This window comes from Streptomyces sp. NPDC014734, assembly GCF_043083325.1.
Taxonomy (GTDB): Bacteria; Actinomycetota; Actinomycetes; order Streptomycetales; family Streptomycetaceae; genus Streptomyces.
The window spans coordinates 1-57,671 of sequence record NZ_JBIBYN010000026.1; the positions used below are offsets into that span (position 1 = coordinate 1).

Genomic DNA, 57,671 nt, shown 5'->3' on the forward strand with positions numbered 1-57,671 from the left:
GGGGCGACCCGTACGACGTGATCCTCGACGGCGTCGGCGGCGACCTGCTCGGCCCCGCGGTCCGGGCCCTGGCGACGGGCGGCCGACTGGTGGCCCTCAGTTCCGGCGGCGGCACGGTGGAGGCGTACGAACTCCTGGTCCGCGGTGCCTCGGTGATCGGCTTCCAGATGCGGGCCGTCGCCGTCGGCAACCCGGAACCGTGCGACCGCTGGCTGCGCGAACTCTGGCAGATGCATGACGCGGGCACCCTGCGCACCGCCGTGCACGAGGAGATTCCCCTCATCGAGGCCGCTCGGGCTCACAGTCTCATCGAACAGCGCCGCAACCTCGGCAAGGTGGTCCTTGTTCCCTGAGGAGTCATCTCAACTGGCTCCACCGCCGCCACGAACGCAAGGCCGAGCGCTTCCTCGCCCTCACCAGCATCGCCCGCCCCCTCATCTGCTACCGCAGAAGGACCGAATGAGATGGCTTCTGAAGAACCCGGCCGGCACCGCCCGCACCGGCGCGCGCCGTCGCCGCCGATCGCTCCCGCAGCCGCGTCGGGGCCGTCGCGGCTCCGCAGCGGCTCGCGGCAGGACCGGTTGCGGCGCCCCTTCGCCCGGTCCTGCCGCGAGCCTCGGGCCGTCAGGCCGTATGCAGTGTCAGGCCGTACCGGTCGAGGATCTCGTTGACCGGCTGGTGCCATGTCTCGCCGCCACCGGCGCAGTCGCCCCAGCCACCCGAGGTGACCCCCTGCGCCTGGTCACCGCTGATGAACGATCCGCCCGAGTCGCCGGGTTCCGCGCAGACACTCGTCTTGGTCATCTGGTGGACGGCACCCTGGCTGTAGTTCACGGTCTCGTTGGTGGCCAGCACGTTGCCGCAGTGCCAGTGGGACGTGGAACCGGATCGGCAGACGGACGCGCCTATGGGCGCCTCCGCGGAGCCCCGGACCAGTTGGTCGGAGACGGTTCCCCAGCCCAGGACCACCGGGACGGTCCACCAGCCGTTGCCCACGCCGACCCACGCGTAGTCGTCGCCCGGGAAGGACGCTCCCTGAAAGTTGCCGATGGCGGAGCCGTCCCAGCCCCTGACCTCCGCGCCCGCCTGGCCGCAGTGGCCTGCCGTGACGAAGCCGCCGTACACCGAGAAACCGATGGAGCAGCGGACGTTGCCCGTGTAGTAGGGATCGCCTCCCACCGTGCCGGCGGAGAAGGTACGGGGCGCCTCGGGCGTGTGCCGTACCACGACGGGCCCCTCTTCGCGGGCCCGCTTCACAAAGGCCCGGACATCGTTGTCATCCTGCGCCGACTCGACGACGTCCACCACGACACGGTTGGCCCTGGGATCGACATGCCAGCTGCTCACGCCCTTCGGCGCGGGCAGTGTGTCGAGCCGGTCCTTCGTCGCGTCGAGTTGACGCGCGCTGTGAGCCACCAGCCGGACGCGCGCACCCGACGCCGACACGGCGTCCGCCTTGCCGCTGTCGGTGACGGCCACGGTGAGCCCGCCCGTGGACGGATCGAACCAGGCACCCGCGTACGCGGTGCCGGCGGCTCGTCGAGCCCTTTCCTGTACAGCGGTTGCCGTTTTCTCCGCTGCCAGACGCGCCTCGGCCTGTTGCTCCGTCAGCCCGAGGTCCCTGCGCATGGCGGCGAGGAGACCCGTGGACGCCGGCGCCTCGGCGGCCTGCGCCCGGCCCATGTCGTCACGCGAGTCCGTGGCGGCGGCGGGGGTGATTCCGACGACCGCCCAGGCTCCGACGGCGAGGGTGGCGGCCAGACTCGCGCGTAACGCTTTCAAGCATTTCAAGGCGATGACCCTTCTGTTGTTCCGGCATCGTGGGGAGGAACAGCGGGTGTCTCCGAGAACGCGTCTGAGAGCGCTCTCAGAGCGTGCCGCACACGGACTGTAGCCCAGAGATTTCAACAGGTCCATGCCAACGGAATGGTTCGGGGCCTCGGTCGCCGGGAGCGCGGACAGCGTCGCCTCCCGCCACAACTCCGCTTCCCGTCCGCCGAATCCGGACGCTCCGCCCTCCCCCCCGTCCCGGTGTGCCCGCACGCGCGTCGCTCACCGCCGGCGAGGCGGCCACGTCCCCTCCCACGGCGCCCCGTTCCCGCCGCGGTACGGGTGATCCGGGTGCCTTCCGCCTCCACGATGCCGATGCCCTCACGGCCGGGCACGAACGGCGGGTTGGGCTGCACCGACCGGCCGTCTCCGTGCGGCCGGTCGGTGCAGCCCGTGCGCCGGGGACGGCGACGCGCACTCCGCTACGGGCTACGACGACGCCCCGGCCGCCGCCCGTCCGCGCACCGCGCCCGGGTGTCTCCGACGGCTGCCGCGCCCCCTCCGACGCCACGTCGTAAGGACCGGCCACGGACTCGTCCGGTGACCGACCGACGCCCGGTGCGCCGACCACCGGTCAGCGGCCGTCCGCGCCGTGGTGCGACCCCGTCCGTGTTCACCCCTGGGCCCAGTCGCGCAGGGCCGACCGTGACGCGAACGCGGCGACGTCCTTGTCGACCGGCTGGTCGGTGTACTGATGGATGCGCCAGGACGCCTTGATCCTGGGCTTTCCGGCGGTCACGTAATCGGCGATCCACAGACCGTCCCCCGCATACGAGGTGGTGTCGTAGTGGAGCCAGAACTGACGATTGCAGTACAGGAGAACCCGGTGGTGCGGGCGCAGGCGCTTCACCTCGCGGATGAAACCGTCCTTCTCGGCGTTGCTCGCCCGGGTTCCCTCACCGTTCTCCTCCCAGTCCACGGCCAGCAGGTCCCCCGCCTTCTCCGGCGCCTTGCCGAGGAAGTACTCCGCCTGTGCCGTGATGTTGCCGGGCCAGAGAAAGTGGTAGAAGCCGACCACGCAGTCGGCGTCCCGGGCGCGTTTGACCTGTTCGGAGAGACGGGGGTTGACATATGAACGGCCCTCCGTGGCCTTCATGAAGACGAAGTCCAGTCCGTCCGTGTCGAAGGACGACTGATACGCGCTGACATCGACGCCATGCAGCATGGCACCGCCTCCAGGTCGGCTCGGCGTTTTCCGCTTCTCCGCCTGTACGTGCCCGCGGCCTTTCCGTCCCATCCGCACGGTGAACAGGCGAACCGTTTTGCCCATGCCCGGAATAGCGTGCGGCGGCCGATGGTTCGCGCAGGCGGCAGGATCACGCGCACAAGCCCAGTCATCGACGGAAGGTCGAATTCCATGAAGATCGGCATCATCGGAGCGGGCAACATCGGCGGCAATCTCACCCGGCGCCTCGTTCCACTGGGGCACGACGTCCGCGTCGCCAACTCCCGTGGGCCGCACACGCTCACGGCACTCGCCGAGGAGACCGGCGCGACAGCGGTCACCGCCTCGCAGGCGGCACAGGGAGCCCAGATCATCGTGGTCACCATTCCTCTCGGGGCGGTCCCACGGCTCCCCGCCGGGTTCCTCGAAGGAGCCGCGGAGGGGGCGGTGGTCATCGATACCGGCAACTACTACCCGCAACAGCGCGACGGCCGGATCACCGCCATCGAGGAGGGTCTGCCGGAGAGCCGGTGGACGGAGGCGCAGATCGGCCACCCGGTGATCAAGGCGTTCAACGGAACGTACGCTCAGGACATCCTCGACAACGGCCGGCCGAAGGGAAGCCCCGGCCGGCAGGCGCTGCCGGTGGCCGGTGACGACGCCGACGCCAAGCGGCTCGTGCGCGAACTCATCGACGAGCTGGGCTTCGACACGGTCGACACGGGTGGCCTCGACGAGTCCTGGAGGCAACAGCCCGGCACGCCCGTCTACGGCCACCGGGGCGACATCGAGGCCGTGGCGAAGGCGCTCGCCGAGGCGTCGCCGGAGCGCACGGCGGAGTGGCGCGCCTGACGACGCGCGGCGCGGGCCTACGGCCTTCGGTCTCCGCCCCGACGGTCGAAGGACGAGGCCGACCGCCGCGCCCCGGCCCCGTCCGGCCCGGGGCGCGGGAGGACACCGGTGGGCGCGGCACGCGCCGGTGCCACACCCGCCTCCGGGGTCCGGGCGGGTACTACCGGGCGTCGTCCGGATGCGCCGGAAGGCTGTCCATGAACGAGCTGACGGAGAAGACGGCGCGGCCGGCTCCGGGCGGGCCGTATCCGGGAGGCGAGCTGAGGCCGAATTCCTCCATCGTGGCGCGATAGGCGTCGAGCAGACGGATGTGGTATTCGAGCGGCGCCCCGTCCGGGTTGGTCCTGCCGAGCGGGGTGGTGGGCTCCGGGCACCAGGTGGTGAAACGCGGTGTGATGCCGTGCGACATGAAGAACCGCAGCCCCTCGGTCGTCGACTCGATGGCCTCCTTCACCGTGGTGAAGCCGAAGGGCTCGGCCATCTCCACCCCCGCCACGAAGTTGGGGATGACGTTGCGCGGACCGAACACGTCGGCCGAGTCCAGGATGCGGCGGTGCCACTCGTCGCGGCCCACGTAGCGTTCCTTGCCCGGGCAGTAGAGCTCGAAGAGCCGGCGGTCCCACACCTCGTAGTTGGGGTGGTAGATCTTGACGCCGTAGTCATGGAACCGCTGGACGTCCGCCTTGGGCAGTGCCTGGGCGACGACCTTGCCGATCCACCTGCCGGGAAAGCGCTCCTCGATGGCCTTGGCGTACTGCCCGTAGAAGTCGGCCTCGTCGCGACCGCCGATGTGGGACGTGATGGCACCGCCGGTGAGGGTGTAGGCGGTGGACGTCTTCGCGGTGTCGTACCGGTCGATGATGGCCAGTGCCTCAAGGACCTCCTCGACCGGCTTCACCCCGGTGTAGGGGCGTCCCGCCGCCTTGTGCTGGCGCCAGTTGTGGTTGATGTCGCAGTACTGGCACTCCTCCTTCGCCCCGAAGTACTGGCAAACCCGGAAGACCGTCAGGTAGACGAGGTAGCCCCACTGGATGGTGGGGGCGACCTCCATCACGGACTTTCCGTTGTCGAGGGTGTGGCGGTAGTAGTCCGGCATCGGCGGCAGGCCGACGTCCGAGATGCGCCGGCCGTCCAGGTACAGCCCGAGCACTCCCTCGTCGTCGGCCGCGACGCGGTACGGGGAAGCCGGGTTGACACGCACCGACACCACGGTCCGGCGCAGCTCGTAGGGGCCTCCGGTGAGCACGATCTCCTCCGGGGGGCGGCGCAGCGCGGCCGCGCCGAGCTCGGGGAGCGTTCCGTGGTCGAAGGAGAAGATGAAGTACGACTTCGGCTTGACGTCGCCGCCCTCGTTGTCGCTGAGCGCGGACTCGTCGAACGCCACGCCGCCGCGCAGCAGGTCCTCCTTGATGACGGCTTCCCGGGGTACGTGCGGGAACTGCTCCATGAGCCGCTCGACCAGGTGGGTGCGGCCGTACTCGGCGGTGCTGTCGGTACTGCTGGGCATGTGCGGGACTCCTCGGTCCGGTCGTCGAAGGCGCTCCGGGTGCGTCACAGGTGCAACGAACGGCGGATGCCGGCGGTGCCCGTCCGCGGGGGCGCTGTGCCCGGGCGCGGAGCGGGTGGGTTCCGGGCCGACGATGGTGCGGTCCGGGACGGTGGTCAGCGGGCCCAGTGTGCGGGGCGTTCGAGCGAGGACGGCAGCTTCGTCGCCGTGTCGCCCCTTGCCGCGTTGAGCTGGGCCTGGGTGAGGAAGAGGCTTCCGGTGAGATCGGCGGCGCGGAGGTCGGCGTCCCGGAGGTCGGCGCCGATCAGATCGGCCAGGCGCAGGTCGGCGCCCGTGAGGTCCGCGGCGATGAGATACGCGCCGCGCAGGTCGACTCCTCTCAGATCCGCGCCCCTGAGCCGGGCGCCGATGAGGTCCGCGCCGCGGCGGTCGCGCTTCCTGCCGCGGGGCGCGGTGGCCCGTACGGCGCGGCTGGCCCGGAGCAGGAGCCCCGCGACCTCCTCGCGGTGCGCGGCCACGTCCAGATCGGCGAGGGCGTCCGCCGGAAGGTGTGTGAGGCGTTCCGTCTCGTCGAGGCTGCGCCGGATCTCGCCGTGCAGGGAACGGGCCGGTTCCAGGGACAGGGCCTCCGTCAGGTACCAGAGGAGTTCGTGCAGCTGCCGCATCACCGGGAACACCTTGAACATCCGCCCGGCGGTCTGCGGGGCGCCGCGCCAGTCCTGTCCGTCGAAGGTCTCGCCGGACACCTTCTGCCCGGCACCGAAACAGTCGTACACGGTGCAGCCGGGGTAGCCGCGGGTGCGCAGCTCGGAGTGGATCCCGCAGCGGAAGTCCTCCCGGAGGTTGCCGCAGGGCTCACCGGCACTTTTGTTGATCGCGAAGTCCGCGGAGCGGGTCAGGGTGAGTGCGACACAGCAGAGTCCGAAACAGTTCGCGCAGTCGGCACGCAGTGCCGTGCGGCCGTTTCCGGGGCCTTGGACGTTGTCGGGCACGGTGCGTGGGTCCTTCGGAGCGCGCGGGTTTCGGACTGTCAACTCTATCGTTGGACGTCACCCGTACGCGTCGGTGGGCGTGCCTGAACCGCTGCCGACCGCCCCGGTCGCCGTTCGGTCCGGGGCCGCGCCGCTGCTGTCGCCGTCGGTGCCGCACGACTACGACCGGCAGGGCACGGGACCGGCCCCGGGCCCGCTCTCTCCTCTCCCCCACCGCGTCCCGCGGCACCGCGCCGATCCCGCCCCCGATCCGTCACCACTGCCGGTCCGGCCCACACGCGCGATAATGGTGTGTATTACATACATCTTGTGGGAGGTGGCCACGGAACATGGCGAACGCACCGGTCGACGGCATCCCGGCCCGGCGGGTCCTCACGGATCCGGCCGGGCTCGCCCGGTATCAGCACGACGAGGCAGAGTGGGCCCCGTACGGAACGCCGCTCGCCGTGGTGCGTCCGCGGAACACCGAAGAGGTGCGGGACGTGGTGCGGCACTGTCTGACCCACCGGATCCCGCTGGTCCCCCGCGGCGCGGGGACCGGCCTGTCCGGAGGCGCGAACGCGGTCGACGGGGCGATCGTGCTGTCCTTCGAGGACATGAACCGCATCGTCCGCATCGACGCCGCGGAACGGCTGGCCGTCGTCCAGCCGGGGGTGGTGAACGATGACCTGCGGGCGGCCTGCGCGGAGCACGGCCTCTGGTACCCCCCGGATCCCGCGAGCTCGCCCTGGTCGACGATCGGTGGGAACGTCGCGACCAACGCGGGTGGGATGTGCTGCGTCAAGTACGGCGTGACCCGTGACTACGTGCTCGGGCTCGACGTGGTCAACGGACTCGGCGAGGTCGTCTCGCTCGGCCGCGCCACCGCGAAGGGGGTCGCCGGATACGACCTGGCCGGACTGCTCGTGGGATCCGAGGGGACCCTCGGTGTGATCACCTCGGTCACCCTGCGGCTGCGTCCGGCGCGACCGCAGGAACGCACCGTGGCCGGGTACTTCTCGTCGGTGGTCGCGGCCGGTGAGGCGGTGAGCGCGGTGACCGCGTCCGGGGTGGTCCCCTCGGCACTCGAACTCGTCGACCGTCACTGTCTCGCCGCCGTCGACGCGTGGAAGAAGATGGGCCTGTCCGCCGATGCGGACGTGGTGCTGCTCGGCCGGGTCGACACACCGGGGGCCGCGGGTGACGCGGAGGCGGAGACGGTGCGCGAGTGCTTCGAGCGGGCGGGCGCCACCTGGGCGGCGGTCTCGACGGACCAGCAGGAGGCGGACGCGCTGTTCCAGGCACGGCGACTCGCCTACCCGGCACTGGAACGGCTCGGCCCGGTGCTGACCGAGGACGTCTGCGTGCCCCGGACCGCGGTGCCGGAGATGCTGGCGCGGATCGAGAGGACCGCCGCCCGGCACGACATCCTGGTGGCCAACATCGCCCACGCCGGCGACGGCAACCTGCACCCCCTGATCATCACACCGCCCGGTGACGAGGCGGCTCGTTCCCGCGCCCAGTCGGCCTTCGAGGACATCCTCGACGACGCGATCGCGCTCGGCGGGACCGTCACGGGCGAGCACGGAGTGGGTCTGCTGAAGATGCGCGGCATGGAGAAGGAACTGGGCCCGGCGGCACTGGCCATGCATCACGCGGTGAAGCGGGCGCTGGACCCGTACGGCATCCTCAACCCCGGCAAGGTCCTCGGCGGGCCCGGCCCGACGCCGCCCGGTGTCGACGGTGCTCCTCGGCGGTGAGCCGGGCCGCACGGAACACGCGCGGCAGACGGCGGGCGGCGCGGTACGTGGCCGTTCCCCGCGTGCTCGTCGGTCCGATGTCGGTGGCACGGCGCACACTGGCGTCGGTACGACGCGACGGAGGGGACGCTGATGGGCATCGAGAAGGACACCGCCTTCGAACCCGCGACGGGCGACGGCACGAGACCGGACGAGCCGGAGGATCGACGTGCCGCCTCGGTGCGGGCGGCGTTCGCGGGGATGGTGCAGATCCGGCGGCTGACCAACACCGGGCTCCCGAACCCGGAGGGTGTGCCCGCGCCGTGGGAGACGAACCGGCCGGTACGGGCCGTCGCCCTTTCCCTGGAGGCATCGGGCCTTACGGCGTCGGCCGTCGACGGCACCGGAGCACGCACGGCGGCCGGGTATCGCGTGGCCCGGGGGGAGAGCCCCGGCGGTGTGCGGGTCGAATGGCTCGGCCCGGTCGGCAGCGGGGCCGGACACGCCGAGGAGCGGGAACTGGCCCGGTGCGCGGACGTGCTGCGGGAGTTGGGCTGGACGGTGCTGCTCTACCGCGGACCGCGCCGCCGCAGGTTCCTGGAGGTCGAACCGCCGGCCGGGGCACCCACGGACCGTCGGTGACGGATCCCGTCACCGGACGGTCGCCGCCCGGTCGCCGGACGCAATCCCGTCGCGGCTCCCCGGGCGGAACCTGACGGGTGGTCCGGTGCCGCCGTGCGAGGGCGTTGTCGGACCCATGGGGGATGCTGGTGGGTCCGACACCTCCGATCCGATCGGGAGATGCTGAGATGCGCAACGACGAACTCGCCGCGGCCCAGGCGTATGTCCGCCTTCTGGAAGCCACCCGGGCGGCGCTCGCGGAGCCCGGGGACGGCCCCCTGTACGTACCGCTGCTCGCCTCACCCATCGCGGAGGCCGACAACGCGCTGGAGCGCGCGGGGCTGTGCGGCAACGAATCACGGTTCTTCGACCTCGTGCGGTCGCTCCGGCCGAGTATGCCGGGCGGCGGTCGCTGACCGGGCCGGTCGACGCGCGAGGCCGGGGCGCCGCCCGCTCACCGGCCCGGCACGTCGTGTCACGCCTCGGAGCGCCGTCCGCCGCTCGGCGGAACGACTGGAGCCGTTCATCGTTCCGCGTACGACGGCGCCGGGGACACGGACGGGGCGGGACGGGGCACTGCTTGTGGTGCACGCGTCGCACCGGCGCGGCGTGCGCCCGCTCCCGACGTCCCGGGGCCGGGCGGGTTCAGCCGGCCGCCCGCCGGGCCGGTTCCAGCCCGAGTTCACGGTCGCCCAGCGGGGCGAAGAACCGGGCCACGTCGTCCTCCGTGACCTCGGCCAGTTCCGCCGGACTCCAGCGCGGGGCACGGTCCTTGTCGATGATCTGGGCCCGCACGCCCTCCACCAGATCGGACCCCGCGAAGGCGGTGCACGACGTTCGGTACTCCTGGTCGAGCACCGCTTCCAGGCTGTCCATCCCGCGCGCCCCGCGCAATGCGCGGAGCGTCACCTTGAGCGCGGTGGGCGACTTGACGCGGATCGTTTCGGCGGCCCGTGCGGCGGCGGGAACACCGCTGTTGTCGAGCCTGTCGAGAATCGTTTCGACCGAGTCGGCGCGATAGCACGCGTCGATCCACTCGCGGTGTGCCGCAAGTTCCCCGTCCGGCGCGGGCCGGGCGTGGTCCCGTACCGTCGCCCCGATCTCGCCGGGCGTACGGCAGTCGGCGAGCGCCTCGGTGAGGGCGGCGAGGTGCCGCGCCGGTACGAAGTGGTCGGCGAGCCCGCACAGCAGCGCGTCGCCCGCTCCCACCGTCTGGGCCGTGAGCGCGAGATGGGTGCCGAGCTCGCCGGGGGCGGAGCCCAGCAGGTACGTTCCGCCCACGTCGGGGACGAATCCGATGCCGGTCTCGGGCATGGCGACGCGCGAGCGTTCGGTGACGACACGGACGTCGCCGTGGGCGGAGACGCCCACGCCGCCCCCCATCACGATCCCGTCCATGAACGCCACATAAGGTTTCGGATACCGGGCGATACGGGCGTTGAGCCGGTACTCGTCGCGCCAGAACGCCATCGAGGCCGTACCACCGGCCCTGGCGTCGTCGTGGATCGAGCGGATGTCACCGCCCGCGCACAGGCCCCGCTCCCCCGCGCCGGTGATCAGGACGGCGGTGACGGAATCGTCTCGTTCGGCCTCGGCGAGCGCTTCGTCGATGCGCAGCACCATGGCGTGGTTCAACGCGTTGAGGGCACGTGGGCGGTTGAGCGTGATGTGCCGGAGGTACCCCCGCGTGTGCAACAGAACGGAATCGTCATGGTCCATGGATGCGCTCCGGTCGACCGTTGTGCCCCATCGTCCGTCGTACCCGGACGATCTTCCGCTGACATTCTGCGCGGCGGGTTCCGGAGCCGGGCGAGCAGGGGTGCCCGGGCGGTGGAACGGCGGTCGGCCCGCTGCGGCGGCCCGCCGTCACCGGTTCGGCGATTCGGACACCGCGTACCGGTTGGAGCGGCCCGTACGCCCCCGCCGGACGGCCCCCGGAACAGGAATGGCCCGGCCACGACCGGCAGCCGAGTACTTCCGGCGCTGCCCGTGCGTCGGTCGGGAAACCGCGCGAGCGGCGGTGCCGTCAGGTCGCCAGGCCGTGGCGGTAGGCGTAGACGACAGCCTGGACGCGGTCGCGGAGCTGGAGCTTGGTGAGGATGCGGGAGACGAAGGTCTTGACGGTCTCCTGACTGATGACGAGGGCCGCGGCGATCTCACGGTTGGAAAGACCGTCCGCGATGAGGCGGAGGACCTCCAGTTCGCGAGGGGTGAGGCCGGTGTCGCGGGCGGTGTCGTCGGCGGGGCGGATGCGGGCGGCGTACCGGCCGACGAGCCGGCGTGTCACGTCGGGGTCGAGGAGGGCCGCTCCGGTGGCCACGGTCCTGATGCCGTGCAGCAATCGGTCCGCAGGCGCGTCCTTGAGAAGGAAGCCGCTGGCACCGGCGCGCAGTGCCTCGTAGACGTGTTCGTCCAGGTTGAACGTGGTCACCACGAGGACCTTGACGGGGTGGGGCACTCCGGCACCGGCCAGCAGGCGGGTCGCGTCGAGACCGTCGAGGACCGGCATGCGGATGTCCATCACGACGACGTCGGGCCGCGTCTCGTGGGCCAGTTCGACCCCGGTCCGCCCGTCCCCGCACTCGCCCACCACTTCCATGTCGGGCTGGGCGTCGATGATGGTGACCAGGCCGGTGCGGACCAGCATCTGGTCGTCGCAGACCAGGACCCGGATCAGGGCGCTCACGAGGGGCTGCCGACGGGGATGCGCGCCCGCACGGTGAAGCCGCCGTCCGAGCCGCCGCCGGCGCTGAAGTCGCCGCCCAGGACGCCGACGCGTTCGCGCAGGCCCACCAGGCCCCGTCCGCTGCCGACGGCGGCGGCCGTGCGCGAGCCGGTCCCGTCCGTGCTGACCTCCACGGTGATGTCCCCTTCGCCGTGCCGTACCCGGACCGAAGTGCGGCTCCCGTGAGCGTACTTGAGCGCGTTGGTCAGTGCTTCCTGCACCACCCGGTAGGCGACGAGGTCGGCGCTGCCGGTCGAGGCCGGCGGCGTGCCCTGTTCGGTGAGGTCCACCGGCTGCCCGGCACGGCGGGTCTGCTCGACGAGGGCGAGGACACTGCCGACGGCCGGTGTCCCGGGCCCCTCGGCCGCCGTTTTGGCGTCGGCGCGCAGGTCGGTGTCGCTGCCGTGGTCGGGGCTGAGCAGGTCCAGCAGGTGGCGCAGGTCGGTGATGGCGCGGCGGCCGGTGTCGCTGACCGCGGTCAGCGACTGTTCGAGCCGCTCGGGAGCGGTGGTCAAGTAGTGGGCGGCTTCGGCCTGGACGACCATGGCAGTCACGTGATGGGTCACCACGTCGTGCAGCTCGCGGGCTATCCGGGTGCGTTCGGCGGTACGCGTCCGAGCGGCGACGCGCTCGCGTCGTTCGGCCTCCGCGACCCGAGCGGAGCGCAGCCACGCCCCGGCGCCCCAGGCCAGGGCCAGCACCAGGTAGAACGTCACGAACCCGTCCGGCGTCTCGCCGCCCGAACCGAGTCGGGACAGCGCGACCGCCAGCGGCACGTACGCCGCGGACAGAAGGATCACGGTGGGGCGTCGGCGGTGCTCCAGATGGAGCCCCGTGCTGATCAGGGCGATGGGCAGTGCGGTGCCGGCGGCCGAATGGTAGCCGCGCAGCTGGTCGAGGGCGAAGCCGCACGCGACCAGGGCGAGGCACAGGGCCGGCCACCGCCGCCGCACCGCGAGCGGAAGGCATTCGAGGGCGAGTGCCGCGACGGCGAGCGTGTCCAGGGGGCGGGTCGGCAGGTCCCCGACCATCGTCCCGTGACCGCGCAGTCCCGGCAGGAACGACGTGGCCAGGAACAGCAGCCCGAGCGGAAGGTCCCGGACGGTGACGTCGCACCGGCGCCACATCCGGCCGGCCCCCCGAAGGCTCATCACCGGGCGAGTGCAGCGAGCGCGTCGACGCGCCCGGCGCGCTGTCGGGGGACGATGTGTCCGCGCCTGCGGGCGAGCCACAGGAAGGCGACCGTCAGCAGCGCACCGAACAGCACCGCGTACACACTGGCCTCGGGGCCGAACTCGCCGCCCGTGATCAGCTTGGCGCCCGACATCGAGGCGTCCAGCAGACCATGAGTGTCGCCGGTGCCCGAGACCTCGGTGCCGAAGATGCCGGACTCCGCGAAGTTCCAGCCGAAGTGCAGACCGATCGGCAGCCACAGGGAGCGGGTGGCGGCGTAGGCAGCGGCGAGCATGCCGCCGGCCTCGATCGCGATGGCGACGGCGCCCGGCACCGTGGCGTTCTCGTTGAGCAGGTGGGCCGCGCCGAACACCACTCCGGACAGCGCCAGCGCGGTGTACGTGCCCAGCCCCCGCTCCACGAGCCGGAAGAGCAGGCCACGGAACATCAGTTCCTCCGTGACGGCAGCGCCTGCCATGAAGCCGACCAGCCCGATCGCGCCGGTCGGCGAACCGGTGCCGTGGACCTTGTAGTCCCCGAGGAAGAAGATGTTCGCGATGACACACCCGAACATCACGACGCCGATGACCAGGCCCCGCAGGAGCGATTGCGGCGCTCCCTCGCGCGCCAGTTCCGTGACCGGCCGCCGCTCGGTGCGTCCCACGACCCAGCGGTAGACGAACACGGAGAGCACCACCGTCAGGCCGCCCAGGAGGAGCGACAGCCACGGGTTGTCCTGCACCGCGGTGACGCTCTGTCCACCGATGGCACCCACCGCGACCACGGCCAGGATCTGCCACACCAGTTTCATCACGAGTCTTCCCTCGGTCCCTTCTCCGGTCCGCAGCCGGTGCGCCGCGGCTGAACCGAACGCTATGGAAACGGTGATCAGGAGTCGTCACCCCACAGTGGACACCTGTGTGTAGCTCGCACGGGGGACGGCCCGGCCCCGTACACGGGGGTGGCCCCGACCAGATGTCTGGTCGGGGCCACCGGACGACGCGTCAGTGCTGCACGGTACGGCGCCTGCGCACGGACCACATGATGCCGCCACCGGCCAGCAGGACGGCCACAGCGGCGCCCGCGATGACCGGGGTGGCGGACGAGGAGCCCGTCTCGGCCAGGTCCGGTGAGCCGGGGCTCGGGGCGACCACCGCCGGAGCGGACTCCGAGGGCGTCCCGTCGGGCGCGGCACTCTCGGCGGGCGGCCTGGAGGTGGGCGCCTGCGACGGCGTTTCCTCGGACGGCGTGGTCGTGGGGGTGTCCTCGGAGGGCGTGGGCGACGGGGTGGTGCCCTCGCACACCGGCGCCTGCTTGGTGTCGTCGTGCGAGAACTTGTCGCCGTCACCGGCCTTGACGACGAGGTGGACGGTCAGTTCCTTGTCGTGTCCGGGAAGCGCGAGCTTCTTGTGGAACTCCTTCCCGAAGGTCTCGGTGGGCAGGAGGTCCTTGCCGTCGACCGTGAGGGTCACCTGGTTGGTGACCTTGCTGTTGTAGGCGGTCAGGTCGAGGCTTACCTCGTCACAGGTCACGGACCAGACGGGCGTGTGGGCCGCGGCCGGGCCGGCGGAGAGGACGGCGCCGGTGAGGCCGACCACCGCAGCGGCTGCGAGAGTCCCCGCAGCACGCAACGATCTCCTGGGTATGGTCATTAATTCTTCCTCCGCACATGTTTCAACCGCCCGAATGGCGGTCGGGCGCAGAGTACTTCTCCCACGGACGGCTCACGAACCCGCCCCCACGAACCACACGGGACCACGACCCGCCCCATATGCGCACGGATTGCGGCACGCCGGGTACTCGGGTACCCACGGCCGTCCGTCCCACGGGTGTCAGAGGCGTCGGTGCATGATGTGCAGCCCGACCAGCCCCCGTACCGGATGGTCGAATCCCTCGGGCAGGGTGCCGAGGATCTCGAAACCGAGTGATCGGTAGAGCTCGACGGCGCGGACGTTGGTCTCCACCACGGCGTTGAACTGCATGGCCCGGAAGCCCGATGAGCGGGCCCAGTCCAACGAGTACGCGCACAGGGCCCGTCCCACTCCCTGCCCCGCGTGTCCGGGGTCGACCATGTAGCTCGCACCGGCGATGTGCGATCCGTTGCCCATGTGGTTGTTGTTCATCTTCGCGGTGCCGAGGACGGTGCCCTCGTCGTCGACCGCCACGACCGTACGGTTCGGCGGGTCGAGAAGCCACCACGAACGGGCCTCGTCCCTCCCGAGGTCGAGCGGGTAGGTGAACGTCTCGCCCGCGGCCACGATCTCGTGGAAGAACGGCCATACGGCGGGCCAGTCCTCGGCGGTGGCCTCCCTGATCATCATGTGGCCAGGATGCCCGTGCCGCTTCCCCTCGTGCGAGTCGTTTGCGGAACGTCCGGGAGCCGGTCAGACCTGGTCGTCCTCCGGATCCGCCGACTGACGTACCGCCACACCGAGATGTTCTCCCACCCTGTTGACGAGCAGGGTCATCTCATAGGCGACCTGCCCGACATCGGCGTCGGCGGCAGTCAGCACGCACAGGCAGCTGCCCTCGCCAGCGGCCGTCACGAACAACAGCGCCTCGTCGAACTCGACCATGGTCTGCCGGGCCCTGCCGACCCTGAAGTGACGTCCGGAACCACGGGCGAGACTGTGCAGTCCGGAGGAGACCGCGGCGAGGTGCTCCGCGTCCTCGCGCGCCAGCCCCGTGCTCGCCCCGGTCACCAGGCCGTCGTTCGAGAGCACCAACGCGTGCCGTATGTGCCCGACCCTGTTCGTGAGATCGTCAAGGAGCCAGTCGAGTTCCTTGTCCAGCGCCATATCCCCGCTCCTCCCCGCTCATGCGTTCCCCGTGCCCCACGTTTCCCGTAAGCCTTGCGCACCGGTCACGAACGGGCAAGCACTCCTCGGTCATGTGGCCGGGTCCGGACGCCGTCGGCGGCGATGCCGCAGGGGGCACGGAGCCGTACCGGGGCCGGGGCCACGAGATGGACAGCGGTCACCCGTACGAGAGGTTCGCGCAGGGGTTGTCATCGGCCGAGCGGGCCCCTCCGGCGACGTCCGACGGGACTGCGGAGGGATGCGGGGACGGGTTGGCGGCCGCAGGATTCCGGGCGTACGAACTACCGAGGACGATCTGGATTCCGGGGGTGTCGGACGCCGTCGTCCCGGCCCCGGACAACACGCGCGCGGTCGCCTCGGCCTCGCTGCGCAGACCCGGTCCGTAGGCGACGACCGTCGAGGCGTGGTCCTGGCGGCTCGCCGTGGCGGTGGTGGTGACGGTGAAGCCCCGGGAGCGCAGGAGTTCGGCCGCACGGGCGGCGAGCCCGGTGACCGTGGTGCCGTTGTAGACGGCGACGTCGATGCCCTTGCCCGGAAGCGGATCGGCGGTGGGCGTCGGTGTCGCACCGTCCTCGGCCCGGTCGCCCCCGGCGGACCGTCTGCCGCTGGCGTCCTGGCCGTCGACCGTCCGGTCGGCCTTCAGCGCGGCCCAGAGCGCGTCGGCGTCGGGCTCGACGATCGCGATGCGAGCACCCTCGTATCGCCACGGGACGGTGACGAACTTGGTGTTGTGCAGGTCGATGTTCTTCATCGACATCGCGAACGACAGAAGCCGGTCGGCCGAACCGAGTCCGGGGTCGACCGTCATCGCGTCGGTCGCCGCGTCGGCGAGGGGCAGCAGTGTGGTCGGGTTCATGCCCCGCGACTTGACCTTCTTGATCAGGGAAGCGACGAAAGCCTGTTGGCGCTTGATCCGCCCTATGTCCGAGCCGTCGCCGATACCGTGGCGGAGCCTGACGTAGTCGAGTGCCCGCTGCCCGGAGACGTTCTGCGGGCCCTTCGCGAAGATCCGCGTGCCCTGCGTGGGCATCTTCGGGCTGAGATCGCGCTGGTGGATGTCGTGGGGCAGACAGACGGGCACGCCCCCGACTGCCGAGGTGAGTGCGGAGAAGCCGGCGAAGTCGACGACGACGGTGTGGTCGACACGCAGGCCCGTGAGGTGTTCGACGGTGTTCTGGGTGCAGGCCGGATTCCCCTCGGCGGTCTCACCCACCGAGAACGCCGCGTTGAACATGACGTCGTGCCGGGGTGCTGTCCATGCGCCGCCCGGAAGCCTGCAGGCCGGAATGTCGACGAGGGAGTCCCGGGGAATCGACACGGCGACGGCGTGCTTGCGGTCGCCGTACACATGGAGGAGGAAGGCGGTGTCGGAGCGCCCCACCGCGCCCGTGCCGCCGCCCAGCCGGCTGTTCTCCCCCGAGCGCGAGTCCGATCCGATGACCAGGACGTTCTGCCCTCCCGACGAGCCCGGGGGCCTGTCTCCGGAAATCCCGTCCGCGCTGAACGTGCCGATGCCGCCGTTCAGCTTGAGGTAGACCCACCCGACGCCCGCGACGAGCAGCACCAGGAAGGAGAGTCCGGACACGGCGGTTCTGCGCAGGCGGCTTCCTCTCGACCTGCCGATCGGTTTCCTGCTGCTCGTCGTCATCGGCCACCCCGTCCGTCCGGTTCAAGGAGGAAGCCCCCGGCTCCCTCGGAGGGAGACGCGTTCCACCGCCCTGCGGTTTTACAGTTGCGCAATGTAGCGAGTGCCGCTGTTCGAATGGATCACCGGACCTGCCCGCGTTCAGCCTGAAGCACTTCCCGCGGAAGCCGGGTGAAAACACGCCCGGCACACCGGAACGAGGTGCTCATCACGCATGTGTGTGCGACTGGGCCGGCGCCCGTCCACGGTGACGGGCACGGCGGCGCCGGCGGCCGGACAGCGAACCCGCGCCGGTGGGCGGCCCTCCGCCGGTCACTTCAAGAATTGCGCAAACGTGGGAACCATGGAAGTGTCGCGGTCGTTTACCCAGGTGGCGGCCGAGGACGTGCTGCTCACCGGATCGCCGCATCGCTGTACCACTGGATCAATGGAGGAAGTTCATGGGTGTGAGCCTGGCCAAGGGCGGCAATGTCTCCTTGTCGAAGGAGGCGCCCGGCCTGACCGCGGTGACGGTCGGCCTGGGCTGGGACGTGCGGACGACGACGGGCGCGGACCACGACCTGGACGCGAGTGCGCTGCTGTGCTCGGAATCCGGCAAGGTCCTCTCCGATCTGCATTTCGTCTTCTACAACAACCTGACGAGCCCGGATGGTTCGGTCCAGCACACCGGCGACAACCTCACCGGTGAGGGCGAGGGCGACGACGAGTCCGTCAATGTGGACCTGGCAGCCGTGCCCGCCGACGTCGCCAAGATCGTTTTTCCGGTCTCCATCCATGACGCCCAGAGCCGCGGTCAGAGCTTCGGGCAGGTCCGCAACGCCTTCATCCGTGTGGTGAACCGGGCGAACGGCGTCGAACTCGCCCGCTACGACCTCAGTGAGGACGCCTCGACGGAGACCGCCATGGTCTTCGGAGAGCTCTACCGGCACGGCACGGAGTGGAAGTTCCGTGCCGTGGGCCAGGGTTACGCGTCGGGTCTGGCAGGTATCGCGTCCGACTACGGGGTCAACGTCTGACCCCAGGGCCGCACCGGCGTCGCACACCGTCCTTTCCCCTCCCCTTCACCGATCGGCGGGGAGGGGGCGGATGTCCGTCCCGACGGCCCGCAGAGTCACCCCTTCGCCGCCGGGTCGTCGCGCCGGTGGTGCGGAACCGGGCAGCCCCGCACCCCGGGAGTGGGAAACGTCCCGAGCCCGGAGACCTCGTACCCGCCCGGATACCCCTTGATCTCCGGGTTCTGCCGCGCGTAGTGAGGGGTGGTGCGCGGCGGGAGCAGCCGCACGGCCCGCGCCCTGAGCCGCAACGCGCCGTGGGTGAGATTGCGGACCACCGGTCCCGGGCGTTCGTACCGGAAGGCGCGGAGCAGCGAATCGTCGAGGAGCGCCAGGGCGGCCTTGCGCGCGACGGGCGCGAGAACGCCCGGATACCAGGAGCCCATCAGATCGAGTGTGGCGTCGGAGACACGGCGGCCCCCCTCGTCCCAGCCGAAGTGCTCGGCCTCGTAGGAGTCCAGGGTCCGCTCGAAGTCCTCGTAGGTCTCCGGGAGGTCCTTGATGCCCATGTGGGCGCCCAGGGTCCGGTAGTAGACGGCGCAAGCCCGCAGTTCGTGGGCGGACAGCCGACGCCAGCCGTAGCGGTCGATCCATCGCTTCGGCGTGACGACGAAGGTGCACAGCACATAGCGCATGTCGTCGTTGCCGATGTCGTAACTGCGATGCATCTGGTTGATGCGGCGAAGGGCCGTGCGCCCGGATTCACTGGTGAAGCCGTGCTCCACTACCGTGTCGAGCAGGAGTGCGGTGTCGTCGTAGCGCTTCTGCGACCGGTCCGTCAGTTCCGCGGTCTGCGCGAGGAGCCGGCCGATGCTCGGAACGGCGTAGGTGCGGTACAGGGCAAGTTCGAGTGCGCGGGTGATGTCCCAGGGAAACTCGTAGGTCGCCGTGATCCGGTAGATGCGCAGGAAATCCCGTTCCGGATCGAGCCGCTGAATCTCCTTCAGACGGTCGTACCTCTTCACCGCGTTGCCTCCTCGCCTCGACCGGAGGTGACACTCTACGTCGGCGGCCGAACACGGATCGCTCCGATGGTCACACCCTCGTCCATGCCGGAACACCGTCCGTCGCGGGTGGAGGAGTGCCCGCCGCCGACCGGCGAACCACTTGTCAGGGCCTCGACGAGCGGGTTACCCGCTCGTTAAGGTGCGCCGACGGACAAGCGTGACGGACGAGGAGGGGTGCCGTGGCGGGGACGAACGACGGGGTCGCCGACGACGCACTGTACGTACTGACCGCGGCGCTGCTGACACCCGCGCGCTTCCCGAGCGTGCTCGGTGACGACTACCCCGCGGCGTGTGCGACGCTCGCCCTCGAACCGTACGCCGAGGGGTACGGCCTGGTCCTCGGGCAGGACGCCGACGGTGCGCGCTGGACCGTCGCGGTGGACGACGTGTCACTGGTCGCCGCCGCGATCGCCGCCTGGGACTGCGGGATGGAGTACGACCTCTCCCCCGACGACCGCTCCATGGTCTGCGCGCTGCCCGGTTGGCCGCTGCCCGTCGCGGTCGCGGCCCCCGGACTGCCCGCCCCGCACGACCCGCAGCCCGATCCCGGGGCCGTGGACACCGGACCGGTCGCCCTGGCACCTCCCGACACGGACACCTGGGGCCCGGCCCAGCGGCGCATGGGTGCGGACGAGATCGCGCACCAGTGGGCGGCGTGGCGGGATCGACTCGACGAGGAGCAGGCCCGCACCCCGGATGACGGCGACGGGATCCCGGTCCGGGCCGACGATACCCGGGGCTCTTCCGGAACCCCTGCCGGGGACACCCCTCTCGCGCTGCACGCCGGTCTGCGGCGTGCGCTCGCGGAGGCGCACGCCTATGCGGACACACCGCCGCCGCCGGGCCGGGTCCGGTCGTCCTTCGCCGCGGGCGACGCACGGATGCTGCGTGCCGACGGTCCGGGTTGGTCACTGGTCGCCCGGACGGACGATGTCGCGTTCGTCCTGCTGGACGACGAGCCGGGCGAGGTGCTGCCGGTCGGGCGCGGTACGGCACTGCCCGGTCTGCTGCGAGCCCTGGAGGCGATCGCGGTGCGGCCCGTCTGAGCGGCCGGGCGGTCCCCGCGTGTCGCCTGGGCGCTCTCGCGCACCCGGCGCGCGGACATCCCTGCGTCCTGCGGCGCGACCCCGTGACGCCGCGCGCCGGAACACCGCGGGCACCGGAGACACTCCCGGCACCGGCACCGTCCTCGGCGTCAGCGTCCTATTTCCTTGCGGGTGATCCTGCGGAGCCTGCGCCGCTGAGCGGGGTCCAGCATCAGGTAGGCGACCGCCGGAACTCCGATCAGGACCAGCAACGACAACCAGAAACCGATGAACGGCATCAGGACGACCGCCGCGACGACTCCTCCGATGGCGATCTTCGCGCTGTTCGACATCGTCCACGCCTCCTTTGCGGCCCGAACCGCTCCTGCTGTGAGAACGCCTGTGCGGGCCTTTCGGTTCCAGCCTGCCCGAGTCTCACCTCAGGGGCTCGCCCACGTCGTGCATGTGCCGCAGTGCCTGCCGGTACGACTCGATCGGCCCGGTCTCCGCGTACGGCATGCCGAGCGCCTCGCAGTGGGCGCGCACCATGGGCTGCGCCAGACGCAGATGGGGTCGCGGCATGCTCGGGAAGAGGTGGTGCTCGATCTGGTAGTTGAGGCCGCCGAGGAACCAGTCGGTGAGGATGCCGCCGCGTACGTTGCGCGAGGTGAGGACCTGGCGCCGGAGGTGGTCCCAGGGTTCGCCGTCGGGGTCGGGCATCTCCATGCCCTTGTGGTTGGGCGCGAAGGCCATGCCCAGGTGGAGTCCGAAGAGTGCGTGGTGCACCAGCGCGAAGACGGCGGCCCTGCCCGGGGACATGACGGTGAGCAGCAGTGCCGCGTAGAGGCCGAGGTGCGCGACCAGGAGCAGGGCGGAGAGGGCGCGTTCCCGGACGGGCTGCCTGTTCAGGTACTGGAAGCCGGAGATCTTGAGGGCGATGCCTTCGAGGAGCAGCATGGGGAAGAACAGCCGGGCCTGGTGCCGGGTGAGCCACCGGGCGAAGCCCTCTCGGCGGGCGGCCTGTTGCTGTGTCCAGACCAGGGCGCCGACGCCGACGTCCGGGTCCTTGTCGATGTGGTTGGGGTTGGCGTGGTGACGGACGTGCTTGTCGTTCCACCACGCCTCGTTCATGCCCAGCAGCAGATTGGCGTGTACGAGGCCGATCGCGCGGCCGGTCCTGCGGTCGCCGGATATCTGGGCGTGTCCGGCGTCGTGCCCGATGAACGCGGTGCGGGCCCAGCAGAGCGCCAGCGGCAGTGCAAGCAGCAGGGTCCACCATGTGTCGCCGAGGAGGAACATGCAGGTGACGATCGCGCCGAGGGCGATCAGATTGACGGTGATGCCGACCGCGTACCAGCCCGTGCGACGTTCGAGGAGGCCTTGCCCCCTGACCGCCCTGAGCAGGGGCGCGAAGTCGCTGCCCCGGGTCGGAGCGGTTGCGGAGCCCTCGGCTGCGTCGACGTCTTCCGCACCGTCGCGGGGGCCTTCCACAACGGCGGCTGTGGACTGGGACATGAGTTCTCCGGTCTCTGAAAGGCGGCGCTGACCTGGAAAAACGTAGGGCGGACAGAGCTGTGGCGACCATGGCGCAGGCCCCCGGAATCCCCAGGTGCCAGCCCCCTCCGCCCACGGGGGCCAGCACCCGGGTCTCCGGGGGCCAGCACCCGTGGACGAGAAGGGGGTGTGATGTGCCCACGGCGTTTGCCGGTTTCCGGGCCGAGCCGCCGCGAGCCGGGAAGTGAGGTGGATCACGGCGATTCCGGGCGCAGTCGACGTTCGAGTGGAGTACGCTCGGCGCCCTCAGCCCTCACTAGTCAAATTTGAGGAATTCGGCCATCGCTGTGCACAGGTTTCCTGCCGCAACACTCTCCGAGGTCTCCGCACTCTCCCGTTGTTCCGTTGTCTTCGTGCCCGGGGACCCGTTCCGGACCGGCCGTGTCGCCTTCTGGCATCCGGACGGCAGCAGTCCGCCCGATGGTCCCGGGTCCGTCGAGGAACTGACCGTCGTCGGCACCGACACAGGGGTGTACGCCGTACCGGCGCTGATGCTTCCGGTCCGCGACGCGTTGCCCGTACTGACGCGCGCACGGGTCTGCGAGCATGCCTCGTCAGCGGCCGTCTTCTGGGGTGCCGCCGCTCTCCTCGCCCTGCACCTCGCCGCCCGGGGCCTGTTGCTGCCCGGGCTCACGGCAACCGATCACGATGCCTGGCGGGCCGGCCCGCTGACCGCCGACGACCAGTCGCGCCTGCGCACGCTCGCCGCCTCGATGCCGCCCCTCGCCCATGCCGTGCCGCTCGACGCGACGGCGCGGCCCGTGATGCTTCCCGAACCCGAGCGGCTGCTGCGCGCGTTCCTCGACGCGGTGGCCGACGGCCTGCCGCGCACGCCCGCCGCCGTCCTCGCCACCGGGGACCCCGCGTTCGCCGCGGACGCGCCGCAGCGCCTGCCGGACCAGCGGGGCTGGGCCGCCGATGTCGCGGCCGGGCACGACGCGGGCGTGCGGCTCTCGCTGCGGATGGAAATGGCGGGGCCCGCGACCCCTGGTGAGGACGCCGGAGGGGAGGCCGACCCGGGCGACGGCCCGTCCTTCCTCGCCGTTCTGCAGATCCACGGCGTCAGTGATCCGACGCTGGTCGCCGACGCGGCCGAGGTCTGGACGGGACCGGCCGCCGACGCGTTCGGTCCCCGGGCCCGGATGGACGCGCTGCTCGCGCTGCGGCGGGCCGCCCGGGCCTGGCCGGCCCTGTCACCGCTCCTGTCGGCCGCGGTGCCCGACTCCGTCGAGCCTGCCGACGAGGAACTCGCGGAACTCCTCGGTCCGGCCGGACGTGCCCTCGCCGCGGCCGGGGTGCAGGTGCACTGGCCCCGTGAACTCGTCCACACGCTCACCGCACGCGCCGTGATCGGTCCGCCCGACGACGGAACGGACCGGGAGCACGCGTGGTCCGGCCGCGTCTCGTCGGACGCTCCGCCGCTCCTGTCGGCCGACGCACTGCTGTCGTTCGACTGGCGGTTCGCCCTGGGCGACCAGCAACTCGGCCGCGCCGAACTGGACCGCCTCGCCGAGGCCACCAGGCCGGTCGTGCGGCTGCGCGACCGCTGGGTGCTGATCGACCCCGAAGAGGTGCGGCGCGCCCGCGAGACGCAGGACCGCAAGGTCACGCCGATCGACGGCCTGGGCGCGGTACTGACCGGCTCCGCGGAGGTCGACGGCCGCCGGGTCGAGGTACGGGCCACCGGCCCGCTGGAGGACCTGCGCCGTCTGCTGGCCGATCCGGAGCCCGGCGGGGCCGGCGCCGGGCGGCGGACGATCGGGCCGCCGGCGGCGCTCGACGCCGTGTTGCGCGACTATCAGCTGCGTGGTCTGAACTGGCTGCACACCATGACGTCCCTGGGCCTCGGCGGCTGCCTCGCCGACGACATGGGACTGGGCAAGACCATCACCCTGATCGCCCTGCATCTGCACCGCCTCGATGCCGATCCGGACACCGGGCCGACCCTCGTGGTCTGCCCGACCTCGCTCATGGGGAACTGGCAACGGGAGATCGAGAGGTTCGCCCCGGGCACACCGGTGCGCCGCTTCCACGGCGGATCTCGTGATCTCAACGATGCGGCCGACGGCGGCTTCGTCCTCACCACGTACGGCACGATGCGGCTCGACGCGGGTCGGCTGGCCGAGGTCCGGTGGGGCCTGGTGGTCGCCGACGAGGCCCAGCACATCAAGAACCCCTACTCGGCGACGGCCCGGCAGCTGCGCACGATCGGCGCCCGCGCCCGCGTCGCGCTCACCGGTACCCCGGTGGAGAACAACCTGTCGGAACTGTGGGCGATCCTCGACTGGACCACGCCCGGTCTGCTGGGCCGCCTCGGCACCTTCCGCACCCGCTACGCGCGGGTCGCGGAGGGCGGCGATCCGGCGGCGACCGCACGGCTCGCCGCCCTGATCCGGCCGTTCCTGCTGCGGCGGCGCAAATCGGATCCGGGCATCGCACCCGAGCTGCCGCCCAAGACCGAGACGGACCGGACGGTGTCGCTGACCGCCGAACAGGCCGGACTCTACGAAGCCGTGGTGCGGGAGACGATGACCGCGATCTCCGGTGCCGACGGCTTCGCCCGGCGGGGCCTGGTCGTGAAGCTGCTGACGGCGCTGAAGCAGATCTGCAACCACCCCGCCCAGTACCTCAAGGAGAACGAGCCCCGGATCGGGGGCCGTTCGGGCAAGGTGGAGCTGCTGGACGAACTGCTCGACACGATCCTGGCGGCGGACACCGGCGTGCTCGTGTTCACCCAGTACGTCCGGATGGCCCGGCTGCTCGAACAGCACCTGGGAGCGCGTGGAATACCCACGCAGTTCCTGCACGGCGGCACACCGGTCGCGGAACGGGAGGCCATGGTGCGGCGGTTCCAGGAGGGCCGGGCGCCGGTCTTCCTGCTGTCGCTCAAGGCGGCGGGAACCGGCCTGAACCTCACCCGGGCCGGACACGTCGTGCACTTCGACCGGTGGTGGAACCCCGCGGTGGAGGCGCAGGCGACCGACCGCGCCTACCGGATCGGCCAGACCCAGCCGGTGCAGGTGCACCGGCTGATCGCCGAGGGCACCGTCGAGGACCGCATCGCCGGCCTGCTGGCCCGGAAACAGGAGCTGGCGGACGCGGTGCTCGGCTCCGGCGAAACGGCACTGACCGAACTGACGGACGCGGAACTCGCCGAACTGGTGGAGCTGCGAGGGGGCACGCGATGAACGACGGGTACGAGGCGTACGACGGTGACGGGTACGACGCCGACGGTCCGGTGGGTACGGGCGGCGCGTCCGAGCCGGAACGCACCTTCGCCGCGCTGCCGCCCGCGCGCGGCCGCGGCTTCTCGTCGTCCTGGTGGGGGCGGGCCTGGCTGAAGGCCCTGGAGGAGACCGCCCTGGACGGCGCCCAGCTGAAGAAGGGACGCGGGGTGGCGCGCGAGGGCCGGGTCGGCGCGGTGTCGGTGCGTCCCGGCCGGATCACCGCGGTCGTCCGGGACCGGGACTCCTCGACGTACCGCGGCGATGTGCTGCTCCAGGAGTTGGGCGAGGAGGACTGGGAACGCTTCCTGGACGTCGCCGCCTCCCGCTCCGGGCACGTCGCGGCGCTGCTGGACCGCGAGATGCCGCCCCATCTCGTCGAGGACACCGCCGCGGCAGGCGTGGAACTGCTTCCGGGAATCGGCGATCTGGAGCCTCGGTGCACCTGCGAGGCATGGGACCACTGTCCGCACACCACCGCACTGTGCTACCAGGTCGCGCGGCTGCTCGATCAGGACCCGTTCGTCCTGCTGCTCATGCGAGGACGCGGCGAACGCCGGCTCCTGGACGAACTCCAGCTGCGCATCGCGACCCGCGCCGTCGGACGCGGGCCGTCCGAAGCGCACACCGGCGCCGACGGGGCTGACGCCGCGTCGGCCCCGGGGCCGGGACGGGGGGTGCGGGCGGACGAGGCGTTCGCCGCCCGGGACATCCTGCCCCCGTTGCCACCTCCGCCACCGCTGCCCGAGGAGCCGGGTCCGGTGCCGTCGCTCGACACGGAGACCGAGCCGGAACCCGGCGTCGACCCGGCCGTCCTGGAGCTGCTGGCCGCGGACGGCGCGGCACGTGCCCACCGCATGCTCGCCGACGCCCTCTCCCCCGACCACGCGCGCCAGGCGCTGCCGACCGGGCTGACGCCGCAGCAGGACGCCGTGCGACTGCTCGCCGACACCCGGCCCGAGCCCTGGACGGCGACCCGGCTGGCCACCGCGTCGGGACGGCACCGGACCGGGCTGGACGCGGCGGTACGAGCCTGGCGGTACGGCGGGGCGACGGGCCTCGCCGTACTCGACGAGGAATGGACGCCGGACCCCGAGACGCTGGCCCGGGCCCGGGCCCGGCTCTCCGGCGCGTGGGAGGAGGGCGAGCGGCCCCTGCTGCGACGGACGGAGAACCGCTGGACCGCGCCGGAGGACGGGGTGCAGCTCCGGTACGGACGGGACGGGCGCTGGTGGCCCTACCGCGAGGAGGGCGGACACTGGATTCCGGCAGGGCCACCGGACGACGATCCGGCGGCGGCGCTGGGCGGGGTGAGCGCGCCGGAGTGAGCCGGTGGGGGTGAGCGGTCGGGATGAACACGTCGCGGTGTGCGCGTCGGGCGGCCGAGGCACTCGCCGTGCGAGACCCGTCCGATGTCGCCCCCGCACTCCGCCCGTTCCCCGAAATGGCCTTCCGTATCCGGTGGTTGGGCCTGGTGCGGTGGCCGACGCCGGACTACGGTCTGTCGGAGTTCCCTGCCCATCGGCTGCTCGGCCGGACCGATGAGGCACCGTTGGCCCAGGTGTGCGACACCACCCACACGTAACAGGAGTGTTCATGCACCGCAGAAGGATTCTTCAGGGCGCCGCGGCCACAGCGGCCGCGGCGCTGCTCCCGGCCTCGGCCCGTGCGGCGGCCACCCCGACAGCGGGCGACACGGACTATCCACTCGCCCACTGGGCACCCGCCTCCACGTCCAACTACACGGCGTCGAACCGCCCTTCGGCATATCCCATCCAGTACGTGATCATCCATGTGACCCAGGAGACGTTCTCCAGCACGCTCGGGATCTTCCGGAACCCGGCCAAACAGGTCTCCGCGCACTACGTGGTGCGCTCCGGGGACGGTTATGTCGCCCAGTGTGTCCGTGAGCAGAACATCGCCTGGCACGCGGGCAATTGGGACTACAACACGCGCAGCGTCGGAATCGAGCACGAAGGCTGGGTGGACCAGCCCTCATACTTCACCGACGCCATGTACGAGAAGTCGGCGCTGCTGACCGCCTCGGTCTGCGACCGTCACGGCATCCCCAAGGACCGGGCGCACATCCTCGCGCACGCGCAGGTCCCGGGCACGGACCACACCGATCCGGGCCCGAACTGGGACTGGGTGCGCTACATCCGGCTCGTCAATCTGTACTCGGCCGCCTGAGGCCGGCGCAGCGGGGGCTCCCGTCCGGCCACCGCGCACCCCGCTTGTCGCGGACACCGCCTGCGGCCACGATGGGTGTGCACGATGTGCCTGGACGGGAGGGCGAGTTGACGGACCCCTGGGTGGCCCTGGCAGCCGGTACGGACCCGGGCCGGCAGTACCGCCGGCTGCGGGACGCGCACGAGGTGTTCATCACGGCCGGGCGGCTGGAGACGTCGGTGCGCCCGGTGGTCGGCGCGTCGTGGCGCCGCTCGGCCCGGGCCCGGGTCAGTCCTGACGGCACCGCCCCGATCGAGCTGGGCTCCGAGGACCTGGGACCGTACCGCGAAGGACATCCACTGGCCCCCGCCATGCCGTTGATCCGCGAGCTGATGTGCGCGTACGCGACGGACGGGGAACATCTGCTCGCGGTGTGCGACGCCCACGGCAGGCTGCTGTGGGTCGAGGGTCACGCGACGGCCCGGCGGGCGGCGAGCCGGATGAACTTCGTGGAGGGCGCCCGGTGGGCGGAGTCGGTGGCCGGGACGAACGCGCCGGGCACGGCCATCGCGGTGAACCGGCCGGTCCAGGTCTTCGCCGCCGAACACTTCCTGCGCCCGGTCCAGCCGTGGACGTGCGCGGCGGCGCCGCTGCACGACCCGTGCACGGGACGGGTGCTGGGCGCGGTGGATGTCACCGGCGGGGACCGGCTCGCGCATCCGCACAGTCTGGCGTTCGTGCAGGCCGTGGCTCGCGCCGCCGAATCGCAGCTCGCGCTGCTGGCGCCGTCCCCCGCCGACGGGACGCTCCGGCTCACCGCGCTCGGCCGGGACGAGGCCCTGCTCGTCGCGGCAGGCCGCAGGGTCCGGCTCAGCAGACGGCACAGCGAGCTCCTGGTGACGCTGGCACGGCACCCGGAGGGCCTCGGGGGCGACGAACTCCTCGTCGAACTCCACGAGGACGAGTCGGTGGCCCCGGTGACGCTGCGCGCCGAACTCTCCCGGCTGCGCCGGCTCCTCGGACCGGATCTCCTCCGCTCCCGCCCCTACCGGATCGCGGTTCCGGTCGACGCCGACTTCGACACGGTCCTGCGCAGGCTGGAATCCGGGGCGGTGGCGTCGGCGTTCGACGCGTATACGGGTCCGCTGCTGCCCGGCTCGCGGGCTCCGTCCGTGGTCCGGCTGCGACGTCGGCTCGACGAGCAGGTGCGGGCCGCGTTGATCGCACGCGGTGACCCGGCGCTGCTGGCCGACTGGGTCCACAGTTCCTGGGGCGAGAACGACCTGCCGGTCTGGCGCGCGCTCGCGTCGGCGGTACCCGTGGACCGGCGCGCGGCGGTACTCGCCGCGATCGGCGCGCTGGAGGCCGAACAGGGGTAGCGACGCGCCGATGCAACGGAATCGCAACGTCCCTGCCTCTACCCTCGCACCGAGAGCCGTCCAACGGCGGGCGGCACCGGATCCGGAGGCCAGAGAGATGACCCGTTACGCCGCGCCGGGCACCGAGGGCGCCATCGTCTCGTACGAATCCCGCTACGACCACTGGATCGGGGGTGCGTACGTGCCGCCGGCCCGGGGCCAGTACTTCGAGAACCCCAGCCCCGTCGACGGCCGTCCGTTCACCGAGATCGCCCGCGGCACCGCGGAGGACGTCGAGCGGGCGCTGGACGCGGCACACGGCGCGGCGCCCGCCTGGGGCGCCACTCCGGCGGCGGAACGCGCCTCGGTCCTCAACCGCGTCGCCGACCGGATGGAAGCGCATCTGGAGGAGCTGGCGGTCGCCGAGACCTGGGACAACGGCAAGCCGGTACGCGAGACCCTGGCCGCCGACATCCCGCTGGCCATCGACCACTTCCGCTACTTCGCGGGTGCGCTGCGCGCACAGGAGGGGACTCTCGCCGAGATCGACGACGACACCGTCGCCTACCACTTCCACGAGCCGCTGGGGGTGGTGGCGCAGATCATCCCGTGGAACTTCCCCATTCTGATGGCCACCTGGAAGCTGGCCCCCGCCCTCGCCGCGGGCAACGCGGTGGTCCTCAAGCCGGCCGAACAGACCCCGGCCTCCGTCCACGTATGGCTGAAGCTTGTCGCGGATCTGCTGCCGCCCGGCGTCGTCAACATCGTCAACGGCTTCGGCGCGGAGGCCGGCAAACCCCTCGCGTCCAGCCCGCGCGTCGCGAAGATCGCCTTCACCGGTGAGACGACGACAGGACGGCTGATCATGCAGTACGCCTCCGAGAACATCAAACCGGTGACGCTGGAGCTGGGCGGCAAGTCGCCGAACATCTTCTTCGACGACGTGTGGAACGCGGACGACGACTTCCGCGACAAGGCTCTTGAGGGCTTCACCATGTTCGCCCTCAACCAGGGCGAGGTCTGTACCTGCCCGTCGCGTGCGCTGATCCAGCACGGGCACTACGGCGAGTTCCTGGAGGCGGGCATCGCCCGCACCGAGAAGATCGTCGCGGGGCACCCGCTGGACACGAACACGATGATCGGTGCCCAGGCGTCCAACGACCAGTTGCAGAAGATCCTTTCGTACCTGGACATCGGTCGCCAGGAGGGCGCGAAGATCCTCACGGGCGGTCAGCGCATCGAGTACGACGGGGAACTCGCGGGCGGCTACTACGTGCAGCCGACCGTGTTCGAGGGCGACAACCGGATGCGGGTCTTCCAGGAGGAGATCTTCGGCCCGGTCGTCGCGGTCACGTCCTTCTCGGACTTCGACGACGCCATCAAGACGGCGAACGACACCCTGTACGGCCTCGGCGCGGGCGTGTGGACCCGTGACATCAACACCGCGTACCGGGCCGGCCGTGCCATTCAGGCGGGCCGGGTCTGGACGAACTGCTACCACGCGTACCCGGCCCACGCCGCCTTCGGCGGCTACAAGCAGTCGGGGATCGGCCGGGAGAACCACAAGATGATGCTGGAGCACTATCAGCAGACGAAGAACCTTCTCTGTTCTTACAGCCCTCAGAAACTTGGCTTCTTCTAGAGCCTGAAGTCGGGTTGCCTGGAGGCATCGTTGCGCTCCAGGCAACCCGCCACAAAAGGTCACCACCGCAATCGATCGGAGTGTGCGCTGATGGTCCTCACCGTCCCCGTCAGCATCGCGGTGCTGAAGCGCTGCGGAGACCGTCGACGGGGGCGTCAGCCCTCACGCGTCCCGGTCGAGCGAGCAGGGCGAACCGACTGAGACCGGACGGCGACACATCACTCGCTTCACTCCGACGGCACCGACATCTCGACACATGGCTGACGACTCGTTCCTGATGACCTGTGGGAGCGTGTCGCACTCCATCACTCATACACTCATGAACCGTCCGCCGAGGGAGTCACCCGACCCCGATCGCGACGCCGAACCCGACCGGATCGAGCAGGTGCTGGACCGCTTCCCGGACCGGGGCTTCGCCTTCGACGAGTTCGGCCCCTGGGGATCCGGCCACCGCAGGCTCGTGCCGGGCGAAACGGGCCAAGCCAAACCGGCTGCCGGGGGCCTACTTCCGCACCCACGGCGTCACCTGCTCCCACGGCTGCTACTCCGTGGGCGACGACCGCCTGTGGGGCGTCGGCCGACGTCGCAGGGGCACCGCCAACGCCCGCCACCCCGACGTACTCGCCGCCCAACGCAAGGAACTCGCCCGTACCCGCAGCGAGAAGGGCATCCGCTGGGGCGGACGCCCCCTCGACACCGCGGCCTGACCCACCGCGAACCGCGGCCCCCAAGCGCCGAAGGGGGCAAGTCCAGGAGAAGGACCGCGACGGAAGGACGGCTCAGGAGGCGGACGGTTCGATCTCCCCCGCGAAGACGATGACCTGGTCGATGAGGCTCCGCCGCAGATGGACGATGTCCGTTCCCGCCAGGCGGGGACCTCCGTCAGGCGTGGTGAAGACCCACTGGTACCGGGCCCACTCGTCTGGCATGTCCACCGCCGAGCAGCGGACCATCGTGCCGGTCCCCGCCGGGTGGCGCCGGATGTCCAGCACGAACCGCTCGACCGCCGCGATTCCTTCGCTGCGGCCCAACGGCCCCCAGAAGACCACGTCCGAGGTCAGGGCCTGGGAGAGCAGGGCGGTCACATAGCTGTCGTCCGAGGCGTTGAACGCGGAGATGAACGTGTCAATCGCGGAGCGTGCAATCTCTTCTTGCATGCCCCAGTAATACCAGCCGTTTCGCGTCCGCTCGTCCCGCGAGCCGCCGTCCGATCACGGTGAACCATCCCGGTCACAGCACTGGCCGGCCGAGCCGTACGGGCCGTCGGCGTCGGTGACGTTCTTGTCGCGGTGACTGCGGATGAGATGGCGGCCGCAGCCCTCGGGATCGGGGCAGCAGCCGGACCGAGGACCTTGTACTACTGGCGGGAGGTGGTTATTCCGACCCCGGACCATTCCCTGATGAGGATTTCGAGAATCCCCCGCATGCTCGCCTCGTCACTTGCTCCAGGCTTCGACGAGGGGCTGTGGCAGAGCCGAGAGTCCGGAGCCTTGTCTTGGCGGTCAGTCAGTCGTTGCGCGGGAGCTGTGTCTCGGCGGGGAACAGGATTGGGCTGAGCAGGTGGCGGGTGCGTTCCGATGAGGGTCCGTGACTCATGCGGGCCGTGATCACCTCGCGCATCTCGCCGATCATCCCGGTGAGTTCGTCCCGGCTAAGCCAGAGCGCGTGCTGGCGGAAACCCACCGAGTCGGCGACCGGGTCGGCTCCGTCCCGGTCGAGGTAGGCGTTGGACTCGGCCAGCGAGGTGGCCATGGCCACGGCGAAGCCCCGCCGGTAGTCCTCCGGCGACAGCGACGCGGCCGTTCCGGCGTCGATCACCGCCCGGTCCCGATGCAGCTGGTAGCGGCGCTCGACGGAGCCGCGCACCCGCTGTTCGCCCTCCACGGCCAGCAGTCCGCCGTCGGCCAAGAGGCCGACGTGCCGGTAGACGGTGGCCTTCGAGACATCGGACAGCAGGGCGCAGAGTTCTGTGGTCGTGCGTGTCCGCCCGTCGTGCATGGCGTGCCCGATGCGCATCCGCACCGGGGCGCAGGCCACCCGGCGGAGCACGGGGTGGCGGTGCACCGGTACCGAGCAGCGCGAGGCGGACCCGTTGAGCGCTCCGATCGGCTCCCTCACCTGCGCATGCTGACGGACACCACACGGCTCGGCGGCAGCCCCTCAGCTCAGTGCCGGCTTCCGCGCGAGAGCCGCGCCCCAGCCCTGGCCTGCCCACGACCGAGATCCGGACCACACGCGGACCCGTGACCTGGCACTGGACCTATAGACGGGGGTCGCCCGGCTCTGAACGAAGCTCCTGGTGGACACGCGTGATCGTGGTCGAGAGCCCGTCCGCCAGGAGCCTCGTCGTTGTGCAGGCGCGCCCACCCTGCCGTCAGGACAGTGGGGTCGGAATGGCGGCGAAGCCTGGAACACGTCGGTTCGGGGCACCGGGCCGAGCAGCCGGGGCCGGGACGGCCCTCGTCCCGGCCGTCAGTTGCGCCGGGCCACGATCCGGTACGCGTTCGACACCCGAAGCCGGTACGACAGCGGCCGTATTGCGAACCGGTCGAGCAGGGTGCCCACCACCAGCGCCGGGATACCGGCGACCAGCAGTGCCCCGCGCAGCGTGCGGCGCAGCCGGCCCGGTGGCTGGGGCAGCCACGGCGCGTCGTCGCGCGGTGCGACGTGGTTCAGCACCAGCCAGACGGCGGCCAGCAGGTCGACCGGGTCGTGCGGCTCGGCATGCTGCTCGGCGACCACCGTGAAGCCCATCTCCGTGAGCCGGTCCCGCAGATTGGCCACCGGGACGAAGTGCAGGTGCTGCGGCTGGAGCCAGGGCAGCCACCAACGGCCGAGCAGCTTCGCGTAGCGGCTCTCGGGGTCCGGCACCTCGATGAGGAGATGCCCGCCGGGCCGTACCGTCTCCCACGCGGCGCGCAGTTCGCGGTCGGGCTCGGTGCTGTGTTCCAGGTAGTGGAACATGCTCACCACGTCGTAGTGGCTGCCCAGTTCGGGCGCGAGGTCGGGAAAGCTGCCTCGGTGGCCACGGTCCACCCGGCCCTCCCGCTCCGCCAGTTCGACCCCGTCGGTGAAGTCGAGTCCGTCGAATGCGGTGTGGGGCAGCACCGCCCGCGCAGCCGCACAGAAGTGACCGTGCCCGGTCCCGACGTCCAGCCACCTCTTCGGCGCCGAGTCGTACGGCAGCATCGACTCGGCCCGCCCCCGGTACATCTTGGTACGGCCGCCGAAGGTGTCACCGAGTTGCTTCTCGCCGAGCCCGTCGTAGAAGTCCCGGTAGTAGAAGTCCAGTCCCCGCGCGTTCAGCCGAGGGTTCTGAAAGGTGTGGCCACAGCCCTCGCAGCGGTCAAGAACGAAACGGCCCGGTTTGTGCTGGAGCAGATCGGTGGTGCGCAGCCGGGTGGTCAGCTCCTGCGAACCGCACCATGGGCAGTTGGTGCGGCGCGGCTCGAAGAAGCTCTCCCAGCCGGTGGCGATGTCCGCCTGATAGGCGGGCCGCAGCCGGGCGATCCGCTCAGCGGACTCGGTGTCTTCGCTCATCTGAACTCCCTGGCCGTTCCCGGACGTCATGGCGTTGTACCGGCTGGTTCGCGGTGTGCGAGAGGGTCTGTCGAGGTCGTGGCGGCTCGGACGGGGCAGGGCGGAGCCTTCCCGGGCCACGGCGTCGCTCGCCCGACGCACAGCGCGATCATGGAGACAATGAAGCGTCGCCGGGGTGTCCGGCTTCGCCGTCGGGGATGCTCACGAGCGTCCTCCCTTCCTGCCCGTCGGCTTCCGGAAGGACTCGTCCAGCTCAACGAGCCGGAGCGCGGCGGCACGGGCCCCGCCCGCGGCACGCAGCGCCGTACGGATCCGGTGGGCCTCGGCGCGGTATCCGGGGTCGTCCAGGACGGAGTCGACCGCCGAGGCCAGCTTCCGGACGGTGACGCGCCCGAACCGCACCCGCACCCCTGCCCCGGCATCCACCACCTGTCCGGCCACCACCGGCTGGTCGTCGCGGATGGGAGCCACCACGAGCGGAACCCCGTGCCACAGCGCCTCGCACACACTGTTGTGGCCGGCGTGGCAGACGACCGCGCCCATGCCCCTTTCCAGAAGGGCGAGTTGCGGAACGGACGGCACGATCAGCACATCCTTGTCGCCGTCCCGCGCCGCGAGCACGCCGCCGGGATCGACGATGACCCCCTGTACCCGGTCGGCCCGCTCCCGCAGTGCGCTCCGGCACACGTCGAGGAACCTGCCGCCGACATCGGCGTTCGCCGTGCCCAGTGTGACCAGGACGGTGGTGCGACCGGCGTCGAGCCATTCCCACGGGAAGGCGGAGGCGGACGGACGCGCCGTGACCGACGGGCCGACCCAGCAGACCCCGTCGTGTGCTGGACCCGCCAACTCTGGTGCGCTGAAGGCGAGGACGAGATGCGGCGAGAAGCGGGGGTCGGCCGTGCCCGCCGGATCTCCGACGGCCTCCCGGAGCGCGCCCAGCCGTTGCCTCAGCCACTGGCCGACCTTGGGAAGTCCGGCGAGGGGGTCGGTGAACTCGGCCGACGTGGTCGCCGAGGTCGCCCACGGCAGGCCCAGCCGCTCCGCGACCAGAGCGCCCGCGAATGCCTGCTGGTCGGCGACGACGACGTCCGGCCGGAACGTCTCGACAGCGGCCCGGACACCCGGGGCCATCGCCTCGGCCAGCGGCAGCAGATAGTACTCCCACAGGAACTTCAGTGCCTCCGGACCGCGCAGCTCCGCCGGCCGCTCGCCGCGGGGCGCCCCGGCGCACGCCATGACGGGCCCGGCCCCGGGGCCCGCGAGTCGGCCGACCAGCGCCGGATCGGGACACACCCACGCCACGGCATGCCCTGACGCGACGAGCTCGGCGGCGACACCGACCGTCGGGTTGATGTGCCCGACCAGGGGCGGGACGACGAAGAGGAAGCGGCTCACCCGGCCACCTCCGCCGCCACCGGCCCGGCGGTGCGGCCGGCCTCCTCGACGAGCGCCAGGATGTGCCCGCCGACCGTCCCCGAGGCCTCCACCAGGACCGAGTGTTCGTGCCCCGGGATCACCACGGTCCGGCAGTCCGGAAGCGCTGACGCCAGCCAGGGCGCGAGCTCGGCGAGATCGGAGTCGCCGCCGTACAGGCCGAGCACCGGACAGCGCACCGCCATGATCTGACTTTCCGTCAGGACGCTGCTGACCGGGATGTCCCGGCCGAGGGTGGTCTCACGCGCCAGTCGGGCCGCTCCCTTGGCCAGGCGCGCGGTGTTGTGCCCGCGGTGGGTGCTGATCCAGGCGATCGCGTCCGGCTCGTTGTGGGCGAGCTGGGTCACGACGCGGTTCAGGATGCCCCCCAGCTTCTCCGCCCAGGCGGCGGTGGCCGGTTCGGACTCGATGAGGCTGACGCTCGCCGCCCTTCCGGGGTGCCGGGCCGCGAAGCCGAACGCGATCGTGCCACCGAAGGAGTTGCCGACCAGATGCACCGGACCGGTCACCGCCAGCCGGTCGAGCAGCGCCTCCAGGTCGTCGATGTTGTGCTCGACGGTGTAGCCGTCGGCAGGGCGTTCACTGCGCCCGTGGCCGCGCAGGTCGTACATGACGACATCGAGACCGGCGGCCGCGAACGCGGGTGCGACGGTGAAGTAGTAGCTGGCCAGGCTGTCGGTGAGCAGACCGTGCACCAGTACTGCGGTGGCGACGGCCGGCCGGCCGTCGCGGGGACCGATCCGCTGTACGTGCAACCGGACGGCGCCGGTGTCGACCATCACCACGGCTCAGCTCGCCTCCCCGGTCTTCAGACCGGTCACGACGTACTCGACCAGCCGTCCGACGGTCAGCTCGATGATCTCGTCGAACTCCATACCTGCCAGGAACTCCGCGAAGTTGACCCGGTCCCCGTACCGCTCCTGAAGCAGCGCGGCCAGGGTGACGAGGTCGATGCTCTCCAGCTCCAGGTCACGGTTGAAGGTCGTCCTCATGCCGATCTCGACGTCGTCGAGGCCGTACTCGTCCTCCAGGAGCCGCGCCAGCATGCCGGTGAGGTCGGCGAGGACGGACTCCTCGTCGGCGGTGACGGGGATACGGGGGGTGGGTGCTGTCATCGGGCGTCGTACTCCTTAGCGGTCGGATTTCCCGTCGTCCATGCCACCGCGTACGCGCGCGCCGGGAGCCGGGGCGGGTTGGTGGCCGGCACGCAGTGCACGGTGTAGGCGCGTTCCAGGCGGCCCGCGACGGCCAGCCGGTCGCCGGCCGGTGTCGCGTCGAGGACGGTGAAGTCCCGCGGCCGGCCGCCGAATCCGGTGCCCTCCGCCTTCGCGACGGACTCCTTGGCCGCCCAGAAACGGGTGAACCACAGGGCCTCGCTCTCGCCGGTGTCGGCCGACAGGCGGTGCAGCAGCCGCAGCTCGTCCCCGCCGAGGACGGAGGCGATGGCCTGCGGGGTGCGATCGGTGACCTCCTCGATGTCGATGCCGGGGCCGGGGCCGGTCCGGTGCGGTCGGACGATCGCGACGGCCGCCTCCGCGCAGTGGGCCAGCGAGACGTCCAACGGGGGCAGGACCCGCCCGTGCACTCCGGTGACGTACGGACGGCCCGTCTCGTCGTTGTGCACCCGCAGTTCCGCCGGGAAGACGGGGCCCTCGCCGTGGTCCCACAGCCACTGCCGCACCGAGTCCTTGGCCGCGATGCGTCCCAGCAGCCACTGCCGACGCCCGCGCGGCGCGTGCCGCGCGTACTCCGCGCGCTCCGCGCCGCCCAGGGAGTTGCGCATGATCAGCTCCCGGGACGCCAGGTCCGGCCACCTCTCGTGCAGCAGCCGCCAGCCGCCGGGCCGCGGCTCGGACAGGGTGTTGCGCTCCGGGAAACGCTCGACGGGCCGGGTCCGCGGGTCGTTGTCGAAGCGGCGGTCCTGCCAGCCGTACAGCTCCGCCCACACGGTGCCCCCGGCCGTCAGCTGTACGTCGGCCTCCAGCAGGGCGTCGGTGAGCGAGGTGACGCGCACCAGGCATTCCACCTCTGTGCCCGGCACCGGATGCGGCCCGTAGAACCGCATCTCCCGCATCCCGACCGGGAACACGACGGTGCGCTCGGAACGGGTCGCCATGATCCAGTAGCCGAGGATCTGGCCGACGTTGTCCAGCAGCGCGCCGGGCGCGGATGGGGTGGTGAGACGTCCGCGCACGTGCTGGTCGCCGATCGCGGTGAGTTCGCTCACTCCCTGGAACGCCGGGCCGTGGAACATCCAGCGCTCCGCGTAGAGCTGGGCAGCGGTGTGGTCGGGGACGCGCTCGGCTCCGGCATCGGTGGCCCAGGGAGCGGGGGGCGGGGTGGGGTACGCGGCGGCGAGCTCCACGGTGGCGCGGGCCCGCGGGCCGAAGGAGACGGCGAGAAGGCCCGGGCCCTTCGGCGCCACGGTCACCGGCACGTCGACGGCCGGGGTGGCGGTGAGCCACTCGTCGAACCGCGCGCCGTGCACGGCGACCGGCAGCCCGCCGGGGGCCGTCTCCCGCGCGGCGTCCACGATGTGCTGCACGATCGTCGTGGCCGGGACGACCGGCCACCGGTCGGCGACTTCGGGCCAGCCGGGCCGCTGAGGGAAGAAGCAGTGGTCCAGAAGGTAGGGCATGGTCTCGGGCGAGACGTGGACGGTCGTGCCCCGCGGTCCGACCGGTGGGGCCGGCACAGGCGTCCTCGTTCTCGTCCTCGCGGACATGAGGGCGGCTGCCGTGTCCGCGGTCTCGCTCAGCAGGGCGCTCAGTTCGGCGGCCACCGGGGAGCTCCCGGCGAGGGAGTCCAGCGGTGACGAGCCGGCCGGGACCCGTGCACGCGCGGGCGCCCGCAGCCCGGCCCGCAGCTCGGAAAGACGCTGGGGCGAGAGGGACACCAGGGCACCGCTCAGGTCCAGTCGCAGCGGTGGCCGTTGGTCCGTGGCCGCCGCCTCGACGGGTCGTGAGGAGGGCGTCGCCGTCGAACCCGCCGTCCACAACGCGGTGGCCACCCGGCGCAACTGGGCGAGGCCGCTGCGGTGGGGCGAGTTGGCGGCGACCACCAGGTGGTCGCGACCGCTCAGGGTGTCGCTCACGAGGGAACCGAGCTGACCGGGTCCGACCTGGACGAACACCTGGTGACCTGCCGCGTTCAGAGCCTCGGTCAGCTGCCGGAAGCGCACGGGTTCCAGCAGATGCCGCACGAAGAGAGCCCGGATCCCCGCCTCGTCCTCCGGGAACGGCGCGGCGGTCGTGCCCGACCAGAGCGGGGTGTGCGGTGGATGCAGCCGGAACCGGCGGGCGGCCTCCTCGAACGGCCCGAGATGGGGGCGCAGCATCGGGGTGTGGAAGCCCGAGCGGAACGGCAGGACCTGGCTGAGGACGCCCTGGGCGCGACGTGCCCGTACGAAGTCCTCCACCGCTGCCTGCGGGCCGCACACCATCGACTGGCCGGGGGCGTTGTCGTGGGAGAGGACCAGGCCCGCCCGGCTGCCGCCCTCGTCGCGCAGGGCCGCCAGAACGTGCTCGGCGGAGGCGCCGATCGCGCCGAAGGCGAGTCCGGGGACCGTCACCGAGGCGGGGTCGAAGGCGGCCATGAACGCGTCGACGTCGTCCCCGGAATACAGTCCCGCCGCCGCCATGGCCGTCCACTCGCCGACGCTGTGTCCGGCGACCGCGCCCGGCACGATCCCGCTGCGGCGCAGCGCCGTGTCCAGGAGGCGGCCGACGGCGACCACGCCGAAACCGTGGCGGCCCACATCACCAGTCCGGTTCGCGTCGACCGCGGGAGCACGCAGACCGAAATGGGCGGCCACGTCGTCGACCTGCGGGTGGAACTCGCCCTCCAGTCCCGGGAACAGGAATGCCGGTCCGCCGCGGCCGGCGCCCAGGAGGGGGCTCGGCCGGAACCAGACGTCACCGCGTCCGTGCCAGCCCCGCTGCCGGGCGACCGCGCGGCGGGCCAGGGCGAGCCGTTTGGCGGTCGGGGCGACGATGCCGAGACGGGCGGGGCCCGCCTCCGGGTGCGGGTGGCCGGGGGCGAGGCCGGCGGCCCGTACGGTGTCGTCGTCGGCGTCCAGCAGGGCCGCGAGGCGCTCCGGGGAGTCGGCCGCGAGCAGCAGGACCTGCTCGGGCTCGGCGACCCCCAGGACCGGGCGGGCCGGCACGCTCGCGCGGGACCCGCGGACGCCCGGCGCCTCATCCAGTACCACGTGCGCGTTGATCCCGCCGAAGCCGAACGCGTTGACCGCGGCCCGGCGAACGGGTCCGTGCGCGGTGGTCTCCCAGTCGGTGGCCTTCTCCAGGGTGCGGAACCGGGTGCGGGCCAGGGCGGGGTGCGGGTCTTCGCAATGCAATGTCGGCAGGAGAGTGCGGTGGTGGACGGCGAGCGCCGCCTTGACCAGACCGGCGACCCCGGCGGCCGGCATGGCGTGCCCGATCATCGACTTGACCGATCCCAGTACCGCGTCGCCGTCCCCGGGGCCGAACACCTCGGCGAGGGTGGCGAGTTCGGCGCTGTCGCCTGCCGGGGTCGCGGTGCCGTGCGCCTCCAGCAGGCCGATCGAGCCCGGCTCGGCGGGGTCGAGTCCGGCCGCTCGCCACGCGTGCCGCACCGCCTGCGCCTGGCCGCCGGGCTCGGGGTTCATGAGACCGGCCGCCCGTCCGTCGCTCGCCACACCGGTGCCCCGGATCACGGCGTAGATCCGGTCTCCGGCCCGCTCGGCGTCGGCCAGCCGCTTGAGGACGACGACACCCGTCCCCTCACCGATCAGGATGCCGTCGGCGTCCCGGTGGAAGGGCCGGATGCGCTGGCTCGGGGAGAGTGCGCGCAGCTGGGAGAAGACACTCCACAGTGTGATGTCGTGGCAGTGGTGGACGCCTCCGGCGAGCATCACGTCGCACCGTCCGGAGGCGAGTTCGCCCACGGCCTGGTCCACCGCGACAAGTGAGGAGGCGCAGGCGGCGTCCACCGTGTAGGCGGGTCCGCGCAGATCGAGCCGGTTGGCGACCCGGGACGCGGCGAGGTTGGGCACCAGGCCGATCGCGGACTCGGGGCTGTCCGGACCGAGACGCTCGGTGAACGCCTGCCGCACCCTTCCGAGCTGGTCCCCCGTCAGATCGGGGAGCAGCTCCCCCAGTGTGCGGACCAGTTGACCGGCCGTACGGACTCGCTGGTCGAGCCGGACCAGGCCGGGCGTGAGATAGCCGCCCCTGCCCAGGACGACGCCGACCCGCCCCCGGTCGGGAAGGCGATCCGTGCCGCCGGCGTCGTCGAGGGCGGCCGAGGCCACGTGCAGGGCGATGAGCTGGTCGGGTTCGGTACCGGCCACCGAGTTCGGCATGATCCCGAACCGGGTGACCTCCACCTGCGCGAGCCCGTCCACGAACCCGCCCCGGCGGGCGTAGACCTGGTGCGCGACGGCCGGGTCGGAGGCGGTTCCCGGGTGGTAGTACTCGGTGTCCCAACGCCCCTCCGGTACCGCGCCGATCGCGTCCACGCCGTCGCGAAGGTTGCGCCAGTAGGCGTCCAGGTCCGCGGCGCCCGGCAGCAGTACCGCCATCCCGACGATGGCCACCGGGACTTGGCGCGCGGCCGTGACCTGGCTGCCGAGACCGTGCCGGGGCGGCGCCGCCACGACCGTCACCAGCCCGAGGCGGTGTGGACGACGGCGGTGGCGGACTCCTCGCCCCAGGCGAGCTCCCGCAGCAGCGCCGCGGTGCCCTCCTCGGGATCGATCAGCCGGATGCCGCGCCGGGCGTACTCCCGGGCCAGTTCGGCCCCGATCATGCCGGTGTGACCGGCCGAGGGCGCCCAGGGGCCCCAGTGCACCGTCACCGCGCGCCGTCCGGTGCGGGCGGCGAACGCCGCTCCGAGGGTCTCCAGCGCGTCGTTGGCTGCCGCGTAGTCCACCTGGCCGCGATTGCCCAGGACTGCCGATATCGAGCCGAAGAGCACGGTGAACGCGGGCGGTGCGGGCAGTTCCTCCAGCGCGGTGAGCAGGGCGTCGGCACCGGTCGCCTTCGTGGCGTAGACGCGTCGGAAGGAGTCCGTGCTCTTCTCGGCGATGAGCCGGTCCTCGATCACACCGGCCGCGTGCACCACGCCGTCGAGCCTGCCGTGCTCGGCGTGGATCTCCTGCACCGCCTGCAGTACCGCGTCCGGTTCGCGGAAGTCGACCGATCGGTAGCGGGGCCGTCCGCCGCACGCGGTGATCTCGGCCAGGGTGGCCGTGATCTCCCGCTGGGCGAGCAACAGCTCGGCCGCGCGGTTGATCTCGGCCGGCTTCAGTGCGCCGCGGGCGGCGAGCGCGGCGCGCAGCTCGGCCGGGGTGCGCGCGGACGCGGTGTCCTCGGCCTCCGGGCCGTCCGGGGCGGGGGTGCGGCCGAGCAGTTCCAGACGGCAGCGTGCGGTGCCGGCGAGCACGGCGGCGAACTGTGCGGTGATGCCTCGCGCTCCTCCGGTCAGCAGCACCACCGAGTCCTGGTCCAGGCCGAGCGCCGCGGCCTCCGAGGTGCCCGCTCCGGCCGGTCCGGCGCCCGTGCTGCCGAGCACGCCGAGCGGCGCCGCCACCAGCTCGAAGCCGTGTCGGCCCGCCGCCGTCCGCAGCACGACCGGCGTCCGGTCCGGCGCGACGGCCTCGGCGATCACGGCGTGCGCGAGCGCGGACGGCGAGGCGTCGGCGACCTCGACGATCCGGGCCACCGTCCGCGGATACTCGTGCACCACGGTCCGGAACAGACCTCGCAGTCCCGCGGTCCGGGGCCCTGGGGCCTCACCGTCGACGGGCCGGACGGCCAGCAGCCATCGCGGGGCGCGTGCCAGGGCGGCCTTCAGCACGGGGAACGAGGCGGGCAGCAAGGGCGTGTCGTCGGTGCCCGCGAGGGCCCCCAGCCACAGCACGCCGTCCACCGGGCCGTCGGTCTCCGTCAGGACGTGGTCCCGGGCCCGTGTGCCGACCTCGGCGCCATGGGAGGCCAGGCGGGCGGCGACCTCGGGGGCGTCGCCGAGCAGGATCCAGCGGGTGCCCGCGAGAACGGACGACGGGTCGCTGTCGGCGTCGGCCGGTTCGTCGAGGAGAACCGGGCGCAGGAGGTACCGTCCGGGGGGTTCGGCGGTGACCTCGTCCGGTCCGGGCTCCGCCGCCGGGACGGCGGGCCGTTCGGCCGGGCCGCCCGTCCGCGCGGTCAGCCAGTCGGTCACCGCGGTGGTCGTCCGTGCCTTCGCCAGCTCCTCCAGCGCGTCGTCGTCCAGCGCGGCGAGGCCGGAGCCGGCCCCGGCACCCAGCCGCCGCGCCAGTTCGCCCGCGATCTCCGCCCGCTTGATGGAGTCGATGCTGAGGTCCGCCTCCAGGTCGAGGTCGGGCTCGATCATGTCGACGGGGTAGCCGGTGCGCTCGCTGATGATCTCCAGAACGACCCGCTGGACGTCGGCCGCTCCGGTGGGTTCCACGGCCGGCGGCTCCGCGGCGGTGACCGGCGTGCCCCGTTGCGGGTCCTGCATCGGCGGCTGTGCCGAGGGAAGTTGCGGCACGGCCTGGATGACCTGCGGGGCCGCCGGGGACGGGACGGCCTGCGCGCCCGGGGCGGATCCGAGGTAGGTGAGCAGCACGTCCCGCTGGGCGGCGATCATCTCCCTGCTGGTACGCAGGAACTCGGAGATGAGCGCGTCCTGGTCGGATGGGGCACTGTGCGGGGAATGCGTCGTCACAGTCGTCTCCAGGGTCTCCGTGACTCGTCGGGCCGGTGCGAGCGCACCGGGGAGGAGGGCGCCGTCGGCGGTGCGGACCAGTTGTCCGTCGACCGTCCATCCGGGGTTCTTCGGTGTCGGGGTGCGTGCCGCGTCCACCGCGTCCCGGCCGCGCAGCAGCCACCTGACGTGCACCGGCGACCCCGCGACGGCGAGTTCGGCCAGGGCGTCGAGCCAGCCGCGCAGGCCGCTGCCCGGCCGGGGTTCGCAGGCCACCGTGCGATGCGGGCGATCGCCGAGGATCTGCCCGACCAGCCGGGTCAGAACCGAGCCGGGGCCCGCTTCGACGAAGACGCGTGCCCCGGCTTCGTACATCGCCTCGATCTGCTCGACGAAGGCGACCGGGGCACTGATCTGGGCGGCGAGTTCGGCCCGCACCGCGTCACTGTCGGTGCTGTACGGGGTGGCCGTGCGGTTGGACCACACCGGATATTCGGGCGCGTGCACCGGCCGGGCCGCGAGCGCCTTGGCGAACCGGTCGGAGGCGGCTGCGACCAGTGGGCTGTGGAACGCGCAGGCGACGGGGATGCGCTTGACACCGTGACCGGCCTCGCGCAGCAGCCGGACGGCCTCGTCGACGGCGTCCGTCGGTCCCGAGATCACCGTCTGGCCGGGCGAGTTGCGGTTGGCGACGACGACACCGTCCGGCGCGGACACCGCCCGGAGCGCCTGTGCCACGTCCTCGGCGCCGGCCGAGACCGCGGCCATGGTCCCGGGATCGCCCCCGTCGTCCCCGTCGCCCCGGGCGGACCGCGCGGCTCGAAGGATCGCCGCCGCTCGCTCCGTGCTCAGCTCCAGCAGCGTCTCGGGGGTCAGTGCGCCGGCCGCGCACAGTGCCACCAGCTCGCCGTAGCTGTGCCCGGCGGCCATGTCCGGCTGCACACCGGCCGCGGTGAGCACGGCGTGCGCGGCGAGTCCGGTGACGCCGAGGGCGGGCTGTGCCACGCGGGTGTCGGTCAGTGCCGCCCGTTGCCTCTCGCGCGCGGTGTCGTCGAAGGCGGCGGGCGGATACAGGGTGTCGGCGTGGGCGCGGGCGAGTTCCAGATAGGGGCGCAGCTCGGGAAGAGCGACGAACAGGTCGGCGAGCATGCCGGTGCGCTGGCTGCCCTGGCCGGGGAAGAGGAACGCCACCTTGGCGCCGTCCCGGTCGCCGGTTCCGGCCCGGTGGACGCCGGGTGCCGGAGCGTGCCCGTCGGGGTCGGCCAGGACCTGCCGCAACTTCTCGACGAGGTCGTCCACGTCCGTCGCCACGATGGCGACCCGGGCCGGGTCCCCGCTCGCGTCCGACCGCCGGGCCGCGCTCAGCGCAAGGTCCCGAAGTCGCCACGGCCGGTCGCGGTGCCGAGCGGTCGTGAGGAGCTCCTCCATCGCCCGGCGGGTCGCGGCCTCGTCGCGTCCGCGGAACACGAACAGTTCGGCCGGCCAGGCGTCCAGGGCCCGCACGGGCGGTACGCCACCGGCGTGGGCGGCCAGCACCACGTGGAAGTTGGTCCCGCCGAAGCCGAACGCGCTCACTCCGGCGATCCGCTCCTCCGCGGGCGCCGCCCATGGCCTGGCCTCGGCGTGGAAGGCGAAGGGGCTGGTGTCCGCCCGCCAGGCCTGGTTGGGAGTCTCGACGTGCAGGGTGGGTGGCCGGACACCGGTGTACAGGGCCAGCAGCGTTTTGATCATGCCGGCGAGACCGGCGGCGCACTTGGTGTGGCCGATCTGCGACTTCACCGAACCGAGCGCGCAGCCGCCAGGTTCTGCCCCGGCCTCGGTGAACACCTCGCTGAGAACGCGCAGTTCGGTGCGGTCGCCGACGACGGTCCCGGTGCCGTGCGCCTCGATCAGACCGACGTCGGCCGGTGAGACGGCGGCGTTGCGGTAGGCGCGTTCCAGCGCCGAGCGCTGGCCCTCGGGCCCGGGGGCGGTGAGACCGAGTGAGCGGCCGCCGCTGGAGGAGCCCAGGCCCTTGATGACGCCGTAGATCCGGTCGCCGTCCCGCTCGGCGTCCGCGAGGCGCTTGAGGACGACGCAGGCGATGCCCTCGCCGAGCGCGATGCCGTCCGCCGAGTCGTCGAAGGCCCGTGAACGGCCGGTGGGAGACAGGGCGTGCACGGAGGAGAACAGGACGTAGTCGTTGATGCCGTTGTGGAGGTCGGCACCACCGCACAACACCACGTCGGAGGTGCCGCCGGCCAGCTCCTTGCAGGCGACGTCCACCGCGGCCAGCGACGAGGCGCAGGCGGCGTCGACGGTGTAGTTGGCACCGCCGAGATCGAGCCGGTTGGCGATCCTGCCCGAGATGACGTTGGCGAGCATGCCGGGGAAGGAGTCCTCGGTGAGTCTCGGGAGCTGGTCGTCCAGACCCGCGGGGACACGGCCGAAGTACGAGGGCGTCACCGCCCGCAGCGTGGCCGCGTTCGACAGGTCGCTGCCCGACTCGGCGCCGAACACCACCGACGTGCGGGAGCGGTCGAACTCCCGTCCCCCGTAGCCGTATCCGGCGTCCTCAAGAGCGCGCCGGGCGGCCTCCAGGGATAGCAGCTGCACCGGTTCGGTGCTGCCGAGAGAGGTCGGCGGGATGCCGTAGCGCAGCGGGTCGAAGGGGATGCGGGGCAGGAAGCCGCCCCACTTGGAAGGGGTGGACTCACCATGGTGGACGGCCGGGTCCCAGCGCTCGGGCGGGACCTCGCTCACCGCGTCGACTCCGGCGACCACGTTCGCCCAGAAAGCCGGCAGGTCGGGCGCCTGTGGGAACATGCACGCCATGCCGACGACGGCGACGTCGAGCGGGGCGGGCGCGACGGGCTCCGGCACCTCGCTCGTCGGGGCCGACCGCGTCGCCCGCCGGGTGAGATGCTCGACGGCGCCGGTGGTCACCGACTCGTGCAGTGCCGCGACGGTCGTGGTCGCCGAGCGCAGCACGGCCACCTCGCCGGCCATGAACATCCCCTCGGCGAGCTGGCGCCGCTCGTCGACCGGGGTCAGACAGCCGTCGGCGGAGCGGTCGACGCCCTTGCTGGCGACGCGCAGCCGGCCGACGTTCAGCCTCTCCAGTTCCTCCCAGATCCGCCGGTCAGGCACGCCCTCGGCGCGCAGCCGGGCCTCCTGGTCGCGGTAGCCGACGGTGAAGGGGCTCGGCACGCACCGCGTCGCGTGCCCCGGCGCCGACTCCAGCAGCGTGGTGCGCTCGGCCTCCAGGACCTGCTGCTGGAAGAGCGGCCGGACCGCCCCGCGGGATACGGCCTCCTCGGTGAACAGATACGCCGTGCCCATCAGCACACCGACGGCCGCGCCGCGCGCGGTCAGCGGCGCGGCCAGAGCGGCGACCATCGCCGCCGACCGCTCGTCGTGCACTCCGCCCGCGAGGAACACCTCCAGGTCCTCGGCCTCGTGGCTCTCCAGGAAATCCTCCAGGACGGCCAGTTGGGCCTCCCAGAGCGCGAAACTGCCGCGCGGTCCCACATGCCCGCCGCACTCCGAGCCCTCGAACACGAACCGGCGCGTCCCGGCCCGGAGGAACTGCCGCAACAGCCCCGGCGAGGGCACGTGCAGAAACGTCCGGATGCCGTCCCGCTCCAGGGCCTGCGCCTGGGACGGCCGCCCACCGGCGATGATCGCGTGAGTCGGCCGCACGTCCCGTACGGCCTCGATCTGGGCCGTACGCACGTCCTCCGGCGCGAAGCCGAGGACCCCCACGCCCCAGGGACGGCCGTCCACGGCGTCTTGTGCCTCGGTCAGCATCGTCCGCGTCCGCGCGCCGTCCGCCAGCGCCAGGGCCAGGAAGGGCAGTGCTCCGTCCGCCGCCACCGCGGCGGCGAAAGCGGGTCCGTCGCTCACCCTGGTCATCGGTCCCTGCGCGACGGGGAGCCGGGTGCCGAGCGCCCGGCTCATCGGCGATCCGGGCCGCAGCGCCCGTGCGGCCGTGTCGTCGCGGACGGCGCCCAGCGCCGCTTCCCGCAACGCGCGCACCGTTCGGCGCACATCGCCCCACCGCTCGGCGAACAGGGTGGCGAGGAAGCCGTCCTGGCCCACCGGGAGCAGCTGGGTCCGCGGATCCCGCCCGCCCAGAAGCGCCGCCACCTCCTGCGGCCCGGCCGCCTCCGCAAGGCTCGGGGTGTCCGGGCCCCGCCGGAGCAGGACACGGTGACCGGCCCGGACGACGGTTTCCGAACCGTCGACGGTGCGCAGCACGGCGGCGACCGGTTCGGGCAGCGCCGACTCGGCGAGCAGCGCGAGCTGGCCGTCGAGGACGACACCGGCCGCTCCGCCCGCCACCGCGGCGGCGGCGGTGCGCGGGCCGATGCCACCGCACGCCCACACGGGCCGGGTCACCTCGGGCGCGGCGAGGAGCCGCTGGAGCAGGACGAAGGTGCTCAGCTCGCCGATCCGTCCGCCGCACTCGGTGCCGCGGGCGATCAGGCCGTGTGCCCCGGCGCGTAACGCGTCCCGAGCCTCCTCCAGGCCGGTGACCTCGACGAGCACGCGAAAGCGCGCCGCAAGCCCGGCGATCGTCCAGGCCGCGCCTGCTCCCCCGGCCGCCGCCGCGACCGCGAGGACCACGGTGTGCGGACCGTCCGGAGCCAGGTCGGCCGGGGTGAGTGCGCAACGCGCGTCGACCCGGACGCCGAATCTGCCCGAAGCCGTGCGCCGCAAGTGGGCGAGGGCCTCGCGGGCTCGCCGGTCGCCTGACCCGAGGTCGAGCACGCCGAGACCGCCGGCCCGGCAGACCGCCAGGGTGAGCCCGGCATCGGGCTCACCTAACGGAGTGATGCCGATAATCATTTCTTCGGAACGCACAACGGAGTTCATCGTTCTCCGAATCAAGGGTGAGACTGCACGGTGGGGGGTTCTGTACAGACGAGGCGGCTCACCGGCTTCCTGCAGGGAAAATCCCACCGCGGACCGCCGATATGAAGCGTGTGTTCGAAGCGGATTGAAAGGTAGTGGCCTGGTTACTCGCCGGTCAAGGTTCAAGTGAGCGATCGTTAGCTGCTTTGTCGATCGCGTCGGCCGCGGATGGAGGGCGAGGCGGGAGAAAAACGGCTGAATTCTTTTCCGGCGAGGCATCGCCCACCAGGGCTGTTGAAACTCTCTTTACTGTGCGTCCGGTCGGGGATTGGCCGGTTGGGGTGCACAACGGATCGGGCACGGGCCTCGCGTGTGCTCAAGGACGGTCGACGGTGACGCCCCGGGCCGGGCAACGGCTGCCCGGGCGACCGGTCGGCACCGCGCAGCCGCGGCCACTGTTCCCGTGGCCGCGCCCGATCGCGCGCCCGGGCGCGCGATCGCCACGAACACGAAGGTGCCGAGGGCTCGGCCCGCCGCACCGCGCGTCGCCGGTATCCGCTCTCCTTGGTCATTCCACGGCCGCGCAGGGACCGGGCCGGGGCGGGCACGAAGGCGAGCGAGGCCGGCCAGGACCTGCGCCACGGAGAAGGCCGGCCGGACCGTCGCCCCCGCACACGCGCCTCGTCACGCGGCAACCGCGCGGCCTGCCGACCACGCCGGCGGGCAGGGGCGAGGGAGGCCGGAGCCCGCGTCCCGGACCTTTCGGCCCCACTCCGAAGCTCGACGGAACCGCCTCGCGGGCAGCGATCTACAATCGGGACGGACAACCCACCTGACCGCGGAAGCGCGCCCTCCTCCCGACGGCGTGCCGGGAGGCCCGCTCACGTGAATGCCAAGAAGACGCCCTCGGCAACCGCCCCCGTCGCCCCGTCCCCGGGAGCCGCGGCACCTCCTCCCGCCCTGCGCGCAGACGCCCGACGGAACAGGGCTCGCGTGCTCAAGGCGGCCCAGGACGCCTTCGCCGCCGAGGGGCTGGCCGTCCCTCTTGACGAGATCGCCAGACGGGCGGGGGTGGGCGCGGGCACGGTATACCGGCACTTCCCGACCAAGGAGGCACTCTTCGAGGCCGTCATATTGAGCCGCGTCCAGGAGTACGTCGGAGCGGCGCGGGAGTTGATCACCGACCAGGACCCGGGGGAGGCACTGTTCACGTTCATCCAACGCATGATCCATGAGGGCGGGATGAAGAAGGACCTCGCCGATGCCCTGACCGGCGCCGGCGTCGATGTCACGGGCGCCTTGTCCGGCGTCACGAGCGAGCTCAACGATTCGATCGAGGCGCTGCTCACCCGCGCCCAGGCGGCGGGCGCGGTGAGAGGTGACATCGGCATCACGGAACTGATGACGATCATCGCAAGTGCCTTCCTGGCCAACCGGGCCCATGTCGGCGACATCGAACTGCATCAACGAGTGGTGGCGGTCATCCTGGACGGACTCCGGGGTGGACCTGCCGGAATCGACAAGGTTTTGCCTGGATAACGGAATACGCGCATGAAGTGCCATTCACTCGAAATGTGCTTCATCCCCTGCTCCGGCGAGCGCAGATTTCCAGCCTTTTGATGGCGAGTACACGATCCCCGCACCCCGAGGGCAGCTCCCGATTAAAATGAGTCCGAGCTGTCCGAGGAGAAAATGCATTCGAGAGGCGAACAATCGGGGGAACGATGGGTCCATTGCGCATCTCCGCGCACGCCATCACCGGAATAATCGAGGAGACGCCGTACCGGCCGACCGCTCGGCACGGCACCCATGTCGGCGTGGCGCCGCTTCCCGCAGTTCGCGGAAAATCGACACAAGGTCCCAATTGTCCAGAAGCTTGAACGGGCCCTCGGGCGACGAGCCTCGGCGCTCGGCCGTCCGCCGCACGGAAGTACGCCGATTCCGTTCCGTGCTCGGGTCGCTTCGACGAGACGCCCACAGCAAGGTCATCGAACTGTCCGGGGAACCCGGATCCGGCAAGACACATCTGCTCACCGAGTTCAAACACGAGGCGGAGGCGATGGGACTGCCCGCGCTGAGCGGCTGCTGCGCGGAGACCGAACAGCATCTCCCCTACCGTGCGTTCACGGCGATCACCGGCAGCAGCCTCATGGTCCAGGCGCTGCGGAACCTGACGGTCACCAACCTGGACCTGCTGACTCTCATGCTCACCGACAAGCTCGCCGGCCCCGGGGAATCAGCACCGCGCTCTCCTGCGGAGCAGCAGTCCGCCTCCCAACTGGCGGCGCGGTACCTGCTGATGGACTGCTCCCGCGATGGACTCGTCTTATTGTTCGACGACTTCCACTGGGCCGACACCATGTCCACCGAACTGGTCGAGCACTTCGTCCAGTACCCCCTCGACGTTCCCCTGCTCCTCGTCATCGCCCACCGGCCGCGCCAGGCATCCAGCAGGCTGCGTGAGGCGGTCACCCGCGCCACCGCGGCGGGCGTGGTCGAAGGGATGCGGTTGAGCCCGCTCTCCATCGAGCAGTCGGCCGAGGTCCTCGGCCTGTCGCCCGCCGATCCGCAGTTGCGGCATCTGCACCGGCAGAGCGGCGGAAATCCCCTGTATCTGCGGAGTCTCGCGGGGACGGCGGCAACCGATGACCAGCACGGCGCGACGGACCACACACCAGCCCCTCCGGACTCCCGGCCCGGCGGATATCCCCTGTCGTCCCAAGCCGCGTCGATCCTCAACGAAACCGCGTCACTCACCCCGGAGGACGCCTCGGTGATCTCAGCCGTCGCAGTCCTCGGCGACGGCTTCGACCGGGGCGCTCTCGCCGAGGTCGCCGGGCTGCCGCCCCGCGAGGTGATACCCGCGATCGACCGGCTCGTCGCGAAGGACCTGCTCAAGCCGGTGAACCGCGACGCGTCCCTCGCACTGCGGCATCCGGCTCTGCGCCCCCTCCTCCACGCACATGTCTTCCCGTCATGGCGAGCTCGGGCCCACCGCCGGGCGATATGCCTGCTCACTCGGCGCGGCGCCCCGGCAGCCGATCTCGCCCGTCATGTCGTCGCCGCCCCCGACGCCTCCGACCCCGGCGACGTCCGCATCCTGGAGCGCGCGGCACGGAACGCCCTGTGGTCGGAGCCGAGTCGTTCCGCCCTCTGGCTGCGGACAGCCCTGCGCATCCTGCGGGAGTCGGAGCGTCCCGATGCCCACATCGACCTGACACTCTCGCTGTTACTGGCCCGTGCCCTGATCTTTTCCGGCGAGCTCACGGACGGGCACCGGCTTCTGCGGAACCAGGCGTTGTCCCTCCGTGAACAACCCGCGCACATCAGAGTGCCCGCCGTCGCCCTCCATGCCCTGGTGGCATACCTCCTCGGCCATCGTGACCAGGCCCGTGCCCTGCTCGCCGACGAGCCGGCGCGCCCGGACGCCGAGCCGCCCGTCGAGGCGGTGCAGCTGTATCTGGTCCAGTGCCTGATGGGAGCAGCGAGCTCTCGTCTCCCCTCCACCGAGCAGTTGGAGTCGGCGGTGCGCGTCGCTGTCGCGCACCGCGACCGTGTCGCCGAGGCCGGCGCGCTGGCACTGCGCGGCCTGTGCCAGGCGCTGGGCAGCGAACTGGAGGATGCGGGCCGGTCGCTGACCGCGAGTGCGGCGTTGCTCGACGGATTTCCCGAACACCTGCTCCAGCGGTGTTCGGAGTACCTGGTGATCCAGGGCCGGGCCGAACTGCTCATCGGGCGATTCACCACGGCCAAGCAGCATTTCGAGCGGGGTGTGGCCCTCCTGCGCTCGTCGGGACACACCCATCTCCTTCCCAACATGCTCATCGGGCTCGGCCACGCCTGCATGCGGATCGGCCCACTCGACGAGATGCTCCGGGCGGCCGCCGAAGTTCAGGACATCGCTCAGCGGATCGGCGCCTACCAGTTCTACGGGGCCGCGCTGGCCCTGAGAGCCATCGGAACCAGCCTGACCGGGGCACAGGACGCCGCGGTCGCGGCCCGGGCGGCCGAGAAGGCACTCGCGGCCGTCCCGCCGGACGCCGCCCACCACTGGGGAGTTGTCCTGCCGGTCGTGTTCGCCAACACCGCACGCCTGACCGGCACCCCCCATCGGTGCGTCGCCACCATCCTCAGATCCTGCGGCGGCCCTGCGCTGCAGGCGGTTCCCCCGGTCCTGCGAGCGGCCTGTTTCGAGATACTCGCCGACGCGGCCGTCGAGGCCGGAGAGACCGCCGCCGAGTGGGCGGCCTCCGCTGTGGCCATCGCGACGAGGCTGCCGGGGCCGTTCTCCACTCCGTACGCCACGGCCGCTCAGGCGCATGTGCTGCGCGGCCGCGGCGACCACCGCCGCGCCGCACAACGGTATCTGGACGCCGCCGGGCACTTCGAAGAAGCCGGTCTCATCGGTGACGGGATGCGCGTGCTCATGCGGGGAGCCGCCTGCGCGGCCGCATCCGGACAGCACGGCCAGGCGACGCGGATGCTGGCCGGAGCGGAAGAACTCGCCCGGAGATTCGGAGCGTCCCAGCGCTGCGCGAACCCGGTGGAGGCGAGCCACGCGCACGGTGACGACAGCGGATGTCCGGACAGTCACCCGGATGCGACGGAGACACTGTCGATGCTGACCAGAAGGGAGAGCGAGGTCGCCGCTCTGGCAAGCACCGGAACGCGTACCCGGGACATCGCGAAGGAGCTGCGGATCAGTCCGAAGACCGTGGATGTCCACCTCAGCAGGATCTACCGAAAGCTCCACATCCACTCACGGACGGAGCTGGCCTGGCTCATCGCCGAACTCGGCGGTCTGCCGACCAGGCCCGACTGATGCCTCGCGTGATACCTCGACGGCCGGAGGCCGGGGGCCGCCGCGCGGGGGCGGGAGCCGGTTTCCGCCGCACCGGGGCTGCCCCGTAGTCCCCGGTGGATCGGCGCGCGGTGCCGGACGCGGCGCTTCGCAGGCCGGAGGGGCGCCCTCGTACCGGGTGTACTCGGGCGGTCCGACAACGCGGCGAGGTGGCGCGGCTTTCGTCGCACGCCGCCGGGAATCACCGGACGGCTCCTACGGGCCGGAAAACGACGGCGGGCGGGCTCGCGGCGCCCTGCGACTCCGCCTCCTGTTGCTCCCCAGCCCGTTACTCGATCGAGCCGGATGACCCGGCGGGGCAGAGCTCGATCCATCCGTTGAGACTCTTGCCCATTTTGGTGATCTGGAAGTGGCGCTTCCCGATCATCCCGCGGTACCTGCCTTCGATTCCGATCACCGGGAGATACTGCCACGCGCCCTTTTCCGCCCGGGTGATGTCGTAGATGCCCTGCGCCTCGACGGCTCCGTCCGCGAACTCGATGCGCTCGTCCGAGTGCTCGGCCATGTCACCGTTGTCAAGGCGGGAGGGAATTTCGGCCTTCCCGTAGACGGTGGCTATCCGTTTTCCGTCCGCGTCGGTCAAGTGGTCGAAGTACGTGGCACTTCCACCGATGTTGTACGGATACCGTCCGCCCAGATCGCGCATCGAACCGTCGACGATCTCCTCCTTCAGGCCCTTCATGACGATGCAGTCCTTCGCCCGGCCCGAGGTCTGGTGTGCGGTCCCGCCGGTACCGTCGTCGGCGACACCTCGTACGGCGCTGAGGGAGATCACCACCACTCCCGCCGTGAACGTTCCCAAGAAAGCGCGTGTGCGCACCCTGAAGGCCATACCCACCTTCCAGCAGTCCTGCCGCGGCCCGTTCCCGTGGCCGCGAACCGGAGAAGACGCCCGGTGGATCGCCGGGCAACACCTTGTCGCGGGACCGTAGTCGACATTCCTAAAGCGGGGCTTACGGCCCGGGGACAGCACGGGCCGGACACGCTCCCCGACCGCGTCCGCCGAGCAGGCGGGGCGTGGGGAGGAAAGCGGGACGCAAGCGAGCCTTAAGGCGCGGCGCGGATATTGCCTTCGACCTTCCGCCCAGCCCTGCCGTACGAAGGAGAGGAACTTGACCGAGGCAGCCGATCCCCCGTTCCCGAATTTCCCCATGCCCCGGGAATGCCCCTTCCGCCCACCCGCCCAGTACGCGGAGCTGCGCGCCGAGCGTCCCGTCTCCCAGGTCACCCTGCCCAGCGGCAACAGCGCCTGGGTGATCGCCGACTACGAGCTGGTCCGTGAGTTCCTGGCCGATCCGCGAGCCAGCGCCAACCGCGCCGACCCCAGTTACCCGTCCGTCCTGCCCCGGCAGCCGGTGTCGAGCCAACAGGCGAAGGGCCTGCTCACCTGGATGGATCCGCCGGAGCACACCGCGCACCGGCGAATGGTCGTCAATGAGTTCACCGCCAAACGGGTGGCTGCGATGGGTCAGCACATCCGGGCCGTCGCCGAGGACTGCATGGACCAGATGCTCCTGAACGGCCGTTCGGCGGATCTGGTCCAGTCGCTCTCACTGCCCGTACCCTCACGGGTGATCTGTGAACTCCTCGGCGTTCCCTACTCGGACAGGGAGCTGTTCGACAAGCGCACGGTCGTCATCCTCAATCACCAGAGCTCGGTCGAGGACCGAATGGCCGCGTGGCAGGAACTCCGCACGTACCTCAGCGATCTGGTGTCGGCCAAGGTACGGGTCCCCGAGGACGACCTGCTGAGCAGGCTCGTGAAGAAGTATCAGGACGCGGGAACGTTCGACCACGAGTTGCTGACGGGACTCGCCGTGGCACTGCTCGTCGCGGGACACGAGACGACCGCCAACATGATCTCGCTCGGCACGGTGTTCCTCCTGGAAAACCCGGACCGGCTCACCGAGTTGAAGGAACACCCCGAGAACGCCGCTCAGGTGGTGGAGGAACTCCTCCGGTACTTCAGCATCGCCGACTACTCCACCAGCCGCGTGACGACCGCCGACATCGAGATCGGTGGCGTGGTGATCCCCGGGGGTTCGGGCGTCATCGCCCTGAACTCGGCGGCCAACAACGACGAGAAGGTCTTCACCGACCCGGACGCGTTCGACGCGCACCGGGATGCCAGACGCCATATGGCGTTCGGCTACGGGATCCACCAGTGCCTGGGCCAGAGCCTCGCCCGCCTGGAGCTGGAAATTGTGCTCACAACACTGTTCCGGCGCATTCCGGACCTGCGGCTGGCCATTCCTGCCGAGCAGCTCTCGTACAAGCACAACGCCGCCTTCTACGGCATCTACGAGGTGCCTGTCGCCTGGTGAACAACATGATTCAGCCGGTCCCGACAGAACCTACCGGAGAGTGATGGCCCCATGCCCTTCCGTCTGCGTCGGCGTTCCGTATGGCGCCGCGGGCCGGCCGGCCTGCTGAGCGTCGCGGTACTGCTCACCGGGACAGTGTCCTGCGGGAGCGCCACCACCTCCACCGGTGATCCCGGTTGCGTCGTCCTCCGTGATCTTGAGGAGCGGGCGGTCGGGGAGGTGACCACGTCACTGGCGGGGGCCCCGCCGCTGGACCGCTCCCCGAAGCTCGGCGACGGCTCCGCGTACGTCCGGCACCTGTACGGCTCCGGGGCCGAACCGACCGCCACCGTCTACGGCACGTCACATGTGCGCAGGCGCATGCCCAACGGGCATCTCCTGGGCTACGTCGACGAACGGATCGAGTTCCCCGACGGCACCGTGACGGCGCAGGGGTTCTACGACCTGACGGCCGCCATGGCGGGCACATCGCAGTACGTCCCGACGATCGGCCTCACAGGCAGTTTCCGCGACAAGATGGGCCGGCGAACGTTCCACACCGTCGCGCGGGACGGGGAGTTCAGCGCCGACATCGAGATGTGTCCGGCCGGGATGCTCAAGTAGAACGGCAGAGCCCGGCCCCCTGAACGCGATGGCAACGCACACGGATCGGAGCGAACAATGGCCGGACCAGCACGCACGGCATGGCCGTTCCTGGCCGCCTCACTGCCCATGCTCCTGGTGTCACTCAACAACCTCGTCGTGACCAACGCGCTGCCGGAGATCAGCTCTGATCTCCACACCAGCGTCAGCCAGTTGCAGTGGGTGGTGAACGGCTACATCCTCGCCTTCGCGGGCCTGCTGCTGACCGCTGCCGCGCTCGGCGATCGCTACGGCAGGCGCGCGGTGTTCCTCGGCGGCATCCTCGTGTTCGCTGTCGGCTCCGCGGGCTGCGCGCTGTCCGACTCCACCACGACTCTGGTCGTGGCGCGGGTGCTTCAGGGGCTGGGGGCGGCGGCGGTCCAGCCGCTGTCACTGACGTTGGTCGCGGGAGCGGCGCCCGAGCACGCGCGCAGTACGGCCATCGGTCTGTGGGGCGGCGTCAACGGCCTGGGCGTCGCCCTCGGCCCGCTGGTCGGCGGGGCCGTCACGGAGGGCCTGTCCTGGCAGTGGATCTTCTGGGTCAACGTACCGATCGCGCTGTTGGCCGCGCTGCTGGTGCTCAGGGTGATCGGCGAGTCCAGGGGGCAGGACCGCAGGCTGGACCTGCTGGGCATGCTGCTGGTGTCCGGTGCGGTGACTCTGGCGGTGTGGCTGATCGTCACCGCCGGCGACGCCGGCTGGACATCGGCCCCCGTCCTGACCGCAGGCTGCGGCGCGGTCGGCCTCTTCGTCCTGTTCATCCTGTGGGAGCGCCGGGCGGAGGCCCCTCTGCTGCCATTGCGCTTCTATCGCGTGCCGGCGTTCGTCCTGAGCAACGTCGCTTCGCTCGCCATGTTCTTCGGTGTCTTCGGATCGATCTTCTTCCTCGCCCAGTACATGCAGGGGCCTCTGGGCTTCTCGCCGTTCGAGGCCGGGGTGCGCACGCTGCCCTGGACCGCGATGCCCATGGTCGTCGCACCGCTCGTCGGCCCCTTCATCGACCGGATCGGAGGTGGCCGGCTGATGACCGCCGGCCTGTTGATCCAAGCCGGGGCGCTGGCCTGGATCGCGTCGATCGCCCGGATCGACCTGAATTACGAGCGGCTGGTTCCGGCCCTGTTGACCGCCGGCGTAGGAATGGGCCTGGTGTTCGCGCCGACGATGGCGGTGGTGCTCGGCTCGGTGCGGCCCCACGAGCACGGGAAGGCATCGGGGGCGAACAACACACTGCGCGAGGTCGGCGGCGCGCTCGGCATCGCCGTGCTCACCACCGTCTTCAGCGCTCATTTCGTGGACACCCGGGATCTGTTCAAACTGCGCGCCGAGTTGCTGTCGCCGGTCGACACCGCCGCGGCTTTCGTCCGTGGCATGCGGTGGGCGATCGGGCTGGGCGCAGTGGTCGTCGCGCTGGGCGGGGCGGCCGCGGCCTTCATTCCGCGGCGGGCGCGTGCCGATGCCTCCGCCGATGCCCGCCCCGCCCGGGACCGGCCGTCCGGGAGCGATGCCCACCCCGCCGAAAGCCCGCTGCCTTCGGCCCGTCCGGGTCCCTGACACTGCTCGCCCGTCCCCTCGCTCGCCGCCGGAGCATGGCCCGTTGACAACCGGGGCGAGCGCCCCGTATCTTCTTGAGGAGTCGATTTCGCTTAATGCTGAGAGTCGTCCTGGCCGCTCGGCTGTTCTGTTTCCCATCCCCTCCGGCTTGGCACGCAGCCGCCGACGCATAAGCCGACCGCGCGACTCCGGTATTCCATATGGAAATTCGAGGAGTACAGGAAGACCATGACGAGCGCGAGCGAGAAAGATAAACTCGATCCAGCACTGCGCAAATTGATGGGAATTCTCATCATCGGCATCATCGCCGTGCTGTTGGATACAACGATCGTCAATGTCGCGATCAACACACTGAGGCAGGAACTGAATGTCTCGGTGTCGACGATCCAGTGGGTGAACACTGGTTACCTGCTGGCACTGGGCATGGTTATTCCCCTGACTGCATGGACGGTCGCCCGCTTCGGCGCAAAGCGGATGTGGTTATTTTCCCTCACCCTGTTCCTGGTCGGGTCCGTTCTTTCCGGTATGGCCTGGGACATCAACAGCCTCATCGGCTTCCGGGTCCTGCAGGGAATCGGCGGCGGGCTCATGTTCCCGATCCTGCAGACCCTGCTCCTTCAGGCCGCCGGAGCCCAGCGCGTCGGGCGCCTGATGGCCGTCGTCGGCATGCCCGCGGTGGTCGTGCCGATTCTCGGCCCGGTCGCCGGCGGGCTGATCATCAGCAATGCGAGCTGGCG

General features: G+C 71.4%; 42 protein-coding genes and 1 pseudogene (1 of these 43 running past the window's edge). 19 read left to right on the forward strand and 24 right to left on the reverse strand.

The features are described from left to right. On the forward strand, positions 1–353 hold a 353-nt coding region (locus ACF1CT_RS31335), incomplete at its 5' end, for a zinc-binding dehydrogenase (RefSeq protein ID WP_391787372.1). Positions 354–624: 271 nt separating this feature from the next. Here ACF1CT_RS31335 and ACF1CT_RS31340 read toward each other — a convergent pair. Next, a complete protein-coding gene (locus ACF1CT_RS31340) occupies positions 625–1,791 on the reverse strand; it encodes an alpha-lytic protease prodomain-containing protein (RefSeq protein ID WP_391787373.1) in 1,167 nt (388 codons plus the stop codon). A 652-nt stretch (positions 1,792–2,443) separates the two neighbouring features. Continuing rightward, a complete protein-coding gene (locus ACF1CT_RS31345; RefSeq protein WP_391787374.1) occupies positions 2,444–2,995 on the reverse strand; it encodes a glycoside hydrolase family 25 protein in 552 nt (183 codons plus the stop codon). A gap of 129 nt (positions 2,996–3,124) precedes the next feature. On the opposite strand from ACF1CT_RS31345, the gene ACF1CT_RS31350 reads away from it, so the two are divergent. Beyond that, a complete protein-coding gene (locus ACF1CT_RS31350; RefSeq protein ID WP_391787375.1) occupies positions 3,125–3,847 on the forward strand; it encodes an NADPH-dependent F420 reductase in 723 nt (240 codons plus the stop codon). Positions 3,848–4,007: 160 nt separating this feature from the next. Here the strand turns inward: ACF1CT_RS31350 and ACF1CT_RS31355 are convergent, their stop codons facing one another. Further along, positions 4,008–5,354 (reverse strand): radical SAM protein, encoded by a 1,347-nt coding sequence (locus tag ACF1CT_RS31355; RefSeq protein ID WP_391787376.1) that lies wholly within the window; start codon positions 5,352–5,354, stop codon positions 4,008–4,010. Positions 5,355–5,509: 155 nt separating this feature from the next. Then, a complete protein-coding gene (locus ACF1CT_RS31360) occupies positions 5,510–6,346 on the reverse strand; it encodes a pentapeptide repeat-containing protein (RefSeq protein ID WP_391787377.1) in 837 nt (278 codons plus the stop codon). A 329-nt stretch (positions 6,347–6,675) separates the two neighbouring features. On the opposite strand from ACF1CT_RS31360, the gene ACF1CT_RS31365 reads away from it, so the two are divergent. The 3 genes from ACF1CT_RS31365 (at position 6,676) to ACF1CT_RS31375 (ending at position 9,101) form a co-directional block, all read left to right on the forward strand. Beyond that, positions 6,676–8,085 carry an FAD-binding oxidoreductase gene (locus tag ACF1CT_RS31365; RefSeq protein ID WP_391787378.1) on the forward strand — a complete coding sequence of 470 codons (1,410 nt, stop codon included), beginning with the start codon at positions 6,676–6,678 and terminating at the stop codon, positions 8,083–8,085. 132 nt (positions 8,086–8,217) lie between these two features. Continuing rightward, positions 8,218–8,706, forward strand: coding sequence for a hypothetical protein (locus tag ACF1CT_RS31370; protein ID WP_391787379.1), 489 nt, complete (start codon positions 8,218–8,220; stop codon positions 8,704–8,706). A gap of 167 nt (positions 8,707–8,873) precedes the next feature. Then, positions 8,874–9,101, forward strand: a complete 228-nt coding sequence (locus ACF1CT_RS31375; protein ID WP_391787380.1) for a hypothetical protein — start codon at positions 8,874–8,876, stop codon at positions 9,099–9,101. Between the two features lie 229 nt (positions 9,102–9,330). Here ACF1CT_RS31375 and ACF1CT_RS31380 read toward each other — a convergent pair whose 3' ends face one another. From ACF1CT_RS31380 to ACF1CT_RS31415, 8 genes are all read right to left on the reverse strand, one after another. Then, a complete protein-coding gene (locus ACF1CT_RS31380) occupies positions 9,331–10,404 on the reverse strand; it encodes an enoyl-CoA hydratase/isomerase family protein (RefSeq protein WP_391787381.1) in 1,074 nt (357 codons plus the stop codon). Between the two features lie 307 nt (positions 10,405–10,711). Then, positions 10,712–11,371 carry a response regulator gene (locus tag ACF1CT_RS31385; RefSeq protein WP_391787382.1) on the reverse strand — a complete coding sequence of 220 codons (660 nt, stop codon included), beginning with the start codon at positions 11,369–11,371 and terminating at the stop codon, positions 10,712–10,714. Then, positions 11,368–12,561: a sensor histidine kinase gene (locus ACF1CT_RS31390; protein WP_391787429.1), complete on the reverse strand. Its 1,194-nt coding sequence runs from the start codon at positions 12,559–12,561 to the stop codon at positions 11,368–11,370. Before ACF1CT_RS31390 ends, ACF1CT_RS31385 begins: the two co-directional genes overlap by 4 nt. Further along, the gene (locus ACF1CT_RS31395; protein WP_391787430.1) at positions 12,561–13,394 is read right to left on the reverse strand and encodes a CPBP family intramembrane glutamic endopeptidase; all 834 of its coding nucleotides are present in this window, start codon (positions 13,392–13,394) and stop codon (positions 12,561–12,563) included. Before ACF1CT_RS31395 ends, ACF1CT_RS31390 begins: the two co-directional genes overlap by 1 nt. Before the next feature lie 193 nt (positions 13,395–13,587). Beyond that, a complete protein-coding gene (locus ACF1CT_RS31400; RefSeq protein WP_391787383.1) occupies positions 13,588–14,235 on the reverse strand; it encodes an LAETG motif-containing sortase-dependent surface protein in 648 nt (215 codons plus the stop codon). A gap of 180 nt (positions 14,236–14,415) precedes the next feature. After that, positions 14,416–14,904: a GNAT family N-acetyltransferase gene (locus ACF1CT_RS31405; protein WP_391787384.1), complete on the reverse strand. Its 489-nt coding sequence runs from the start codon at positions 14,902–14,904 to the stop codon at positions 14,416–14,418. Positions 14,905–14,967: 63 nt separating this feature from the next. Next, positions 14,968–15,381, reverse strand: coding sequence for a roadblock/LC7 domain-containing protein (locus tag ACF1CT_RS31410; protein WP_391787385.1), 414 nt, complete (start codon positions 15,379–15,381; stop codon positions 14,968–14,970). 178 nt (positions 15,382–15,559) lie between these two features. Next, the gene (locus tag ACF1CT_RS31415) at positions 15,560–16,987 is read right to left on the reverse strand and encodes an LCP family protein (protein WP_391787431.1); all 1,428 of its coding nucleotides are present in this window, start codon (positions 16,985–16,987) and stop codon (positions 15,560–15,562) included. Positions 16,988–17,487: 500 nt separating this feature from the next. Here ACF1CT_RS31415 and ACF1CT_RS31420 point away from each other — a divergent pair, with 500 nt between their 5' ends. After that, positions 17,488–18,063, forward strand: a complete 576-nt coding sequence (locus ACF1CT_RS31420; RefSeq protein WP_391787386.1) for a TerD family protein — start codon at positions 17,488–17,490, stop codon at positions 18,061–18,063. Positions 18,064–18,158: 95 nt separating this feature from the next. On the opposite strand, the gene ACF1CT_RS31425 is transcribed toward ACF1CT_RS31420, so the two are convergent. Next, a complete protein-coding gene (locus ACF1CT_RS31425) occupies positions 18,159–19,064 on the reverse strand; it encodes an oxygenase MpaB family protein (RefSeq protein WP_391787387.1) in 906 nt (301 codons plus the stop codon). A gap of 221 nt (positions 19,065–19,285) precedes the next feature. Here ACF1CT_RS31425 and ACF1CT_RS31430 point away from each other — a divergent pair, with 221 nt between their 5' ends. Beyond that, positions 19,286–20,152: a hypothetical protein gene (locus ACF1CT_RS31430; protein ID WP_391787388.1), complete on the forward strand. Its 867-nt coding sequence runs from the start codon at positions 19,286–19,288 to the stop codon at positions 20,150–20,152. A gap of 149 nt (positions 20,153–20,301) precedes the next feature. On the opposite strand, the gene ACF1CT_RS31435 is transcribed toward ACF1CT_RS31430, so the two are convergent. Together ACF1CT_RS31435 and ACF1CT_RS31440 are read right to left on the reverse strand one after the other, a co-directional pair. After that, positions 20,302–20,484, reverse strand: a complete 183-nt coding sequence (locus ACF1CT_RS31435; protein WP_376241129.1) for a hypothetical protein — start codon at positions 20,482–20,484, stop codon at positions 20,302–20,304. An 82-nt stretch (positions 20,485–20,566) separates the two neighbouring features. Next, entirely contained in the window at positions 20,567–21,646 is a 1,080-nt protein-coding gene (locus ACF1CT_RS31440) for a fatty acid desaturase family protein (RefSeq protein ID WP_391787389.1), read from the reverse strand. A gap of 326 nt (positions 21,647–21,972) precedes the next feature. Here ACF1CT_RS31440 and ACF1CT_RS31445 point away from each other — a divergent pair, with 326 nt between their 5' ends. From ACF1CT_RS31445 to ACF1CT_RS31470, 6 genes and pseudogenes are all read left to right on the forward strand, one after another. After that, positions 21,973–24,873, forward strand: coding sequence for a DEAD/DEAH box helicase (locus tag ACF1CT_RS31445; RefSeq protein WP_391787390.1), 2,901 nt, complete (start codon positions 21,973–21,975; stop codon positions 24,871–24,873). Beyond that, a complete protein-coding gene (locus tag ACF1CT_RS31450; protein WP_391787391.1) occupies positions 24,870–26,237 on the forward strand; it encodes an SWF or SNF family helicase in 1,368 nt (455 codons plus the stop codon). The genes ACF1CT_RS31445 and ACF1CT_RS31450 overlap by 4 nt, the downstream gene beginning before the upstream one ends. Positions 26,238–26,505: 268 nt before the next feature. After that, a complete protein-coding gene (locus ACF1CT_RS31455) occupies positions 26,506–27,099 on the forward strand; it encodes an N-acetylmuramoyl-L-alanine amidase (protein ID WP_391787392.1) in 594 nt (197 codons plus the stop codon). 107 nt (positions 27,100–27,206) lie between these two features. Then, the gene (locus ACF1CT_RS31460) at positions 27,207–28,457 is read left to right on the forward strand and encodes a GAF domain-containing protein (RefSeq protein ID WP_391787393.1); all 1,251 of its coding nucleotides are present in this window, start codon (positions 27,207–27,209) and stop codon (positions 28,455–28,457) included. Between the two features lie 97 nt (positions 28,458–28,554). Further along, a complete protein-coding gene (locus ACF1CT_RS31465) occupies positions 28,555–30,078 on the forward strand; it encodes an aldehyde dehydrogenase family protein (protein ID WP_391787394.1) in 1,524 nt (507 codons plus the stop codon). 334 nt (positions 30,079–30,412) lie between these two features. After that, positions 30,413–30,785, forward strand: a pseudogene (locus ACF1CT_RS31470) (hypothetical protein); the annotation flags it as partial. Positions 30,786–30,857: 72 nt separating this feature from the next. Here the strand turns inward: ACF1CT_RS31470 and ACF1CT_RS31475 are convergent. From ACF1CT_RS31475 to ACF1CT_RS31510, 8 genes are all read right to left on the reverse strand, one after another. Continuing rightward, positions 30,858–31,235: a nuclear transport factor 2 family protein gene (locus ACF1CT_RS31475; protein ID WP_391787395.1), complete on the reverse strand. Its 378-nt coding sequence runs from the start codon at positions 31,233–31,235 to the stop codon at positions 30,858–30,860. A gap of 349 nt (positions 31,236–31,584) precedes the next feature. Continuing rightward, positions 31,585–32,094, reverse strand: coding sequence for a helix-turn-helix domain-containing protein (locus tag ACF1CT_RS31480; protein WP_391787432.1), 510 nt, complete (start codon positions 32,092–32,094; stop codon positions 31,585–31,587). 456 nt (positions 32,095–32,550) lie between these two features. Beyond that, a complete protein-coding gene (locus tag ACF1CT_RS31485; protein ID WP_391787396.1) occupies positions 32,551–33,618 on the reverse strand; it encodes a class I SAM-dependent methyltransferase in 1,068 nt (355 codons plus the stop codon). A 201-nt stretch (positions 33,619–33,819) separates the two neighbouring features. After that, positions 33,820–35,016, reverse strand: a complete 1,197-nt coding sequence (locus tag ACF1CT_RS31490; protein ID WP_391787397.1) for a glycosyltransferase — start codon at positions 35,014–35,016, stop codon at positions 33,820–33,822. Further along, positions 35,013–35,834, reverse strand: coding sequence for an alpha/beta fold hydrolase (locus ACF1CT_RS31495; protein ID WP_391787433.1), 822 nt, complete (start codon positions 35,832–35,834; stop codon positions 35,013–35,015). Before ACF1CT_RS31495 ends, ACF1CT_RS31490 begins: the two co-directional genes overlap by 4 nt. Before the next feature lie 9 nt (positions 35,835–35,843). Further along, complete coding sequence (locus ACF1CT_RS31500) at positions 35,844–36,170, reverse strand: acyl carrier protein (protein ID WP_391787398.1); 327 nt, start codon at positions 36,168–36,170, stop codon at positions 35,844–35,846. Then, positions 36,167–40,615, reverse strand: a complete 4,449-nt coding sequence (locus ACF1CT_RS31505) for a beta-ketoacyl synthase N-terminal-like domain-containing protein (protein WP_391787434.1) — start codon at positions 40,613–40,615, stop codon at positions 36,167–36,169. Before ACF1CT_RS31505 ends, ACF1CT_RS31500 begins: the two co-directional genes overlap by 4 nt. 80 nt (positions 40,616–40,695) lie before the next feature. Next, positions 40,696–47,598, reverse strand: coding sequence for an SDR family oxidoreductase (locus ACF1CT_RS31510; protein WP_391787399.1), 6,903 nt, complete (start codon positions 47,596–47,598; stop codon positions 40,696–40,698). 972 nt (positions 47,599–48,570) lie between these two features. Between ACF1CT_RS31510 and ACF1CT_RS31515 the strand changes: the two genes are divergently transcribed. Continuing rightward, on the forward strand, positions 48,571–49,116 hold the full coding sequence (locus ACF1CT_RS31515) for a TetR/AcrR family transcriptional regulator (RefSeq protein ID WP_391787400.1): 546 nt from the start codon (positions 48,571–48,573) through the stop codon (positions 49,114–49,116). A 127-nt stretch (positions 49,117–49,243) separates the two neighbouring features. Further along, entirely contained in the window at positions 49,244–52,399 is a 3,156-nt protein-coding gene (locus ACF1CT_RS31520) for a helix-turn-helix transcriptional regulator (RefSeq protein ID WP_391787401.1), read from the forward strand. Positions 52,400–52,706: 307 nt separating this feature from the next. Here the strand turns inward: ACF1CT_RS31520 and ACF1CT_RS31525 are convergent, their stop codons facing one another. After that, positions 52,707–53,213 (reverse strand): hypothetical protein, encoded by a 507-nt coding sequence (locus tag ACF1CT_RS31525; RefSeq protein ID WP_391787402.1) that lies wholly within the window; start codon positions 53,211–53,213, stop codon positions 52,707–52,709. Between the two features lie 337 nt (positions 53,214–53,550). Between ACF1CT_RS31525 and ACF1CT_RS31530 the strand changes: the two genes are divergently transcribed. The 4 genes from ACF1CT_RS31530 to ACF1CT_RS31545 form a co-directional block, all read left to right on the forward strand. Continuing rightward, the gene (locus ACF1CT_RS31530; RefSeq protein WP_391787403.1) at positions 53,551–54,762 is read left to right on the forward strand and encodes a cytochrome P450; all 1,212 of its coding nucleotides are present in this window, start codon (positions 53,551–53,553) and stop codon (positions 54,760–54,762) included. Between the two features lie 51 nt (positions 54,763–54,813). Next, positions 54,814–55,365 (forward strand): hypothetical protein, encoded by a 552-nt coding sequence (locus ACF1CT_RS31535; protein ID WP_391787404.1) that lies wholly within the window; start codon positions 54,814–54,816, stop codon positions 55,363–55,365. A 57-nt stretch (positions 55,366–55,422) separates the two neighbouring features. After that, complete coding sequence (locus ACF1CT_RS31540) at positions 55,423–56,934, forward strand: MFS transporter (RefSeq protein ID WP_391787405.1); 1,512 nt, start codon at positions 55,423–55,425, stop codon at positions 56,932–56,934. 228 nt (positions 56,935–57,162) lie between these two features. Next, a protein-coding gene (locus tag ACF1CT_RS31545) for a DHA2 family efflux MFS transporter permease subunit (protein ID WP_391787406.1) crosses the window boundary here: on the forward strand, positions 57,163–57,671 show its start. 946 nt of this gene lie beyond the right edge of the window; only the first 509 of its 1,455 coding nucleotides appear in the window; its start codon is at positions 57,163–57,165; its stop codon lies beyond the right edge, outside the window.

Excerpts from the sequence above, each read along its gene's own strand:
- ACF1CT_RS31345 (WP_391787374.1), bottom strand. The coding sequence starts at position 2,995 with ATGCTGCATGGCGTCGATGTCAGCGCGTATCAGTCGTCCTTCGACACG.
- ACF1CT_RS31350 (WP_391787375.1), top strand. The coding sequence starts at position 3,125 with ATGGTTCGCGCAGGCGGCAGGATCACGCGCACAAGCCCAGTCATCGAC.
- ACF1CT_RS31355 (WP_391787376.1), bottom strand. The coding sequence starts at position 5,354 with ATGCCCAGCAGTACCGACAGCACCGCCGAGTACGGCCGCACCCACCTG.
- ACF1CT_RS31365 (WP_391787378.1), top strand. The coding sequence starts at position 6,676 with ATGGCGAACGCACCGGTCGACGGCATCCCGGCCCGGCGGGTCCTCACG.
- ACF1CT_RS31370 (WP_391787379.1), top strand. The coding sequence starts at position 8,218 with ATGGGCATCGAGAAGGACACCGCCTTCGAACCCGCGACGGGCGACGGC.
- ACF1CT_RS31375 (WP_391787380.1), top strand. The coding sequence starts at position 8,874 with ATGCGCAACGACGAACTCGCCGCGGCCCAGGCGTATGTCCGCCTTCTG.
- ACF1CT_RS31380 (WP_391787381.1), bottom strand. The coding sequence starts at position 10,404 with ATGGACCATGACGATTCCGTTCTGTTGCACACGCGGGGGTACCTCCGG.
- ACF1CT_RS31390 (WP_391787429.1), bottom strand. The coding sequence starts at position 12,561 with ATGAGCCTTCGGGGGGCCGGCCGGATGTGGCGCCGGTGCGACGTCACC.
- ACF1CT_RS31395 (WP_391787430.1), bottom strand. The coding sequence starts at position 13,394 with ATGAAACTGGTGTGGCAGATCCTGGCCGTGGTCGCGGTGGGTGCCATC.
- ACF1CT_RS31400 (WP_391787383.1), bottom strand. The coding sequence starts at position 14,235 with ATGACCATACCCAGGAGATCGTTGCGTGCTGCGGGGACTCTCGCAGCC.
- ACF1CT_RS31405 (WP_391787384.1), bottom strand. The coding sequence starts at position 14,904 with ATGATGATCAGGGAGGCCACCGCCGAGGACTGGCCCGCCGTATGGCCG.
- ACF1CT_RS31410 (WP_391787385.1), bottom strand. The coding sequence starts at position 15,381 with ATGGCGCTGGACAAGGAACTCGACTGGCTCCTTGACGATCTCACGAAC.
- ACF1CT_RS31420 (WP_391787386.1), top strand. The coding sequence starts at position 17,488 with ATGGGTGTGAGCCTGGCCAAGGGCGGCAATGTCTCCTTGTCGAAGGAG.
- ACF1CT_RS31435 (WP_376241129.1), bottom strand. The coding sequence starts at position 20,484 with ATGTCGAACAGCGCGAAGATCGCCATCGGAGGAGTCGTCGCGGCGGTC.
- ACF1CT_RS31440 (WP_391787389.1), bottom strand. The coding sequence starts at position 21,646 with ATGTCCCAGTCCACAGCCGCCGTTGTGGAAGGCCCCCGCGACGGTGCG.
- ACF1CT_RS31450 (WP_391787391.1), top strand. The coding sequence starts at position 24,870 with ATGAACGACGGGTACGAGGCGTACGACGGTGACGGGTACGACGCCGAC.
- ACF1CT_RS31455 (WP_391787392.1), top strand. The coding sequence starts at position 26,506 with ATGCACCGCAGAAGGATTCTTCAGGGCGCCGCGGCCACAGCGGCCGCG.
- ACF1CT_RS31465 (WP_391787394.1), top strand. The coding sequence starts at position 28,555 with ATGACCCGTTACGCCGCGCCGGGCACCGAGGGCGCCATCGTCTCGTAC.
- ACF1CT_RS31475 (WP_391787395.1), bottom strand. The coding sequence starts at position 31,235 with ATGCAAGAAGAGATTGCACGCTCCGCGATTGACACGTTCATCTCCGCG.
- ACF1CT_RS31480 (WP_391787432.1), bottom strand. The coding sequence starts at position 32,094 with ATGCGCATCGGGCACGCCATGCACGACGGGCGGACACGCACGACCACA.
- ACF1CT_RS31485 (WP_391787396.1), bottom strand. The coding sequence starts at position 33,618 with ATGAGCGAAGACACCGAGTCCGCTGAGCGGATCGCCCGGCTGCGGCCC.
- ACF1CT_RS31495 (WP_391787433.1), bottom strand. The coding sequence starts at position 35,834 with ATGGTCGACACCGGCGCCGTCCGGTTGCACGTACAGCGGATCGGTCCC.
- ACF1CT_RS31500 (WP_391787398.1), bottom strand. The coding sequence starts at position 36,170 with ATGACAGCACCCACCCCCCGTATCCCCGTCACCGCCGACGAGGAGTCC.
- ACF1CT_RS31505 (WP_391787434.1), bottom strand. The coding sequence starts at position 40,615 with ATGGCGGTACTGCTGCCGGGCGCCGCGGACCTGGACGCCTACTGGCGC.
- ACF1CT_RS31510 (WP_391787399.1), bottom strand. The coding sequence starts at position 47,598 with ATGAACTCCGTTGTGCGTTCCGAAGAAATGATTATCGGCATCACTCCG.
- ACF1CT_RS31520 (WP_391787401.1), top strand. The coding sequence starts at position 49,244 with ATGAGTCCGAGCTGTCCGAGGAGAAAATGCATTCGAGAGGCGAACAAT.
- ACF1CT_RS31535 (WP_391787404.1), top strand. The coding sequence starts at position 54,814 with ATGCCCTTCCGTCTGCGTCGGCGTTCCGTATGGCGCCGCGGGCCGGCC.
- ACF1CT_RS31540 (WP_391787405.1), top strand. The coding sequence starts at position 55,423 with ATGGCCGGACCAGCACGCACGGCATGGCCGTTCCTGGCCGCCTCACTG.